The sequence below is a fragment of the Microcoleus sp. B3-D2 genome (genome assembly GCF_036705345.1).
GTDB lineage: Bacteria > Cyanobacteriota > Cyanobacteriia > Cyanobacteriales > Microcoleaceae > Microcoleus.
Window position 1 is genome coordinate 1 of the sequence record NZ_JAUBUG010000063.1, and the last position, 42815, is coordinate 42815.

General features: G+C 46.0%; 32 protein-coding genes. 18 read left to right on the top strand and 14 right to left on the bottom strand.

Going from position 1 to position 42815, the window contains the following annotated elements; all coding sequences use genetic code 11:
* A partial coding sequence (locus QUB14_RS21505) for a hypothetical protein (protein WP_333219062.1) occupies positions 1 to 516 on the top strand: 516 nt, incomplete at its 5' end.
* Between the two features lie 75 nt (positions 517 to 591).
* On the opposite strand, the gene wecB is transcribed toward QUB14_RS21505, so the two are convergent.
* The gene (wecB, locus tag QUB14_RS21510) at positions 592 to 1704 is read right to left on the bottom strand and encodes a non-hydrolyzing UDP-N-acetylglucosamine 2-epimerase (RefSeq protein WP_333219107.1); all 1113 of its coding nucleotides are present in this window, start codon (positions 1702 to 1704) and stop codon (positions 592 to 594) included.
* A 189-nt stretch (positions 1705 to 1893) separates the two neighbouring features.
* Here wecB and QUB14_RS21515 point away from each other — a divergent pair, with 189 nt between their 5' ends.
* Positions 1894 to 2463 carry a pseudouridine synthase gene (locus QUB14_RS21515; protein ID WP_333219064.1) on the top strand — a complete coding sequence of 190 codons (570 nt, stop codon included), beginning with the start codon at positions 1894 to 1896 and terminating at the stop codon, positions 2461 to 2463.
* A 54-nt stretch (positions 2464 to 2517) separates the two neighbouring features.
* Here the strand turns inward: QUB14_RS21515 and QUB14_RS21520 are convergent, their stop codons facing one another.
* The gene (locus QUB14_RS21520; RefSeq protein WP_333219066.1) at positions 2518 to 3363 is read right to left on the bottom strand and encodes a hypothetical protein; all 846 of its coding nucleotides are present in this window, start codon (positions 3361 to 3363) and stop codon (positions 2518 to 2520) included.
* A 196-nt stretch (positions 3364 to 3559) separates the two neighbouring features.
* Here QUB14_RS21520 and ctpB point away from each other — a divergent pair, with 196 nt between their 5' ends.
* A complete protein-coding gene (gene ctpB, locus QUB14_RS21525) occupies positions 3560 to 4879 on the top strand; it encodes a carboxyl-terminal processing protease CtpB (protein WP_333058337.1) in 1320 nt (439 codons plus the stop codon).
* A gap of 336 nt (positions 4880 to 5215) precedes the next feature.
* On the opposite strand, the gene QUB14_RS21530 is transcribed toward ctpB, so the two are convergent.
* The 4 genes from QUB14_RS21530 to QUB14_RS21545 form a co-directional block, all read right to left on the bottom strand.
* Positions 5216 to 6136: a vitamin K epoxide reductase family protein gene (locus tag QUB14_RS21530; protein ID WP_333058338.1), complete on the bottom strand. Its 921-nt coding sequence runs from the start codon at positions 6134 to 6136 to the stop codon at positions 5216 to 5218.
* Between the two features lie 70 nt (positions 6137 to 6206).
* Positions 6207 to 8189, bottom strand: a complete 1983-nt coding sequence (locus tag QUB14_RS21535; RefSeq protein WP_333058339.1) for a heavy metal translocating P-type ATPase — start codon at positions 8187 to 8189, stop codon at positions 6207 to 6209.
* A 217-nt stretch (positions 8190 to 8406) separates the two neighbouring features.
* The gene (locus QUB14_RS21540; RefSeq protein WP_333040106.1) at positions 8407 to 8841 is read right to left on the bottom strand and encodes a VOC family protein; all 435 of its coding nucleotides are present in this window, start codon (positions 8839 to 8841) and stop codon (positions 8407 to 8409) included.
* Between the two features lie 176 nt (positions 8842 to 9017).
* Positions 9018 to 9527: a TIGR02652 family protein gene (locus tag QUB14_RS21545; protein WP_333058340.1), complete on the bottom strand. Its 510-nt coding sequence runs from the start codon at positions 9525 to 9527 to the stop codon at positions 9018 to 9020.
* Between the two features lie 106 nt (positions 9528 to 9633).
* Between QUB14_RS21545 and QUB14_RS21550 the strand changes: the two genes are divergently transcribed.
* The 4 genes from QUB14_RS21550 (at position 9634) to QUB14_RS21565 (ending at position 15269) form a co-directional block, all read left to right on the top strand.
* Positions 9634 to 10179: a gamma carbonic anhydrase family protein gene (locus QUB14_RS21550; RefSeq protein ID WP_333058341.1), complete on the top strand. Its 546-nt coding sequence runs from the start codon at positions 9634 to 9636 to the stop codon at positions 10177 to 10179.
* A gap of 41 nt (positions 10180 to 10220) precedes the next feature.
* Positions 10221 to 10826: a Uma2 family endonuclease gene (locus QUB14_RS21555; protein WP_333058342.1), complete on the top strand. Its 606-nt coding sequence runs from the start codon at positions 10221 to 10223 to the stop codon at positions 10824 to 10826.
* Between the two features lie 284 nt (positions 10827 to 11110).
* On the top strand, positions 11111 to 13522 hold the full coding sequence (locus QUB14_RS21560; protein WP_333219071.1) for a GH116 family glycosyl hydrolase: 2412 nt from the start codon (positions 11111 to 11113) through the stop codon (positions 13520 to 13522).
* A gap of 319 nt (positions 13523 to 13841) precedes the next feature.
* Positions 13842 to 15269: a protein adenylyltransferase SelO family protein gene (locus QUB14_RS21565; RefSeq protein ID WP_333219073.1), complete on the top strand. Its 1428-nt coding sequence runs from the start codon at positions 13842 to 13844 to the stop codon at positions 15267 to 15269.
* A gap of 129 nt (positions 15270 to 15398) precedes the next feature.
* Here QUB14_RS21565 and QUB14_RS21570 read toward each other — a convergent pair whose 3' ends face one another.
* Positions 15399 to 17813 carry a tetratricopeptide repeat protein gene (locus QUB14_RS21570; RefSeq protein ID WP_333219075.1) on the bottom strand — a complete coding sequence of 805 codons (2415 nt, stop codon included), beginning with the start codon at positions 17811 to 17813 and terminating at the stop codon, positions 15399 to 15401.
* Entirely contained in the window at positions 17770 to 19968 is a 2199-nt protein-coding gene (locus QUB14_RS21575) for a tetratricopeptide repeat protein (protein ID WP_333219077.1), read from the bottom strand. The genes QUB14_RS21570 and QUB14_RS21575 overlap by 44 nt, the downstream gene beginning before the upstream one ends.
* 633 nt (positions 19969 to 20601) lie before the next feature.
* On the opposite strand from QUB14_RS21575, the gene mnmE reads away from it, so the two are divergent.
* The 3 genes from mnmE to darG all read left to right on the top strand — a co-directional run bounded on the left by mnmE (position 20602) and on the right by darG (position 23759).
* Positions 20602 to 21987, top strand: a complete 1386-nt coding sequence (gene mnmE, locus QUB14_RS21580; protein WP_333219079.1) for a tRNA uridine-5-carboxymethylaminomethyl(34) synthesis GTPase MnmE — start codon at positions 20602 to 20604, stop codon at positions 21985 to 21987.
* Between the two features lie 85 nt (positions 21988 to 22072).
* Positions 22073 to 22699 carry a type II toxin-antitoxin system toxin DNA ADP-ribosyl transferase DarT gene (gene darT, locus QUB14_RS21585; protein ID WP_333219081.1) on the top strand — a complete coding sequence of 209 codons (627 nt, stop codon included), beginning with the start codon at positions 22073 to 22075 and terminating at the stop codon, positions 22697 to 22699.
* A 25-nt stretch (positions 22700 to 22724) separates the two neighbouring features.
* Entirely contained in the window at positions 22725 to 23759 is a 1035-nt protein-coding gene (darG, locus tag QUB14_RS21590; protein ID WP_333219083.1) for a type II toxin-antitoxin system antitoxin DNA ADP-ribosyl glycohydrolase DarG, read from the top strand.
* Positions 23760 to 23802: 43 nt separating this feature from the next.
* On the opposite strand, the gene QUB14_RS21595 is transcribed toward darG, so the two are convergent.
* The gene (locus QUB14_RS21595; RefSeq protein WP_333219085.1) at positions 23803 to 25341 is read right to left on the bottom strand and encodes a SagB/ThcOx family dehydrogenase; all 1539 of its coding nucleotides are present in this window, start codon (positions 25339 to 25341) and stop codon (positions 23803 to 23805) included.
* A gap of 228 nt (positions 25342 to 25569) precedes the next feature.
* Between QUB14_RS21595 and QUB14_RS21600 the strand changes: the two genes are divergently transcribed.
* The 4 genes from QUB14_RS21600 (at position 25570) to QUB14_RS21615 (ending at position 30439) form a co-directional block, all read left to right on the top strand.
* A complete protein-coding gene (locus tag QUB14_RS21600) occupies positions 25570 to 26091 on the top strand; it encodes a pentapeptide repeat-containing protein (protein ID WP_333219087.1) in 522 nt (173 codons plus the stop codon).
* Positions 26092 to 26297: 206 nt separating this feature from the next.
* Positions 26298 to 26630: a hypothetical protein gene (locus tag QUB14_RS21605; protein ID WP_333219089.1), complete on the top strand. Its 333-nt coding sequence runs from the start codon at positions 26298 to 26300 to the stop codon at positions 26628 to 26630.
* A 33-nt stretch (positions 26631 to 26663) separates the two neighbouring features.
* On the top strand, positions 26664 to 28742 hold the full coding sequence (locus QUB14_RS21610) for a dynamin family protein (RefSeq protein WP_333219091.1): 2079 nt from the start codon (positions 26664 to 26666) through the stop codon (positions 28740 to 28742).
* Positions 28743 to 28756: 14 nt separating this feature from the next.
* Entirely contained in the window at positions 28757 to 30439 is a 1683-nt protein-coding gene (locus tag QUB14_RS21615; protein WP_333219093.1) for a dynamin family protein, read from the top strand.
* Here the strand turns inward: QUB14_RS21615 and QUB14_RS21620 are convergent.
* Complete coding sequence (locus QUB14_RS21620; protein ID WP_333219094.1) at positions 30406 to 31695, bottom strand: endonuclease/exonuclease/phosphatase family protein; 1290 nt, start codon at positions 31693 to 31695, stop codon at positions 30406 to 30408. The genes QUB14_RS21615 and QUB14_RS21620 overlap by 34 nt on opposite strands.
* Before the next feature lie 43 nt (positions 31696 to 31738).
* Positions 31739 to 32125: an SMU1112c/YaeR family gloxylase I-like metalloprotein gene (gloA2, locus tag QUB14_RS21625; protein ID WP_333219096.1), complete on the bottom strand. Its 387-nt coding sequence runs from the start codon at positions 32123 to 32125 to the stop codon at positions 31739 to 31741.
* A gap of 74 nt (positions 32126 to 32199) precedes the next feature.
* Here gloA2 and QUB14_RS21630 point away from each other — a divergent pair, with 74 nt between their 5' ends.
* Entirely contained in the window at positions 32200 to 32397 is a 198-nt protein-coding gene (locus QUB14_RS21630) for a hypothetical protein (protein WP_333219098.1), read from the top strand.
* A 35-nt stretch (positions 32398 to 32432) separates the two neighbouring features.
* Positions 32433 to 33482: a ketol-acid reductoisomerase gene (gene ilvC, locus QUB14_RS21635; RefSeq protein ID WP_333219099.1), complete on the top strand. Its 1050-nt coding sequence runs from the start codon at positions 32433 to 32435 to the stop codon at positions 33480 to 33482.
* 835 nt (positions 33483 to 34317) lie between these two features.
* Here the strand turns inward: ilvC and QUB14_RS21640 are convergent.
* The 3 genes from QUB14_RS21640 to QUB14_RS21650 form a co-directional block, all read right to left on the bottom strand.
* Positions 34318 to 35976: an alpha/beta hydrolase gene (locus tag QUB14_RS21640; protein WP_333219101.1), complete on the bottom strand. Its 1659-nt coding sequence runs from the start codon at positions 35974 to 35976 to the stop codon at positions 34318 to 34320.
* A 515-nt stretch (positions 35977 to 36491) separates the two neighbouring features.
* Positions 36492 to 38495 carry a cation:proton antiporter domain-containing protein gene (locus QUB14_RS21645; RefSeq protein WP_333219109.1) on the bottom strand — a complete coding sequence of 668 codons (2004 nt, stop codon included), beginning with the start codon at positions 38493 to 38495 and terminating at the stop codon, positions 36492 to 36494.
* 269 nt (positions 38496 to 38764) lie between these two features.
* Positions 38765 to 40162, bottom strand: coding sequence for an amidase (locus tag QUB14_RS21650; RefSeq protein ID WP_333219102.1), 1398 nt, complete (start codon positions 40160 to 40162; stop codon positions 38765 to 38767).
* Between the two features lie 306 nt (positions 40163 to 40468).
* Between QUB14_RS21650 and QUB14_RS21655 the strand changes: the two genes are divergently transcribed.
* On the top strand, positions 40469 to 41731 hold the full coding sequence (locus QUB14_RS21655; RefSeq protein WP_333219104.1) for a type IV pilus twitching motility protein PilT: 1263 nt from the start codon (positions 40469 to 40471) through the stop codon (positions 41729 to 41731).
* Between the two features lie 68 nt (positions 41732 to 41799).
* Positions 41800 to 42600, top strand: coding sequence for a circadian clock KaiB family protein (locus QUB14_RS21660; RefSeq protein ID WP_190739167.1), 801 nt, complete (start codon positions 41800 to 41802; stop codon positions 42598 to 42600).
* Positions 42601 to 42815: the final 215 nt, after the last annotated feature.

Here is a 42815-nt window from a genome sequence, read left to right on the forward strand (position 1 = left end):
GACATTTTCGGGTTCTATATTTTTCACTTCGTTCAAGTCAGTTACATCATACCTCATCTTTCTGAGAAAGGCTATACACCACTAACCGTCCGAATTACAGCAGTAACAGTCACAACTATTGCGGTGGGGTTGGCGACTACAGCATTAACAGCATCGATTACAGTACCAGTAGCGACTACAGCAGTAACAGTAGCAGTGATGATTGCGGTGGCGGTGCGGGTGGCGATTACAGCATTAGCAGTAGCGACTGCGGGGGTAGCTTTGGTGGTGGCGACTCCAGCGGTGGCGGTGCGGGTGGCGACTACACAAGTAACAACACCGCTTATTGCGGTGGCTGCGACTACAGCAGTAACAGCACGAGTAGCAGTAGCGACTACAGCATTAGCAGTAGCGACTACAGCAGTAGCAGTAGTAGCAGTAGCGACTACAGCAGTAGCAGTAGCGACTACAGCATTAGTGGGGGTGGCGGTGGGGATTGGTAATTCGGGGATGGAGGCAGAAAGCGAGTTTTTTTAACAGGAATTAGTCCCCCTCTGCGGGGACTTCGTTTGTGGAGTTGCGGTTTCAACCGCCCCACTCGCCAGGGGGTAGCTAACTAAAATACTCTTCAACAATTTTCAAAATCCGCGAGGATGCCAAACCGTCACCAAAGGGATTAATTGCCATTGCCATTGCGTTGTATGCTTCGGAATTGCTCAGCAATTCTGCCGCTGCTGTGAAAATTGTATCAGAATTAGTACCCACAAGTTTAGCAGTACCTGCAGAAATTGCCTCTGGTCTTTCTGTGGTTTCTCGCAATACCAAAACAGGTTTGCCCAAACTAGGTGCTTCCTCTTGCAAGCCGCCGGAATCTGTGAGAATTAAATGACATCTCTGAATGGCTCCTACTAATTCTGCATAATCTAAAGGCTCAGTTAAAAATATTCGTGGGTGGTTGCCCAAAAGAGCTTGCAAAGGTTCTCGAACAGTGGGATTTCGGTGCAGGGGTAGCAGTAAACCTGTATCGGGAAATTTATCTAAGATCTGAAGAAATGCGTGAGCAATTCCTTGTAAGGGTTCGCCCCAATTTTCGCGGCGGTGAACTGTTGCTAAGATAGTGCGATATTTGCTCCAATCTAAGTTAGGAATGTTGCATTCTGGTTCGCGTTTGGCGACAGAAAGCAAAGCATCGATTACGGTGTTGCCTGTAGGGTGAATTTCTCCCAAAACGCCCGATCGCCCTAAATTCTCTTGGGCCAGCTCTGTCGGGGCAAAATGCAGCCGTGTGAGCTGAGAAATTAACCGTCGGTTAGCCTCTTCGGGATAGGGATTGAACACGTCGTCTGTCCGCAAACCGGCTTCTACGTGACCTACTGGTATTTTCTGGTAAAATGCAGCCAAAGCAGCAGCAAAAGCAGTCGTTGTGTCGCCTTGTACTAAGACAATTTTTGGCTGTAACTCTTTAAACAAATCTTCTAAACCTTGCAAACTCCGACAAGTAATATCTGTCAGGGTTTGCTGGTGCTGCATAATTGCTAAATCCCGATCGGCTTTTAGATCGAACATTCGCATTACTTGCTCGACCATTTCTCGGTGCTGACCGGTTAAAATTACCTGCGTGTCAAAGGTTGGCGAGCTTTTGAACAGTTGAATTACTGGGGCTAGTTTAATCGCTTCTGGGCGAGTCCCTAAGACGATGCAAACGCGGTGAGTGGCTTCGGGCATGGTAAAATTAGGTGTAAGTTTATTCATATTGCCGTTGGGTGGGGGCGGGTTTTCGAGATTGTGGGTTTTAGGCAATTATTCGGGGTGAAACCCGGCCCTACAGGATTATTGGCATTAGTGCAAGATGTTAGTTTATACCAACTTACTTAATATTAAAACCAGCCCGTACATTTTTAATTGTTAATTGTCATGCCCTATCGTTACATTCTCTTTTACAAACCCTACGACGTTTTAACTCAATTCACTGACAACTCCAGCGAGACTAAACGCAGCACTCTCAAAGACTATATTCCTATTCCTAACATTTATGCAGTAGGAAGGCTCGATCGCGATAGTGAAGGTTTGTTGCTGCTAACCGATGACGGACAAATGCAACACCGTCTCAGTGACCCGAAATTCGCTCATCCCCGCACTTACTGGGTGCAAGTTGAACGAATTCCCGATGCAAGTGCGATCTCAGCTTTGCAGACAGGTGTCACAATTCAAGATTATCGGACTCGATCGGCAAAAGTGCAATTATTGTTAGAAGAACCCCCTTTGCCTCCCCGCGAACCGCCGATTAGATTTCGCAAAAACGTGCCCACAGCTTGGCTGGAAATGACTCTCACAGAAGGCCGCAACCGCCAAGTGCGCCGGATGACCGCAGCAGTAGGGTTTCCGACGCTGCGGCTAGTCAGGTGTGCGATCGGGCATTTGCGTCTGGAAGGTCTTAAACCCGGTGAATGGCGCGAACTAAGTCAAGCCGATTTTAGATTTTAGATTTTAGATTGGAGAATTAAACTCAACAGTCAACAGTCAACAGTCAACCGTCAACTACTTTCGAGGCGGCAAAACAAAACTCTCGTTTCCATCCTTATCTTTTTGCACCTGAGCTCCCAACTTGACAAGAGCTTGTTTCGCCCTTTGACGCACCAACTTATCAGTTGTTTGAGCATAAACCGTGCTCCAAGCAGTAAACCGCACCGGCACGCTATCGGGATCTCGGCGCAAATACTCAGCAGTTGCTCGAAACATCTGCGCCAATGAGGCCCCTGACGGGTTTTTTTCCACCCAATCAGCGGCCATTTCGTGAGAGTTAATTGACTCTGGAATATCCCCCAACAGCAGCAACTCATCAATACCTTTAGTTCGCCACACTATCCACGATTGGGAATGAAGTTGCGGCGAAACGGCAAGGGCCCTAGTACCACGCTCTATAAAGTTAACAGCGGTTTCAGGCTTTCCTTGATAAAAAGAAATAGCTGTGGAAAGAAACAGGTAGATGTCAGACCACCGCGGGTCGCGCTGCGTAACTATGTCAAAATAATCTTGGCTCAGATTGTAGCCCGTCACATCTCGCGCTTCGTCGTCGCCAAAATACTGCAAAAATTTGAGAAATGTCCAATCTGCAATTAAATTATCAAATCCAAAACTAGGGATAGTTTTGAGCATTCTCAGCCGCAGGGCTTCTTGCTGCGCTTCTTGCTGTGCGGCTCGCTTGAAACTGGCAGCGGATATTCCAGAGGGCGGGTTTTGCCCCTGAACGCCAACTGGGGACATTCCGCCTAACTGCCCGCTAGACTGCATGGCGACGACCCCCGCCAGCGCTGCTAGACCAATAACTCCATTAATGAGCAGGCTCAACCACTTACGCGAAAATTGTTCGATTTTAGCTTCCACGGCACTTTATAAATCCAAGTTTTAAATTAAGTTTATTGAAAGAGAGTAATAATTGGTTGGCGATCGACTATGAATCTCGTTAGACTGTCCAAAGGGATGGTGGAGCCTCCACACAATAGTTTAAGTAGTAGTGTGAGATTTTTTAGCAATATAAAATCTCAAATCAAAAATCTAAAATCGAATTGAGCCAAATTCAATGAATCAAGCCCGCAAACGCTTTTCTAAGTTACAGGCAGCCCTGTTCAGTGGGGCGATGGCAACAACCGCTTCGATATCTTTACTCGTTCCCGGCCTGAGCCAATCAGTCCGCGCCGAACTTCAAGATAGCCCCAAAGCTGTCTTAGATGAAGCTTGGCAAATTGTGAACCGAGACTATGTTGATGGCAGCTTTAACAAGATTGACTGGCAAGTAACCCGCCAAGAACTGCTGAGCAAAAATTATACCTCTCGCGAAGCTGCCTACACGGCCCTCCGCAAAGCCCTAGAGAAATTAAACGACCCCTACACCCGCTTCATGGACCCGAAGCAGTACGAAGCGCTGACGAATCAAACCTCTGGGGAACTGACAGGGGTGGGGATGAGGCTGGAAGAAGACGAGAAAACGAAAGCGATTAGGGTAGTCGAGCCGATGGAAAATTCCCCGGCCCTGAAGGCAGGGATTCTAGCGGGCGATACGATTTTGGTGATTGACGGCAAAACTACCAAAGGCATGACTGTCTCGGATGCGGCTCAGATAATTCGGGGCGATGAAGGCACGAAAGTCACGCTGCGGATTGCTCGTGAGGGCAAAAGTGAATTTGACATCACTCTGACTAGGGCGAGAATTGAGGTAGCAGCGGTTCGCTACAGCCTCAAGAATGAAGGCGGTCAGAATGTCGGTTACATCCGTTTACAAGAGTTTAGCTCCCACGCGGGCGAACAAATGCAGGCGGCGATTAAAAAGCTCACGGCTCAGAAAGCTGACGCTTTTGTGTTGGATTTGCGGGGGAATCCCGGCGGGTTGCTGCGAGTGAGTATTGATATCGCTCGGATGTGGATGGATACAGGGGCGATCGTCCGCACAGTCGATCGCACGGGCGATTCTCAGGAAATGAAGGCAAATCGCACTGCGCTCACTGACAAGCCTTTGGTGGTGCTCGTGGACGACAACTCGGCCAGCGCCAGCGAGATTTTGGCCGGTGCTCTGAAGGATAATAAGCGCGCAACTGTGATCGGCGGCCAAACTTTTGGCAAAGCTTTGGTGCAGTCGGTGCATTCTTTGGCTGATGGTTCGGGATTGGCGGTGACGATCGCTCACTACTATACTCCCAACGGTACGGATATCAGCCAGAAGGGGGTTACTCCCGATGTTAAGGTGGAAGTCACCGACGAACAAAAGTTGAAATTAGCTAACAAACCGATGTTGGTTGCGACTCAGGACGATCCTTGCTACGCGCAGGCGATCGTACTTTTGAAAACTACCGCTTCGTCTCCCCGTCCCGTTGCTGGTAATGAGGCTCTTGTTCCTAAGAAGTAGTTGAAAAAGTCAGTCCTTAACAATTAGCTTTAAGATCAAACCCGCGCCGGCGGGTTTTGTTTTTGTAGTTTTATCTAGCTTCAGATTAATAGAAAATGGTTTGTAATAACAGTCAACTATTTAATCCTACTATCATACTAGCCACTAACCAAGCTACTGCTTGCAACCAAAATGAATTCACAAACTCTCCCATCAAGCAGCGGTTCGCGGAATGTCATCAGTTTGATCGAAATCCAGCAAAGTTGCAATAAATATAAAATTGTGTATTTTTTCATACTTTAAACCGAGATGCGTGCGATCGACTACGATTAGGTCGATCGCCAAAAATCACTCTTGTCAACGTTCCTGATTTGAGAGGTTTCTAAATGCGCGAGTTCCCTGATAACCTGATAAATCTGCTAACTCCTGCAAAGATTTTTGCCCTGAGTAAAACTTACCATTGATTTCCCAAGTAGGAGTACCCTGAATCTTGGCAGCTTCGCAAAGATCGCGACGAGCATTTTTCCCTTGCGGATTGCACTCGATATAATTGATAATGCGAGCCGCTTCTTTGCCAAAACTTTCCTTCTGCATCTGACAGTGATCGCAGGTAAAAGAACCGTACATTTTAGCTCCCACTCTTTTTAAATGTTGGGCTAAAGCAATTTCTGAAGTACCAGAGGATGTTGTGGTATTCATACTTGTTTCCTTAGCTGTACCGAGATTATTGACATCGGCATAAAGAGCCAGAGAGGAAATCAGGACTAACATAGACACCAGAATTCCTATAAAAAATAGTTGCCCGATATCATCCCATTCGCGACCGATTAATGCTAAGACAAACAAGCTAGTTGCAAACAAAGCAGACGCAATACAGTAAATACAAGCTGCTTTAATATCAACAGCCAGTACATACATCATATAGCCGCTGAAAATCGTCATAGCTGTGCTACCAGCAAACAGAAATAGTCCCGTCCAAGACTCTAACTTAGAGCGGAGACTCTTCTGTTCTGCGGGATTAACAAGTAGGGGAGCTACGGCAAAAACTATCATGCTCAAGTAGCCCAAAAAACCGAACAAAGAAAGTGGCAAACCAAAGACATAGGCATAGGGACTCGAAAGCACGATATCGCAGCCTTCGATCGGACAAACTGTCGTCCCGTTGGATAACTTGACCAGTGTTAGATAAGCAGTAGTCGCAGCCCCTATTGAGGCAATTCCTGCCGTAATGGGACGAGAATAGCGGTGAATCCAGGGCTGAGAACGTTGACGACGCATAGTATTTTTGACCTCAAAATGTATGTCTCAATTGTGGGGTAAGGTGGGCAATGCCCGCCCTGCGAACACACTATTTCAAAACTCTAGTCGAATTGAAAATAGCTGCTAAAGCCACCCCAACATCGGCAAAAACTGCCTCCCACATTGTAGCTAACCCAAAAGCACCCAAAGCAATAAATATGCCTTTGACTAACATGGCAAAAATGATATTTTGCCAAACAATATTGTGAGTTTTTCGGGCAATTTGGATGGCTTCAGCCACCTTGGACGGTGCATCTGCCATAATCACAACATCGGCAGTTTCGATCGCCGCATCGGAGCCCAAACCCCCCATCGCTATGCCCACATCAGCCCTAGCAAGCACTGGTGCATCATTAATTCCGTCTCCAACAAAGACAATTTTATTGCCTTTTTTAGATTGACCGATCAGTTTTTCCATCGCCTCGACTTTTCCTTCGGGTAATAACTCCGCTAAATAGGAATCTAAACCGAGCTTTTTCGCAACACTATCGGCTACAGCTTGATTATCTCCTGTGAGCATCACGATTCGCTCAACACCCTGTTTCTTGAGGTCGCGAATAGCCTGTACAGCGTCTTCCTTAAGCTCGTCAGCAATCAAAATATACCCAGCGTAGCGGTTGTCTACCGCTAAATGCACGATCGTACCTTCAGCATTGCAGACATCGTGAGCAATATTTTCTCGGTGCAGCAAACGGTCATTTCCCGCCAGCACAATTTGATTATTTAATTTTGCTCGGATGCCGTGTCCCGCTATTTCTTTGTAATCTTTCACATCCGATGAATCTATTTTTCTGCCGTAAGCTTCCAGAATAGATTTCGCGACTGGGTGATTTGATTGAGATTCTACTTTAGCCGCTATTTCCATAAACTCTGTTTGAGAAAAACCATTTGCAGGCACAATTTGCGCTACTTTAAAAACTCCTTTTGTCAGAGTTCCTGTTTTGTCCAAAACAACTGTCTTGACTGCTGTCAGGGTATCTAGAAAAGTTGAGCCTTTAACTAAAATACCGCGCTTGGCTGCACCGCCAATTCCCCCAAAGTATCCCAGAGGAATGCTAATCACCAATCCGCAAGGGCAAGAAATAACTAACAAGACTAGGGCGCGGTAAACCCATAAAAATCTGTCTGCATTAGTTGCTCCTGAAATGAACAAAGGCGGAATTAAAGCCACTGCTAGCGATGCAAATACTACAAAAGGCGTGTAGTAACTGGCAAATTTGGTGATAAATTTCTCAGTTTCAGCTTTTTTGCTTCTGGCATTTTCTACTAATTCCAGAATTCGGGATATGGAAGATTCACCGAAGAGTTTGGTAACTTTGACGGTGAGAACTCCTGTCTGGTTAATTGTTCCTGCTAAAACTGTTTCTCCAACTTTCACGGTTCGAGGTACTGATTCTCCAGTTAGTGCAGATGTGTCAATCTGAGAATTGCCGTCTATAATTTCACCGTCTAAGGGAATTTTTTCTCCCGGTTTGACAAGGATGATCTCGCCGACTGCTACGGTTTCTGGCGAAACTTTTTTGATGTCGCCATTTGCTTTGAGGTTGGCGCTGTCTGGGCGAATTTCTAAAAGCGATCGGATCGATTGACGCGATCGCCCAACCGCAAATTCTTGAAAAAGTTCTCCGATTTTGAAAAACAACATCACCCCGACTGCTTCAGGGAGTTTGTGAATAGCGACAGCGCCGAGTGTTGCTATAGTCATTAAAAAATTTTCATCAAAAAATCGACCTCGCAGAATGTTGCGACCCGCACTGGTTAAAACATTCCATCCGCTTAAAAGATAGGCTGGGATGAAAACCAGATATTCACCTATAGAATAGGGCGTGTTGTGCAGTTTTTCTTCAAAAATTAAACCGCCGACAAATAGTACAACAACCAATATCACAGGAATCAATTCTTGATTCAGGTTAAAATCTCCGTGGCCGTGGCCCTGGCCCTGGCCGTCGTGGTTAGGATTCTCATGGGTGAGATTGTCGTCGTTGTGACTGCAACTAGAGCAGCCGGAATTGCTCGATTTTGCTTTTTGCATGGTTTTTGCTGGGTTTATTCCAATACCTGATTGTATAAACATATATTCATATTATAGGGTCAAAAATAAAAAATACTAGATTTTGAGTTAAAAATCTAGTATTTTTTAGAAAAATATTGCTAAGTTGGTAGCGAACGTTACTAGGGATTAAGAGTAATAACTATTCTCAGTTTCCGATTGAGAGAGAGAATGATTATCCCTATGGGTTAGTAATTAACTAATTAAGCCGCCGGATAAACTCTAAAGGCAAACCATCAGTATCGGCAATAAAAGCTACTTCGTAAACATTTTGCCCGATCGCCTGTTGAGTCGGTTCTAATAAAACTTTCAAAGCTTGAAACTGGTTTGGTTGGTCTTTAGCAGCTTCCTCAAACCGCTCTTTCAGAGACTGCAACCAGCTAGGCAAGTCAGTTGTCGCCTCAGTTAAATCGAAAGATAAATGATAATATCCAACATAATGCTCGTCTCCGAAAGCATCCGGTGCGGGTTTTGGTTCCGGGATTTGGATTAGTTCGATGCGTCCGTTGAGACCTTCCATCCAACAGGCTAGGGTGTACCCTGTGGTAAAGCGATCGCTCACAGTAAATCCCAACTGTTCGTAAAAGGCGATCGCCCGGTGAATGTTAGCAGTGCGAATCGAGGCGTGGTGCATTCGATTTTAGATTTTAGATTTTAGATTTTAGATTGGGGAATTGGGAATTGGGAATTGGGAATTGGGAATTGGGAATTGGGCATTGGGCATTGGGCATTGGGCATTGGGCATTAGGAATAAGAACTAACTAATGACTAATAACTAATGACTAATGACTAATGACTAATGACTAATAACTATTCAAACAACCGAAAATAGGGATATCTAATCGGAACTCCCGGCTCTTTTTCCAAATCAAAATTAATCACTTCCCAGCAAGGGTCCTCTTGGGGATCGGGGCTAAAATCCACAGGCAAACCGTACAGCCTCGGCCGCGGCGATTCCGCCTGACCCCGCCAAGGCGTGCTGCGTTCCAAATAAGCGCTGATTAAGTCCCGATAGCGTTGGGCAACGATCACGCGAGTTGCTCGGTAGCCTTGAGTATACAGTCGATCGAGCGCTTCGTGAATTTCAAACCGAATCCCGTCCGGGTGCGTGTGCTGGCGGTACCATTCATTCTCCCAGCGGCGCCAGTGCCGCCCAGACTGAAGGTGAACCAGTTCCCCCGTTTTTGGATCTGCCTCAAATGCCCCGTGACGCGGACACAAATAGGTATCCGTGAGTGTTAAAGCCGGAATTGTTTGGCGACAGTGGGGACACTGAATTTCCGGGCCAAACATCGGGTATTGCAAGGCAACTTCAATCATTTATTTGCGTCCCAGCATATTTTCTCTGCAAAAGTCCCAAATACTCTTATTATATCCCGTATCAACAACCAGCTAATCTGCTAGAAGTATAACGATCGACCAACTAATGAGCAATCTCAACGAATCTCTGTCTGCACTTCCTTCCTATTGGCCCTTGCCCGATCTATCCCCAGCGGCTTTTGTCGCTGAAGGCGCTATTGTCATCGGCAGGGTAGAGGTGGCTGCGGGCGCTAGTATCTGGTATGGGGCGGTGGTGCGGGCGGATATAGAGCGAATTGTGATCGGCTCAAGTACCAATATCCAAGATGGAGCAATTCTGCACGGTGATCCAGGGAAACCGACTGTTTTGGAAGATTTCGTGACAGTGGGACACCGAGCCGTGATTCACTCAGCTTACATTGAACGGGGCTGCCTGATCGGGATTGGGGCGATCGTCCTGGATGGAGTGAGGGTGGGCACAGGCTCGATCGTCGGTGCAGGGGCGGTTGTCACCAAAGACGTTCCCCCTCACACGCTAGTTGCGGGAGTGCCTGCCAAACCCCTGCGGGATGTCTCTGAGGAAGAAGCAGCCGAGTTGGTGGAACACGCTAAGCGTTACGAAAAGTTGGCTTTGGTTCACGCGGGGAAAGGTTCTGATTTGGGATTTGGTTAGTTGATAGAATAAGATTTTCAGCAAAAAACTATTTGTTTCCAATGGCTTACACCGCGCAAAAAATCCTAACTTTTGAAACATTCCTCGATCGATATTGTGACAACTTCCGCTACGAGCTCGCTGACGGAGAATTAGTTGACATGGAACCCACAGGCCCCCACGAAACCGTCAGCGGTAAACTAGCAACTCAAATCGGCATCGCCATCGCAGCCGAAAAACTACCTTGGTTCATTCCGCGCACTTGTTTGATCCGTCCATTTTCAGATGCAGCTACTGCCCGCCGTCCCGATATTGTCGTATTAGATGAAACTGCTATTGTCAGCGAACCTCTTTGGGAAAGAGAACCAGTGATTACGCTGGGACGATCTATTAAATTGGTGGTAGAAGTCGTCAGCACTAACTGGGAAACAGATTATGCCCGAAAAGTTGAAGAATATGCTATTTTAGGGATTCCAGAGTATTGGATAGTTGATTATCGCGGATTGGGAGGCGTGGCTTTTATCGGTAAACCAAAACAACCTACTATCACCGTTTGCCAACTGATTGACCAAGATTACACGCAGCAACAATTTCGCCTCGGCGATCGGATTATTTCTCCTTTGTTAACCAGCTTGCAACTGCGGTTAGATGATGTTCTACCGCGTTAGGCGATCGACAACAAATTTTAGATTTTAGATGTTAGATTGGAGAATTGATTAATCTGGCAGCCCTGAACCCAATTGCTTTTGGCCAACAATCAACAGTCGAGCGATTTGAGATTTGAGATTTGAGATGGGAGAATTGATGAATCCGGGAGTCCAGAACCCAATTACTTTAAGTCAACAATCTACAGTCAACAACCGTCGGAAATCTCGGAATTTGTTCGATAGATAAAAGTTTAAAATAAAATAAAAAAAATTGTAAAGCTCGATCGAGCGCTAAGATTAATCACATGAATAACGATCGCACATCTACTCCAAACATCCCCCCGCACACCTGGAAACGTCCCATCGGCCTCGGTTGGGAGAATCCCTATACAGTCCGCTACGCAAGCAATCTCGACGACGGGCCCTGGCACGGAATGCCTCTGGGCGGGTTCGGTGCCGGCTGCATCGGGCGATCGTCCCGCGGCGACTTCAACCTCTGGCACATTGACGGCGGCGAGCACATTTTTCGCAGTTTGCCCGCTTGTCAGTTCAGCGTTTTTGAAGAAACTCAAGGCAAGAAACAAGCTTTTGCACTGTCCACTGAACCGCCTACCGATGGCAGTTTATCGAGTTGGAAATGGTATCCAAAAGAAGGAACAAGAGAAGAGTCTAATTCTGGTACTTATCATGCTTTGTATCCGCGCAGTTGGTTTGTTTACGAAAATGTGTTTCATGCTCAATTAAGCTGCGAGCAATTTTCGCCAGTTTTGCCGAACAATTATCAGGAAAGCAGTTACCCAGTCGCCATGTTTGAATGGGTGGCGCACAATCCTACAGATGCGCCGATCACTCTCAGCATCATGCTGACTTGGGAGAATATTGTTGGTTGGTTTACTAATGCCAACAAGTCGCCGAAAGTGATGGTGCGAGATGATGGTAGTCCATTTTATGACTATCAATCCCGGTGGGGAGAAAGCGGCGGAAATATGAATTTGTTGGTGGAAGATTTTCACCGAATCGGTTGCGTGATGACGCGGTTGACTGCTGAGGAGGAACCGCAAGAGGGGGATGGACAATGGGCGATCGCAACTATTACTAATCCGGCGGTAGAAGTATTCTATCAAACTCGTTGGAACCCGGCGGGGAATGGCGAGGATGTTTGGCGCAACTTTTCTGCAGAAGGTTTCTTGTTGGATGACAAAGACGAGACAGCCGCAGCAACAGGAGAACAGTTGGCTTGTGCGATCGCAGTTCGCTTTACTATTCGACCGGGAAAAACTCGCAAAATCCCCTTTATTATAGCTTGGGATTTGCCCGTTACTGAGTTTGCATCGGGAGTTTGGTACTACCGTCGCTACACAGATTTCTTCGGCCGCAACGGCAAAAATGCTTGGCCGATTATTCGCACTGCAATGAAGCATTCCGATACTTGGCGCGAAAATATTGAAGCTTGGCAAAAACCGATTTTAGAACGGAAAGATTTGTCAGACAGTTTTAAAATGGCTTTGTTTAACGAGTTATACGCCCTGACAGACGGCGGTACTCTTTGGAGTGCGGCTGACGAACGCGATCCCAAGGGTCAATTTGCGGTTTTGGAGTGCATTGATTACCGCTGGTACGAAAGTTTGGACGTGCGGCTTTACGGTTCTTTTGCTTTGTTAATGCTGTGGCCGGATTTGGAAAAGTCGGTGGTTTTAGCGTTTGCTAGGGCAATTTCTGCGGGAGATGATACGCCGAGAATTATTGGCTGGAATCAAGCTTCGGCTATTAGAAAAGCTGTCGGTGCGACGCCCCACGATTTGGGTGCTCCTAATGAACATCCTTGGGAGAAAACGAATTATACTAGCTATCAAGATTGCAATTTGTGGAAGGATTTGCCTTGCGATTTTGTGTTGCAGGTTTATCGTGACTTTTTGTTAACTGGTGGCACAGATTGTGACTTTTTGCAAGAATGTTGGCCGGCAATTGTTGAGGCTTTGGCTTATCTGAAAACTTTTGATGAGGATGGGGACGGAATTCCTGAGAATTCGGGAGCACCGGATCAGACGTTTGATGACTGGCAAATGCGGGGGATAAGTGCGTATTGCGGGGGTTTGTGGTTGGCGGCGCTGGAGGCTGCGATCGCGATCGGCGAAATCTTGGAAGATGCAGCACCGGAGATAATTCCTAACCCTCAAGCAAAGATAGCATTATATCACAGTTGGCTGCTACAAGCAAGACCGAGCTATCAAGAAAAACTGTGGAACGGTCAATATTACCGTTTGGACAGCGAGAGTAACTCGGAAGTGGTGATGGCCGACCAACTGTGCGGTCAATTTTACGCGAAACTGTTAGGATTACCGGATATTGTGCCGCCGGAATGTGCAGCCAGTGCTTTAGAAACTGTGTACGATTCTTGCTTTTTGAAGTTCAATGAGGGGGAGTTCGGTGCGGCGAATGGGGTGATGCTGAATGGTTCGCCGGAAAATCCGAATGCGACTCATCCTTTGGAAGTTTGGACGGGGATTAATTTTGGGTTGGCGGCTTTTTTGGTACAGATGGGGATGGAGGAGAAAGCTTTTAAATTGACGGATGCTGTGGTGAAACAGATTTATGAAAATGGGTTGCAGTTTCGCACGCCGGAAGCGATTACGGCGGGGGGGACTTTTCGGGCGAGTCACTATTTGCGGGCGATGGCGATTTGGGCGATTTACGGGGTGTTGACCAATTTTAAATAGGCCAAAAGGTATATTAGCTGGTGAATCCGACTAAAATTTAAGCCTTAAACTCCCTTTTGAGCAAGGAAAACGGTTAATTAAACTATCAATAAAATTGACCGTAAAAAGTTTTTCCATTCGAGGAAGACATTAATCTTTCATGCTCAAACTTCAGCTTGGCTAAAATTTGAGCATGAAAAAGCCCGGAGATGGGAGGGGATCGAACTCGGCTATAAATGAGAGAGAAAAAGGGTCGGAGGCGATTGTTGATACCAATGCAGTCCGCACGTTACCCGTATATAATTTGGAGCGATCGCACATTTCAAGATAAAATAGAAAAATGTCAAATCCTTTGCTTTCCCTCAACTACGAACCCGCCCTCGAATCTCTCGGTGGCGACTATTTTGATGAAGTCCCTGCAGCCGATTTTCCGCAGCATATTCTCCGCTTCCGCAATGACCAATTATTGCCAACATTGGGTTTAGATCCCGCGCAAGTAACCGACCAACATTTCATTGAAGCGTTCGGCAAATTTCACTGCGTCCGTCCCTTTCTCGCACTTCGCTATCACGGCTATCAATTCAACCAATATAACCCCAATTTAGGTGACGGTAGAGGCTTTTTGTACGGCCAAGTTCGCGGCACTGATGGCAGACTTTACGACTTCGGCACTAAAGGTTCCGGTCGCACTCCCTACTCGCGGGGCGGTGACGGTAGACTCACTCTCAAAGGGGGAGTTCGCGAAGTTTTAGCCGCCGAAGCTTTGCACCGATTGGGAGTTCGCACATCTCGCTGTTTTAGTTTAGTTGAAACTGGGGATGCTTTGTGGCGGGGCGATGAACCATCACCCACGCGATCGTCGGTAATGGTGCGTTTCAGTCATTCTCACATTCGGTTTGGAACTTTTGAAAGATTGTACTATATCCGCAGACCGGATTTAACTAAAAAACTTTTAGATTTTGTTATTGAATATTACTATCCTGAACTGCATTTAGAAGCAAGCAATGCTGTTTTTTCTTCACAGGAAAAGTATGCGCTATTTTATGCAGATTTAGTCAAGCGAGTAGCCGAATTAGTCGCTCAGTGGATGGCAGCAGGATTTTGCCACGCAGTGCTAAATACTGATAATATGTCGATTACTGGAGAAAGTTTCGATTACGGGCCTTTCGCTTTTATCCCAACTTACAAGCCGGAATTTACAGCAGCTTATTTTGACCATTACGGTCTTTATTGTTACGGGAATCAACCGTTGATTTGTAGGGACAATTTAGAGAAGCTCCAGGAACCGCTAGCAGCGGCGATTCCTCAAGCTGATATGGATGCGGCTTTGGCAAAGTTTGGCGATTATTATAATGCAGCTTATCGGCAGTTGATGCTCAATAAATTGGGATTTGAGGATTTGCCAGAAGCTGAGGGAGATGAGTTGTTGAAGGTGACAATTAAAATGCTGGCGGAGTCTCAAGTTGAGTATCACGATTTCTTTTTTGAACTGCGAAGACAGTTCGATCGCGCTTGGCGAGATGATGCTAGTCTAATTTTTGCTGAGGCGGAACCGGCAGACTTGATAGCACCTTGGCGACAGTTTTATTATCACGTTTTGCAAAGTTTGTCTGCGGATGATATGGATCAAATGGCGGACAGGTTACGGAAGCACAATCCCGAACAATCCCTGTTGAGACCGACGATTGAGGCTGTTTGGGAAGCCATTGCTATTGAGGATAATTGGGAACCGTTTTATGAGTTGGTGAAGAGACTTCAAAACTCTTAAAGGGAATTGGGCATGGGGCATTGTTGACTGTTGACTGTTGACTGTTAAGTGTTAAGTGTTAACTGTTAACTGTTAACTGTTGACTGATGACTAACAACTAACAACTAACAACTGACAACTGACAACTGACTACTTGAGCTTTTCAATCTCAAATTGTGCATCTTTGTAACCGCCCGTAAGTCCTTGATCGAGAAACATTTTGCCGGCTTTTTCTAAATCGCTAATTGCTCCTGCTTTGTCTCCCAAGGAGCTACGAACCATGCCTCTACCGTAGTAAGCAGCAGCATAATTTGGACTGATCCGAATAGCTTGCACATAATCGGCGATCGCACTATTGTAATTCTTTAACTCTTGATAAATCTTAGCCCGATTGGCGTAAGCTTCAGCATTGTTGGGATTGAACCCGATTGCTGCTGTAAAATCTGCGATCGCCCCCTGCGCGTCACCCCCTGCGCTGCGAGCTAAACCACGATTGTTAAAAGCATTAAAATCATTCGGATTCACTGTCAGCGCTTGAGTGCAATCGGCAATTGCTTTGGGATAATCCTTCAAATTTAAATAAGCAATGCAGCGATTGTTGTAAGGAACTCCATCCTCATCGCTTAGCGAAATTGCCTGAGTGCAATCGTCAATTGCCGCTTGATGCGCTCCCAAATTCAACTGCGTGCTACAACGATTAGCGTAAGCATCTCCACTCTTGGGATCGATCGCAATTACCTGAGAATAATCCGCCAAAGCTCCCTGATAATCTCCTAGGTGAAAGCGAGCTCTCCCCCGACTGTAGAAAGCATCAACATTCTTAGCATCAAGTTTAATTGCCTCAGTATAATCTCCAATCCCCCCCTGCAAATCGCCACTCCCAGCACGAGCCAACCCCCGCGAATGATAAGCTTTAACCAGGTTCGGCTGCAACCGAATTACTTCGTTAAAATCCTGAATAGCCATCTTGTAATCTTGCAGTTCTAAATAAGCAACTCCTCTTTCATAATATGTATCAGCATCCCTGGGCTGGAGATTCAAAGCTTGAGTGTAATCCTCAATCGCTCCCCGCGTATCGTTAAAATCGTGACGGGCTAGGCCGCGGTTAAAATAAGCCTGAACATATTTAGGATTGAGGGTGATCGCCTGAGAATAATCAGCAATTGCTTCTTGATACTTTTTTAAATCATAATTAGCATTACCGCGCTGGTAAAAACTCTCAGCATTTTTAGGATTTAATTGAATTGACTTATTAAAAGCCTGCAAAGCTGCATCCGCATCTTGATTGCGAGACTTTTCCACTCCCTGTTCGTAATATTCCTTAGCTTTAATCGGATTCGGGCGGCTCCAATAACTAAACAGAAATATCAGAACTATTGCCGCCCCGAAGCCAGCCAAAATTAGCAACCAAAATCGACTTCCCAAACGTGACGAAAAACGCTCAGAAGACACTAAGCTGGGAGCCATACTTTTCTTGTGAGCCGGATTCATCGGCTCTTGGCGGTGTCTCAACTTGCTGAGAGCTAGCAAAACTTCATCCGCAGATTGATAGCGCTTGGCAAATTGGTGACAGACCATTTTGTCAATTATATTGGCTAATCCCACAGAACATTGAGCTCGGTTTCGCCAAACAATTTCCCCCGTATGAGAAGGACTCGGATCTTGCAATTTTGGCAAATCCGTACCGGGTAAACCAGTGATAGCTTGGACTGCCATCATCCCGACTGCATAGAGGTCACTGCTAAATTGCGGGTTGCCTTGAAATTGTTCGATCGGCATATAAGCCGGAGTTCCAGTAGCAATGGTGCGCGGAAATTCTGTATCGTACTCGCTGACGTGACTCGCAACTTCTTTAACCGAACCAAAGTCAATTAAAACTAATTTGCCGTCTGGTTTGCGGCGGATTAAGTTGGAGGGATTAACATCACGGTGAATCACTCCCTGAGAGTGTACGAAGGCAAGAACTTGTAACACTTCTTGCAACAGATCCAGCACTCGTTCTTCTCGCCAAGGTTGACCGGCCACAATTTCCCTATTTAGGGCGTGTCCGGGGACAAACTCTTCGACGAGGTAGAATTGATTGGCTTCTTCAAAATAAGCTAGTAAAAATGGAATTTGATCGTGTTTTCCCAGCTTTTCTAATATTTCTGCTTCTTGTTTAAATAAGCGATAAGCTGTTTTGAGAACTGTGGAAGTGTTGCTGGGAGGGCGCAGTTGTTTGACTACACATTGAGGGTGGCCCGGCCGGCGAGTATCGACAGCTAAATAAGTTTGTCCAAAAGCTCCTGAACTGAGAATTTGCACTACGCGATAACGCCTGTCTAACAGTTGACCAACCATGTTCATATCTATAATTGAGAATTGGTAACGGGGAGGTGGTAACGGGGAATTGGTAACGGGGAGTTGGTAATTGGGAATTGGTAATTGGGAATTGGTAATTGGGTCTTCTTCTTTCTTCCTTTTTCCTTCTTCCTTCTGCCTTTTTTCTTCTTTTTTTAACATCTGAATGGAAACTAATAGTTTATTTAGGGTCGTTGATTTGTGATTGTGCGTTTTGGAAACCATCGGCTCTTCCTTGTTCTAGAAACAAGGTTGCAGCTTTCTGAAAATCCTCGATCGCCCCAGCACGGTCTTTGAGTTGGCGGCGGACGAGGCCTCGGCTGTAAAAAGCGCTAGCATTGTTGGGGTTGAGCCGCAGCGAGTGAGCGAAATCCTCAACCGCTAAAGGGTAATTTTTCAGTTCTGAGTAAATAGTACCGCGATTGCTGTAAGCTACTGCATCGCTAGGATTGAGTCGAATTGCTTGAGTAAAATCTTCTAAAGCTCCCTGCTTGTCTCCCGAAGCCGATCGAGCTAATCCTCGATTGCTGTATGCTTTGGGATTGTTGCCGTTGAGTCCGATCGTCAAACTGCAATCTTCGCTAGCCTTTTGAAATTGTTTTAAATTCAGATAAGCAATGCAGCGGTTGTTGTAAGCTGCTTCATCTTTTGGATCGAGGCGAATTCCTTCGGTGCAATCTGCAATCGCTTTGTCGTAGGTGGCCAAATTCAAGTAAGCGCTGCACCGATTGGTATAAGCATCAGCGAGATCTGGTTGGAATTCGATCGCCTTAGTATAATCTTCCATCGCTCCTTGATAATCTGCCAGATTAAATCTCGCTCGACCACGACTGTAGTATACGCCAGCTTGTTTGGGGCTAATTTGAAGGGCTTGAGTAAAATCTGCCATTGCTCCTGTTTTGTCGCCTGCTGCCGATCGAGCTAAACCCCGATTGCTGTAAGCTGTAGCATCGTTGGGACTGAGCCGAATTGCTTGAGTGTAGTCTTCAATTGCCTGGGGGTAGTCGCCCAAATCGTAGTAGGCTAAACCCCGCTGAGAGTATGCCTCACCGTCGCTGGGATTGAGTCGCACTACTTGGGTGAAATCTTCCACGGCCCCCCGCTTGTCCCCGATATCGAGGCGGGTCATACCTCGATTGTAGAGAGCTTTGGTGTGGCTAGGATTGACTTTAATTGCTTGCGTGTAATCCTGTATTGCTTGCTCGGTTGCGCCCATGTCGTAGCGAGCGTTTGCCCGCTTGTAGTAAGTTTCCGCATCGCTGACATTGAGGGCGATCGCTTGAGTATAATCGGCGATCGCGCCTGTTGTATCACCTTGCTGCGCCTTGGTAACACCGCGGGCTAACAATTCTTTTGACCTCGCCGGACTTTGACTCTGCCAAAAGTAAATTATCACTGCCGTCAAGATTAAAGCTGCCGCTGTTGCAGCCAATAGCAGGAGTTTGGTTTGGCTTTGTCTTCGCGGTTGACTCATAGCGTGCGTGATGATTGTGGCTGGCGGCGGCTCAACCTCCAATTTTACGGCGATTTGTTTGAGGTCTGCTAAAACTTCGGCGGCCTCTTGATAGCGTTCCTCGCAGTCGGGGCGCACCATGCGATCGATAATATCTGCTAGGGCTGCCGAACAAGTTGCCCGGTTTCGCCAGGGAATTTGGCTTTTGTTGTTTTTTAAGGCACTCAGTTCGTTGGGTGAGAGTCCCGTCACGGCAAGCTGGGCGATCGTACCTAGAGCGTAGATGTCGCTATTGTACCGGGGGTTGCCGCTCAATTGCTCGATCGGCACGTATAACTCCTGGGCTCCCAACTCGTGTTTTTTTGCTAAAGGTCCTTTAACAGAGTGGGGGGAGCTTTGCGCCAACAAATGACAGTTAGCAAGTTCCGGGTTAATTTCTTTGTCTAAGCTAAAGTCTACCAATACAAATTTGCCGTCTGACTCACGCCGGATCGCTCTGTCTGGTTGAATTCTGCGGTGAATGAAACCTTTCTCGTGTATGAACACCAAAATTTCTAATATTTCTGATAGCAGACCAATTACTTGGTCTTCATCCCACGGTTGACCGGGTATTAGTTCTTGACTTAAAGGTGATCCGGCAATAAATTCTTCAATTAAGTATAAACTTTGATTTTCCTCAAAATACGCCAATAATTCGGGAATTTTGTCGTGTTTTCCCAATTTTTCAATTATTTCTGCGTTTCTTTGAAATATAACTTTGACTAATTCTGGAGTTTGCGAACTTGTGCCGGGTAGCCGCATTTCTCTAACCGTGCATTGCGGATACCCGGGACGGTGAGTATCTGCTGCTAGATAAGTTTTTCCCACCTCACTTGAGTCTGTGACTTTAATGATGCGGTAACGTCTGTCTAGAAGTTGACCAATCATGCTTTGCCCTCTACCCTATTAATGTTCCATTATCGCATGAAATCAGAATAGCCAAAATATTTGGCTGAGTAATTTAAGTTCGAGCGAGTCGTGACTCCCACCCAAAAACGGATAGTTGCTTTCCCACAGGAGTCGTTAGCCTCCCAAAATTTTAGACCCGAGTTGAAGCTCCCCGATTCATCTGTGGAGTTAATCTAAAATCTAAAATCTAAAATCTAAAATCGACTGACTGAGCAAACGGGCGATGGGATTGGCTACCCAAGTCAAGCTTGGCGGCGACGCTCTTCTAAGATCTTACAAAAAAATTGCTGAAATTGTTTATTCTGTCAATGAGATATGTATAATTTAACAATTAATCAGGAGGTCAGTCAAATGAAGGTACAACTGGTTGAATCCATAATTCAAGTTATCTTACCTCTGGCAGGCGACGAGCAATTACGGAGCTTAGGAAAAATATTACCAAATATCCCCTACCCTTCGACCCGGAAACTCGGGCAGCTTGCCCTTTCCTGGTGGCTATTTTAATTTTTTGACTGAGGAACCCGAGATTTCTCCTCTCGAAGACATAGAAGCAATTGCCTGATACTCAAAAACAGGAGATTGAGAAAAGTTTTGAATGTGTGAATAATAAAAATGTCTGAATCACTAACAAAAGGAGGAACGATCGCAGCGATCGCCACTGCCATAGTTCCCCAACAAGGCAGCGTCGGCATTGTGCGAGTTTCCGGTTCCGCAGCCTTAAAAATTGCCGAAACTCTGTTTCGCGCCCCAGGAGGGCAAATCTGGGAGTCTCACCGCATTCTTTACGGTCACATCCGCCGCCCCAAAACTCAAGAATTAGTCGATGAAGCTTTGCTGCTAATCATGAAAGCACCGCGTTCTTTTACTCGCGAAGATGTGGTGGAATTTCACTGTCACGGCGGTATTATGGCCGTGCAGCAAGTCTTGCAGTTGTGTTTGGAAAATGGGGCGAGATTGGCGCAGCCGGGAGAGTTTTCGCTGCGGGCTTTTTTGAACGGGAGGCTCGATTTAACTCAAGCTGAAAGTATCTCAGATTTGGTGGGAGCAAAATCGCCTGCTGCTGCACAAAGTGCTTTGGCTGGTTTGCAGGGAAAATTAGCGCAGCCAATTCGCCAACTGAGAGCAACTTGTTTGGACGTGCTGGCAGAAATTGAGGCGAGAATTGATTTTGAGGAAGATTTGCCGCCTTTAGATGAAGCTAAAACTTGTTTGGAAATAAATCATATTTTGGAGGAATTGTCAACTATTTTGGCGACGGCAGATCGCGGCGAATTGTTGAGAACCGGTTTGAAAGTAGCGATTGTTGGGCGGCCGAATGTGGGAAAATCGAGTTTGTTGAATGCGTGGAGTAAGAGCGATCGGGCGATCGTCACGGATTTGCCCGGTACGACGCGGGATGTGGTAGAATCGCAGCTAGTTGTGGGCGGAATTCCGGTGCAGGTGCTCGATACTGCGGGAATTCGAGAAACCGAAGACAAGGTAGAAAAAATTGGTGTTGAGCGATCGCGCGCAGCAGCAAAACAAGCCGATTTAGTGTTGTTGACAATTGACGCGGAATCTGGCTGGACAGAGGAAGATTTGGAAATTTACGAACAAGTAAAGCACCGCCAGCTAATTATAATTATCAACAAAATCGACCTAGTAAACACCATCCCTGAACTACCTTTTTCCTCTGAAACTCACCGTATAGTTACCGCAGCAGCAGCCCTCGATCGAGGCATAGAAGACTTAGAAACAGCAATTTTAGATGCCGTCAGGGGGGGGAATTTGCAAGCAGCCAACTCAGATTTAGCAATCAACCAGCGGCAAGCAGCAGCCTTAACCAAAGCTAAAATTTCTCTGGAACAGTGCACGGATACTATTAGCAACAAATTGCCTTTAGATTTCTGGACAATAGATTTGCGCGGTGCAATTCAAGCATTGGGGGAAGTTACGGGCGAAGAAGTGACAGAATCAGTGCTCGACAGAATATTTAGCAGGTTTTGCATTGGGAAATAGCAATGGTAAAAGATTGTTTATCTTTAACTGCCAAGCAGATATTATAATTATGTGTTAAACCTGAAACAGCCAACAGATAACAGCAGTGCCATTACCTATCTACCACATCACCCCCATTGACAATCTAGAATCTATTATTTCTGAAGGTGGATTGTTAGCTTACAACGTTATGGTTGAGACAGGAACTAACTACACTAATATCGCCTACGAAAAGATCCAAGATCGTCGCGCTAGAATCCGTGTTCCCTGCGGTGCAGGTGGCGTACTGCACGATTATGTTCCCTTTTATTTTGCACCGCGATCTCCGATGTTATACACCATTAATCAGGGCAATGTACCAAACTATACTCAAGGTCAAGCAGCACTTATTCACCTAGTTTCTGATGTAGAAGATATAGATGCTAGAGGTTTAGAGTTTGTTTTTACGGACGGTCATGCAGTCATGGGATTCACCGATTTTTTTGACGATCTAAACTATCTAGGTGCGATCGACTGGGATGTTATGGAATCTCGTTATTGGTTTGATACAAATGAAGACAACGACCGGAAACGCAGGCGTCAAGCCGAGTTTTTAGTTAGAAACTTTTTCCCTTGGGAGTTAATCACAGAAATCGGCGTCATCAATTCTACAATTAAAGCAAAAACAGAAAATATTTTACAAAATTTTACGCATAAACCCTCCGTAATAGTGCAGAATAATTGGTATTATTAGAATAAATAAAAACCTGGAAGTAAAAGTGATTGAAATCAAGGAAGGCAACCTTTTAGAAGCAAATGCAGAAGCCTTAGTGAACACAGTTAATTGTGTGGGAATTATGGGCAAAGGAATTGCCTTGCAGTTCAAGCAGGCTTATCCCGAAAACTTCCGCCAATATGAAAAGGCTTGTCGCGCCGGTGAAGTGCAGCCGGGCAGAATGTTTGTAGTATCTTCTGGCAATCTATTTAATCCCCGATACATTATTAATTTTCCGACTAAACGTCACTGGAGAGGAAAATCAAAAATCGAAGATATTCAAACTGGACTAAAAGCTTTGATTCAGGAAGTAAAGCAATTAGGCATCACTTCTATTGCCGTTCCTCCGCTAGGCTGCGGGAATGGTGGCTTGTCTTGGAAGACAGTCAAACCGCTAATTGAATCAGCTTTTTCGGAACTGCCAAACGTGCAAGTTTTGCTGTTTGAACCGCAGGCTACTCCGCAAGCTGATTCGATGCGGATTGCTACCGAAAAACCCCAAATGAATCGCGCTCGTGCCTTATTTATTAGCTTGCTCGAATTGTACGGAATTCCTGGCTATCGCTTGACAATGCTGGAAATTCAAAAGCTAGCTTATTTTCTTCAGGTAGCAGGTGAACCACTAAAATTGCAGTATGTGAAAGAAAAGTACGGGCCTTATGCAAATAATCTCAATCATGTTTTACAGAAGCTGGAAGGGCATTATATTCGAGGTTATGGAGACAGGAGTAGTGAGGCACAAATCTATGTGTTGTCTGAAGGTAAAATAGCCGCGCGGGATTTTTTACAAAATGCTGCTGATGCTAATGTTAGACTAGAGCGTGTGAGCGGGTTAATTAATGGTTTTGAAACTCCTTACGGAATGGAACTGTTGGCAACTGTTCACTGGGTTGCTAGGGAAAATAGGGAAGCAGCAGAGGATTGCGAAAGAGCGATCGAACTGGTACGCGAATGGAACATTCGCAAGAGCGAACTATTTAAGCCTCAACATATTCGCAAAGCGTGGCAGCGGCTTCGCGAGCAGAGTTGGTTTTTTTAGGATACCTTCTGCCTTCTGACTAATGCTGACTGATGAGTCATTCTCACGATCGAGGTCTTCCCAGACTTGTAATATAAAGTACAGCTTCACCCGCAGGAATACCGAGAACGTCATTGACGCGATCGTCAAAAAAGCCTGCGATACCGCTGACACCCAAACGCAGTTGCATAGCTGCTAAATTCAACCGCTGGCCCAAATGACCCGCGTCCATGTGCAAATAGCGGTAAACTCGATCGCCATATTTTGCTACAGCCCTGTTCAAATCCGCCGTGTGAAATAACAGCGCCCCCGCATCTCTGCCCAAGTCTTGCCCCAAGCACAAAAAATGCAACTCCCTGCGGAAATTTTTAAACCGAATTTGCCGCAATTCTTGAGCTTTCGGAGCGTAATAGTAACAGCCTTCTTCTAACCCATTCACTCCCGAAACAGCAATAAAAGTCTCGATCAAACTTAGATCGAAATAGTCTGGAGAACCGTCTAATCCTTGGTCGATATAGTGCTGGGGCTGGTAAGTAAAATCGAGCATAGCTAGCAGTTCGCCCAAGCTCAAAGAAGCACCTGTATAAGCACGGGTAGAACGCCTTTTGAGCATAGTGTTTTCTAACGTTTCCAGGTTCACTCCCCAAGGAATCGAAGGAGTGACCGTCGAAACCTTAGTACAAAAGGGAAAGTTGTATTTATCCTCTAATTCCCCTTCAGTTTCATCAAGTTTCCAGCCGTCTGCTCCGGTGGGATCGGATTCTAAATGCGTCGCTTTGTGGAGGTATCTTAACAGTTGACCTTCGGAAATTTGCGGGTAATCTGTCGTGGTGTTTCCGGGCAAAGCGGTTTTAAATTTAGGCAAGTTTTGGTCAATATCTAGCAAGTCGGCTAAAGCAAGTACACAAATCGCTCCTTCTTGCTCCGAGTCGATGTACAGTAATTCATTGACAGCTTCGTCGGCGAATCCTCCAATCAGGTGAGGTCGGTAATCGTTGACGGCGCAAGCTAACTCGATATTACTCAATAAATGGCCGGTGTCTAGAAAAATTCGCCGATAAGCTCGGTCTTCGTAACGCCAAGAAGAACGGAAAAAAACAGTGGTAATGGCGATCGCCAATTGGGTATTTTCTAGCGCTGGCGACTGGAAACAAGCTGCTTGCAATGATGGCCAAACTTGACTGTCCCAAAAATGAACAAGTGAATGAGTTCTGCACTGATAGTTGTAGAGTCCGGCCGGCAACTGGGCAGTGCCGCGGGAGATTAAATAAACCTCTGCTGGGTAGAGTCCACCCGCCGACGGTGCAGATCGCAAATACAGGTAGCTGTCGTCTACCGTCTGCACTTTCGCCGTCAACCCGTAGCTGCACAGCAACAAGCTAGATAACCGATGCCACCAAGCGGCATCGGGATCGGCATCGGCATCCTCCGAGGGGTCTTTTAGATAAGGCTTGAGGTCAAAATACGCTCCAATTTTATATTCTTTGAAAGGCACAGGTTGCTCTGTCCAATCGAGCTGTTTGCTTTTGGCGGCAATGGTTTCAGGGTCGTATTTTGTCCGTTCGTGGTAGTGCTGAGCAATGGAGAGAGGAAGTTCTGGCATATTTCAGTAGAGGATTCGCTTTGGTTTCTCGATCGATCTTGACATTACTAAGCGTTTACTGGTCGAGCAAGGCAGAAATTTACAAATATAAAAAAAATCTTAGAAAAAATGAGATCGTTGTTACACAAGCTTAACATAAAACAATGCCTAAGTATAAATACACAAATTAATACCCATTAATTACTGTTATGGATTGGCTGCAATAGCTGTCCTCATAAATGGATGAAAATGCAAAAGCTAAGCGCTGAGGAATTGCTCGCTCAGTATGCTGAGGGCAAGCGAAACTTTAGCGCGGTTGACTTAAGTGAAGATAACTTGTTTCAAGCCGATTTGGCAGAAATAAATCTTTCTGGTAGCGTTCTGAGGCGAGCTTATTTGCCCTACGGAAATTTGACTGAAGCCAATCTTTATAAAACTGATTTGCAAGATGCTGAGTTGGGCGACATTCAACTTTATCTGGCCAACTTGTCGGAAGCAAATTTATCCAGAGCAAATTTATCCCGAGCAAATTTGCGCCACGCCAATTTACAAGGTGCCAATTTGCAGAAAGCGAATTTGCAAGGTGCGGATTTGTACAATGCAGATTTGAGGAATGCGGATTTGAGATATGCCGATTTGAGCCGAGCTAATTTGGAGAAAGCAAAGTTAACCAAAGCTCAATTAGCGGGCTGCAACTTATTTCGATCGCGCTTGGTTGATTTGTCGGAAGCTGAGTGCGATCGCACTACTATCGGGCCCGAAGGATATTGATGATTTGCAGCAGCTAGTCTAGGGCGTAGGGCGATCGGCTTAATGAGTCGTGAAGCGTAGCTATCCCGTAGGGAATCGCCCTCTTTAACATTTCTTAACATCTCTCGACGAGGCAGGAAATGTGAGTTACAGTTGTAAAAAAAATATCGTTCCGCAACATGGACAATCAATAACACATTTTTCCAGCGGGAAATAGGGTAAAATTCATGAATTCTCCTGACAAAAAAACAAGAGAACTCCGGCACAAAGAACAAGAACTGCGGAAGCGCGAACAAGAAAGTCTGCTCCACGAACTAGAAGCCGAAATCGACCGCTCAGTACCCGAATATCTAACGAGCAAGTACAAAGAACCAGACAGCCAAGTTAACGGCAAACTCAAACAGTGGCGCCGAAAAATCCTAGCCGTCGCTCAATTTACAGGCATTGTCATTGCTGTTGTCGTTGTAGTTCGCATAGCATCTTGGCTGGCAACTGCGCTAATGGTTGGAGGGATTGCTTTCATTGCTTACAAAATGTTTGTTGAAGAAGACAGAAGTTGAAAATCCCAAGCAGAAAACTATCAGGAAACAGCCATGAGCCTTAAAGTAGAAACTAGCAACTTTCTCAACGATTTAGAGCGAGTAGCCGCAGTCCGCCGAGAAATTGCCGATCGCCTCAGCAACATCGCCACAGCCATCAATCAATCAGAATTAGCAGGAGGAGAAGCATCGGGAAAACTAGGTTTAGAAACAGACAACGCTGACATTGATGTCGCCAGTAAAAACTTGCGCCAAGGAGTTTTTCGGCTGCTAGTGTTAGGCGACATGAAACGCGGAAAAAGCACTTTTCTCAATGCCTTAATCGGCGAAAACTTACTGCCCAGCGATGTAAATCCCTGTACAGCTTTGCTGACGATTTTGCGCTACGGTTCCGAAAAAAATGTTACCGTTTATTTCAATGACGGCAAAAGCCCCAAACAGCTCGATTTTAAAAGTTTCAAACAGAACTACACAATTGACCCCGCTGAGGCTAAACGCCTAGAATCAGAAAAGAAACCAGCATTTCCAGATATCGACTGCGCCGTAGTAGAATATCCCTTACCTTTGCTGGAAAAAGGCATAGAAATAGTAGACAGCCCCGGACTGAACGATACAGAAGCCCGCAACGAATTATCTCTCGGTTACATCAACAACTGCCACGCTATTTTGTTTGTACTCAGGGCAACTCAGCCTTGCACAATGGGCGAAAGACGGTATCTAGAAAATTACATCAAAAATCGCGGATTGAGCGTTTTCTTTCTGATAAATGCTTGGGATCAGGTGCGGGAAAGTTTGATTGACCCGGACGATCCTGAAGAATTGGCAGAAGCAGAAGGGAAACTGCGGCGGGTTTTTCAAGCTAATTTAGGTGAATATTGTTTAACAGAAGGACACGATATTTACGACGAGCGAGTGTTTGCAATTACCTCACTTAAAGCGCTCAGGTTGCGGCTCAAAAACCCGGATGCGGATTTGACAGGAACTGGTTTTCCCGAGTTTATGGCGGCACTGAATACGTTTTTGACGCAGGAAAGGGCGATTTCGGAATTGCGTCCGGCGAGGACTTTGGCGCGTCAAATTTCTGCTCGCGTCCGCGAAGCTGTTGGGCGAAGAATACCATTACTCGCTCGCGATGTCAATGAGTTGAAGGAAAAGATTAATTCTGTTGAGCCAGAGTTTAAAAAACTGACTCAAATTCGCGATGAATTTCAACAGGAAATTATCGAAGTTAGAGATAGTAAATCGCGGGCGATCGCAGATTTTTTCCGCGCCTACGTTCTTAACTTAGAAAATACCTTTGAAACAGATTTTTTGCGGTATCAACCGGATCTGAATTTTCTGGATTTCTTCAGCCAAGGCAAGCGAGAAGCCTTTGAAGCATCGCTCAAACGAGCATTAGAGCAGTACATCAACGACAAATTAGCAGCTTGGACTCTCACAGCAGAACAAGAGATGAATTCAGCCTTTTCACAGCTATCGAAAAGTGCGGCCAATTACGGAGCCTCTTACACGAAAGTGACTGAAAAAATTACAGAAAAACTGACTGGGCAAAAAATACCAGCAGCAGTCAGCAACTCAACCGAAGATAACTCGCCCGCTTGGGCAAAATGGGCGATGGGATTGTTCTCGTTAACGACCGGAAATCTGGCGGGCGTAGCAATGGCAGGAGCGGGTTTTGATTGGAAAAATATCCTGCTTAATTTAATCACTGTGTTGAGCGTCAGTACGATTTTTGCTAGTTTGACGGGGGTTGTTTTGGGACCGCTGTCATTGGCTTTATTGGGAATCGGTGTTGGGGTTTTGCAAGCAGACGGAGCTCGCAAACAGTTGGTAAAAGCGGCGAAAAAAGAGCTGGTGAAATATCTGCCGCAGGTGGCTCAAGAGCAGTGGCAGCCGATTCACGATGCTGTTAAAGAGTGTTTTGATGTTTACGGGCGGGAAGTGGGCGATCGCATGAATGCGGATATTAATTCTCGGAAAGCTGAGTTAGATAATTTGCTGGAACAAAAGGAATCTCGCGAGATTAATTGTCAGGCTGAATCTGAGCGGTTGAAAAAATTGGAGGCTGATGTTTCTGCCGAGTCGCAGAGTATTGAATCGCTATATCAAGGTTTCCTAGCATCCGCTAAATGAAATAAAACAGCAATATGCAACAACCCGAAATTTATCAAAACCTGACCCACAATCTCAAATCAGCACTGGGTATTCTCGAACTTGACAAAAACTCCCAACTGTATCGAGATACCACCTCAATCTGCGACTATCTCGCCAAACCAACTTTTCAAATTGCTGTCTTTGGCCCGTTTAATTACGGCAAGTCAACTTTGCTCAATGCTTTGCTGGGAAATCGGGCTTTGCCGATCGACCTAGTGCCCACTACAGGTGCTGCCATTTATGTCAACTACGGCGAGGAATTGCGCGCCAAAATTACCCTGAAAGACGGCACGGAAGTTAGCGAACCGGGGACTGATGTTTTGAAACGCTACGCCATCCTTGACGACGCCAGACAAATGCGGGATGATGTGGCCGCTGTTAATGTTTACTGTCCCCACCCTTTCCTGAAAACAGGTGTGGAATTGCTAGATTTGCCGGGAACCAACGATCGGGAAGAACAGGATAATTTGGTTCGGGATAAATTGCTAACTGCTGATTTGGTTGTGCAGGTTTTAGATGCTCGCAAATTGATGACTTTAGGGGAACGCGAGAACTTAAGAGATTGGTTGAGCGATCGCCACATCAACACTGTAGTCTTTGTTGCCAATTTTCTCAATCTACTCGAACCAGACGAACAAAAACAAGTTTACAATCGCTTGTTGTTTGTTGCCGAAAGTTTTCGCTCGAACTTGCCGAACAATATCAGCAATATCTACCGCGTCGATGCTTTGCCGGCTTTGAGGGCGAGGTTGAAAGGAGATGTGGCTGCCGCCCAAACTACAGGAATTGCCACGTTTGAATCGGCTTTGCAAAGTATTGTGGCAGCTCAACAGGAACAACTAGCAGTTAAGTTGCCCAGAATAGAAGCTATAGCTACTAAAATTTGCCAATCTCTCCGAGCCAAAGCTGAAACTGTCGCTGCAGAAATAGCCGCAGCTCAAAAAAAGCACAAAGACAAAATTGAAATTAAACAAAAAGCTGAAAAACTGATATCAAAAGGGTTTTTAGCCAGCGTTTCTGACTTCGAGAGTTGGCTTTACCAGCCCACACTTTTGCAGCGGTATCAATCGGAAATGGCGCTGTCGCTTCAGGAAGGAAGTTTTGATGCGTGGAAGCTAAAATTTCAGCGAGAGGCGTTACATCAGCAGCAAACGATCGCAGAATGGGTAAATAAAGCTTGCGAATTCTTTGAGAAAGAACAGCCGATCGCACTTTTGATTTCGTTTCCTCCATCCCCACAAGTCACCTTACCAGAGCCGCCGCCACCTCCAGCTCAAAAGTCGATCGAGGGCGAAGTGGCTCCCGTGGCGATCGCAACCGGCTTAGGTTGGCTGTTGGGCGGGCCTGTGGGAGCCGCAGTTGTCGGCGGTGCTAGCTATATTTTGAATAAAAGAACTGGCTATGAAAAGCCGCCTGAATCGTCAGAAGCATATCTAAATCAAGTAAGGGAAATTTGCAGCGAGGCTGCTAAAAACTATCTCGCCCGCTTCAGCACCGATACTTTTTCCATGCTGCAACACTACAAGGAAATCGCCGGAAAAGTTATCTGTTTTCAAGACAGCAAAGAGCCGCTACAGACAAATATTCAGCAATATCAGATACAGTTAATCAATAATTTGTTAGAAAATATCGAATCCTGCCTTCAAATGACTAAATCTGTAATTAACGGCAAATGATCCGAACCGACATTGCGGCCAGTACGAATCTTTAAAACACCAATTTCTTTGCTGACTAGAAAGTGATCGATCGGAATATAAGCTAGGGGCATAAAAGTCGGCCAAGTCGGTAAAATGCCAAACCCCGATCGCGCATTTCGCAAATTTCCGGTTTTTACCATATTTTTGTAGAACGGCGACCACATTGTGGTATTGAAGTCTCCAACCACAATCAGCGGATTTTTTACTTGGGCTGCATACTCGCCGATGCCTGCTAGCTGTTTATTGCGATCGATAAAATTCTGCTGTTTTATCGGTACAGTCGGATGAACAAGAATCAGAGAAATGATTTTACCTTGAAATTTCACATCTGCAAACAAGCTCTTTCTTTGCTTTGAAAAGGCTTTAACAGAAGTATTTTCTAAAGGCAGCTTGCTGTATATTGCACTGCCAAATCTCTCGGATTCTTGCAGGTTGGAAGAGTAAGGAAAAATCTCGCTTAAGACGGCTAACTCTTTTGCCCAAACTGTGCTCACTTCTACAAAAACCGCGATATCAGGTTGTTCTGTTTTAACCAGCGATATCACGTCTGAATAGCGTCGGTTATTCGTTAAAACATTTGAATGCAAAATCCGCAAGTTTTGTCCGGGAGTCTCTCCCGCAAAGGCTGGCGCTGGTAAATACCAAGGAACAATTTCCGCCAAGTTAAGGATAATACAAAATGCGCTCACCAGCAACCATATTTTTTTTGATCGCACGAGAGCGAAGAAGATAAAAATTGGTAACCCAGCCAACAGATATTGTAGTTTAAAATGAGAACTTAACTCAAAAAATAGGTTAAATTCTCCCAAGTAACCTGTTATTGACAAGAGTGCATTTACAATTGCTGCAAGCATAAACCATTTTAAAATTACGTGCTTCAAGCTAATAATTTGGTTATTGCTGTGCAGTAACGCCCATTTCAGCTTAATTTTAAGGTCGTTGGTAATAGGCAATTTATCAACTTCTCTTACCAGTTCTTCTGGCTGTTCCAACTCTCGCCGCTTTTGATAAAATCTCACCAGCAAGCTATCTACCACAAAATAACTAAAATAATTGGCAACAAATCCTACAAACACCAACACACCTAAACCGATTAGCATACCAAAGGAACCACCGATTTTCCTCAAAGCCGACCAAGTGGCTGCGTCACCTGTTTTACCTGTCGCTACTCTCGCTATTAATAGCATTAAAGTAGGCAATCCGAGCGTGATTATGTTTCTGATGATAGAGTCCATTGTTGCTCTTCTCTGCTAAGCTTTTTAAAATGGGGATGTGGGTCTAAATCTCATAAATTTCTAACGGTAAGTTGTCGGGATCTCTGAAAAATGTAAATCGTTTTTCGGTAATCTCGTCAAGGCGAATATTTTCTACTTCTACTCGTTGAGATTTTAAGTAAGCAACTGATGCTTCTATGTCCTCAACTGCAAAAGCTAAATGTCTCAAACCGCACGCTTCAGGACTGTTAACTCTTTCAGGAGGGTGGGGAAATGAAAAAAGCTCAATGGTGTCGCCGTTTCCGACTCGCAAATCTAGTTTGTAAGAATTCCTCTCGGTTCGGAAAGTTTCTTTGATAATGGAACATCCCAATACTTCTACATAAAATTTTTTCGAGGCTTCGTAATCCGAGCAAATAATCGCCACATGATGTATTGCTTTTATTTTCATCTGAATAAAGTTAGTTAGTTTTGTTTTTCTGAGATGTTGCACTATTTTAAATAAGCTTTTTATGAACAGGCAAGATGCCTGTTCCACAAAAAAATTTACTCTTTGTGGAACAGGCATCTTGCCTGTTCTTGAGAATCGTGCAAGATGTGAGGTTTTTTCAAATGCACAGCACGCTATTGACAATTATATTTGACGATCGCAGACACGGCGAGAAACCCTGGGAAATTCAGCGCGATCGCCCTGAATTTTCCCTCCCCCAAATCTTAACCTGAAAATTTCTGCAAAAAAAGTACCCTACATTGATAAAATGAGAGTTTTGCAGTCAATCACCCAATTTGCATCTCAGGAGACAAGCATTATGGCCCGTATGTATTACGACACCGACGCGAACCTAGACCTCTTAGCCAACAAAACGATTGCCATCATCGGCTACGGTTCCCAAGGACACGCCCACGCCCTCAACCTCAAAGACAGTGGCATGAATGTCGTTGTCGGTTTGTATCCCGGTAGCAAATCTGCCGCCAAAGCAACCGACGCGGGTTTAACAGTTCACCCGGTAGACAAAGCAGCCGCCGCCGCTGACTTCATCATGATTTTATTGCCCGATGAAGTTCAAAAAACTATTTACACAGAACAAATTGAACCGAACCTTTCCGAAGGAAATGTTTTAGCATTTGCTCACGGTTTTAACATTCACTTCGGCCAAGTTGTTCCCCCTGCCAATGTAGACGTAGTAATGGTTGCCCCCAAAGGCCCCGGACACTTGGTGCGGCGGACTTACGAACAAGGGGAAGGCGTTCCGAGTTTGTTTGCAGTATATCAAGATGCTTCCGGTCAAGCGCGCGATCGGGCAATGGCCTATGCTAAAGGTATCGGCGGCACCAGAGCCGGCATCCTGGAAACCACTTTCCGCGAAGAAACAGAAACGGATCTTTTTGGCGAACAAGTAGTTTTGTGCGGCGGTTTGAGCGCATTAATTAAAGCTGGATTTGAAACTTTAGTTAACGCCGGATACCAACCGGAATTAGCTTATTTTGAATGTTTGCACGAAGTTAAACTTATCGTTGACTTAGTAGTAGAAGGAGGCCTCGCCAAAATGCGCGACAGCATCTCCAATACCGCAGAATACGGCGATTTAACTCGCGGCCCCCGCATCGTCACGGATCAAACCCGCGCCGAAATGCGTAAAATTCTCAGCGAAATTCAATCCGGCCAATTTGCCCGCGAATTCGTTCTCGAAAACCAAGCCGGCAAACCGGGCTTTACCTCCATGCGCCGTCAGGAAGCAGAACATCCTATTGAAGAAGTTGGTAAAGATTTGCGAGCTATGTTTAGCTGGTTGAAAAAGCAGGCTTAGTCAATTTTAGATTTTAGATTTTAGATTTTAGATGGGAAGACCAATCTAAAACAGTCCTGGAGGCATAGCCTCTATCTGTAGGGTGTGCAATGCACACCTTACTGCTTTGAGGAAAATCTAAAATCTCAAGTTTAATCGATTTGAGATTGGAGGAAAAATCTAAAATCTACAATCTCAAATCGTCATGTTTGATTGTGCTTCGCTTAACCCAACCTACAAGAAAATGGCTAAGTATTGTTAGAGAAACCGGGTTTCTCGCTGGTAGCTCAAAACTATCGACTGGGACTAGGACTTTTTTGCAATTTATCAATATCCTGTTGCCTTTTCTCGTTGAAATCTCTCGGCCTCAACCAATTCGGCCACAACCCGACGAAGAACTTTCGGCTTGCCACGCTAGTATCTCTTACAGGTTTGGGGAGAAAAGTTAAAGTGTCACCGTAAAGGGTAAACAGGGCTGCCAACAGAAGCAATAGCGGGATAAGATTTTTTTTAGGCATCGCAGTTTGGGAGTAGAGTTTGTGAAAGCGCTTTGTTATATTTTGCCCTTGCACGGACAAAATATATCAGAAACAGCTTAAGAAGAAAATCGAGCCCTGGGGGGTAAGGGGCGTCGCCTCCAACAGGAAAGCCTGCTAGTCGCAATATGATGTCCCCTCGAACTACCACTACAAACACCTTTATTATAGGTGTTCGAGCGGACATCAGATTATTAGCTAATAACTAATAGTGGTAAGGTTCGGACTGCGAAGCCTACATAATTATGTTCTGGGTCGAGAACTCAAAAAAATACTATGGTTTTTTGGCGCTTACCTACTTAACGACTAATGACTAATTACTACTTATTCCCTTGAATAAAAGTTTGCACTACTGTATGAATTTCCGGGGAAATTTCTGTTACTAGCCGCACCGGGATTGCCGATGTAGAAGCAAATTGCGCGTATTCTGGTGTTAGAAAGACTGCATATTTGTCAGCTTCAGCAGTCAGTTGAGCGACGGTAGCCAAACTTACAGCTTTAATATAATTGCGTATGCTAACAGCTTGGTCGCCGACAACTTCATCGCCGGTAATTACTGTGCTCGGCCTCCGAACTTGGTGTAAAGTTGTACTGGGATCTTTGACGCTTAAGTGGGTTCCTCCTACAAAACCGACTAGCCATTTAGGAGATGGAATTTTCGGAAAGCCGGCAATTTGTTCGGCTAAGGCGGGAGTTGTTTTGTCTGCTGAAGATGCTACTATTAAGGTAGGAATTTGAATTGCACTTAAACCAGTTTCTCCAAATAGTAATGATGCGATCGGATTCATGGCGATCGCCCTTTTAATCCTCGCATCCCGCAATTGATACCGTTCTTCGGGCAATCCGGCCGCCGCGCACTGAATGCCTTCACCCAAGCTGAACCCAATCAAATCCCCCTGACACCTTTGTTTGAGTCCGCTCAATTGCAGTTCGGCGCCGGCCAAGGACAAGGCTGTAGCGCCGCCGAAGGAATAGCCAATTATTACGGCTGGGTCGATCGCGATTTTTCCCTGCAAATTATCATCAGTTTGGTTCAATTTTGTCAGTTCGTCGAGTACAAAACTGATGTCTTTGGGACGGTCTAAAAACTCTTGAGGAGCTAGCAAGGGACACTTCCCCGCCATCGCAGCATTGGTATTCGTCTCGTTGCTGCCCGGATGTTCTAAAGCTGCTACTACATAGCCGTGAGACGCCAAATGCTCGGCTAAGTAGCGCAAATCCGTGCGGACGGAACCCAACCCGTGAGAAAAGACGATCGTCGGTTTGTCGGCTGTCGCAGCTTCTGACCAGTACACATCAACCGGAATATGTCGATTGCGGGCGCTATCGTTCAAATCTAGCGCCCGTACCTGCACCGAATTAGGGCCGGGCTGGGTTGGATCGAAAGGCAGGTTAAACGCGGGTTTAACCGGTGCTAACTGAGGTGCGATCGCCTCCATAAAGCGCTGAGTTTGCCAAAAACTTGCGTTCATATTTCCCAAAACTGTGAAAGCTCGATCGAGATCCACCACGACCCGCGAGCTCGGATAAGATTCAATAAAACTCAATACCGATAAGCCTTCCGGCGCGTTTGCTCCCAGCAGCAGAGCCGATCGCAGCGCTTCCACACCCCCACCGTCGCGCCTGGGTATCACTGTAGTCAAATCCGTCAGGATGCCAGTGCCGATGCCCGTATTTAGCAAGTTGCTCAGGCCGACTACATTTAGGGGAATTTTCGCTTGCAGCGCCCGAAAGATTTTACTGCGCTGTTCGTCAGACAGGAGATTGGCATAAGCTTGCAGTCTGGCGGGGACTTTTCCTGTTTCTGCGAGTTCGCGCAAATCCGCAACCGATATTGACGATTCTAAAATACCTTTGCGGACAACAACCGTTTCTGCAGCTTTTACAGGAGATGTCGTGTCGCTGAAAGGATTAATCGAAATCGAACCCAAAACACTCGCCACTGAAGAAAACCATCTGAAATTTGGTCTGATGCTCATTTTTACCTTATTGAACTAGAGAGGATAGATCACCATATTCTCAAAATTCTCCCAGATACCGAGAAATTGTCCTAGATGCCGAGAAATTGCCTGCATCGGGGTGCGATCGTCAAGGCCTCTACGCATATTTACTTGCCGATCGCACATTCCGTACCTAAGTGCACTTCTTGTGCGGCTGCTAATGATGATCGATTGAAGGATTTTTTAATCGACCTTCCAAAAAATACAAACTTCGCGAGTGAAAAGAGCGATCTAGTGTATTCCCGAACCGCGCCAAGGTGCGGAAATTTTGCTAGCAATTCCGTTGGATTAGGATTAAATATAAGACTTACAAAATGGTCACAAATAGGGGGCTAAATTTTAGGTATGTAGTTGCCCTTGTGGGCTCTTTCCTAAGCTAAGAGCGCACAAGCGCAACTACATACCTTTGTTTAATTTGCCACTTGGCTTTAGTCGTCAAACATTAACCGCAGATGAATGCAGATTCATAACATCCTCTGCGGTTAAAGTCTTCCTCAAGATACAGGAAAATAAACAACAAGCATCGAAATATCTGGGTGAACCCGGGCGATAGCTTCCGGTTCTTTGAGAGTTCCCGGTTTTTCCCACAATTTCTGTTGCTGAGAAAGTGTTGTTAAAATCAGCAAATCGTGTTCTAACAAATTCTGCGAAACTAGCTTGGTAAAATTTCCCCGCACCCGATTTACTGGTATCTCAGAAAGAATTTCCACCTCCGCCGCACTTTTGTTGCTTTTTTCCCGTTGTGTCGTCACCAACACCACTTGCAAAGTCGCCTTAAGTTCCTCTGCCAAACTCTTAGCAATATCCACAGTTTCCGGAAATCCAAACCGAGTCAACTCGCTGTCAGTTACCGCCAAAATAACTCTGGCTGTATTCTGGAGAGGATCGGGAAATCGAGCAATCAGTACGGGTACGGGCGATCGCCTTACCACATTGTCAATGATGGTGCCAAAAAAATTGTCGCGAGTCGTGGAAAATCCCTTCCAACCGCAAACTATTAAACTAGCCTCGCGTTCGGTTGCACTCCGCAGAATTCCGCGATCGATCGCATCATCTATCCTCGCGATCGGTTCAACCGCACAAGCAGCCGCATGGGCCACAGTTTCCGCAGCCGTCAAAAGTTGAGTTTGCTGCATTTTATCTGCCGGAGAAATTGCTTCCCCGCGATCGGACAAAATATGCAGGGGCAGCAAAGTTCCCTGATATCTTTTTGCTAATATCAAAGCCAAACGCAGCAAATTATCTTCCGTATTCGGATTAGCAACAGGCACTAAAACTCGATCTCCCCATGAATTCTTTCCCGAACTAGCCGCCGGCAAACTCGACCCCGGCTGCTGCATTTGTTGACCCCACCGAGATACAATCCAAGGAGAAGCAACACAAGTTACTAAAATCATGGCAATGATCCCGTTCACCGTTACGCGATCGACCAATTTAATCTCAAAAGCAACCGTAATCGCAGCCAAAGTAGAAGCAGCTTGAGCACCAGAAAGGCCGAACATTACCATAATGTTGGGAAACTCAAAACGAAATAATTTGCCCGGTAGCCAAGCTGCCAAAAACTTGCTCACCACCTCTGCTAAAATCATCACCGCCGCCACCCCCAAAGACTTCGGCTGCTTTACCAAAATTAGCGGGTCAATTAACATCCCCACAGAAATCAGAAAAAACGGCACAAACAACGTATTGCCAATAAACTCAATCCGATTCATCAGCGGACTCATTTTGGGAATAATTTGAGTAATGGCAATTCCCGATAAAAATGCACCAATAATTGCCTCAATTTCAATTAGTTCTGCTGCGTAAGAAACTAGAAATAGGGTAGCCAATACAAATATAAATTCGGCATTTTCGTCGTGTCCGAATTTCTTAAAAAACCAGCGACCGATTTTGGGAACTCCCCACAAAGTAGCAAAAGTGTAGATAGCAAGAGAGGGAATGAGAACCAGCCAAAAATCGAGAGTGAGATTTCCTTTGTAAGCTTTGACAACAATTGCCAGCACCAACAGTCCCAACACATTCGTAATTAAAGTCCCGCCCAAAGTCGCAGTAATAGTCTGAGTTCGCATCAATCCCAATTTTGTGAGAATTGGCAGCGCTAAAAGCGTGTGCGTAGCGAAACAAGAAGCAATTAAAATTGAAGCCAGCCAGCTATATCCCAACAGCAGCATGGCTCCCGTCCCCAATATCATCGGCAACGAAAAAGTAGCCAGTCCAAATATGACAGCTTTGTCTGCATTGAGTTTGAGGTCGTCGAGGCTAGTTTCCAGTCCTGCTAGGAACATCAAAAACAGCAATCCTACAGTACCTAACAAAACAATAGTAGCGTCCCGTTGCAGCAAATTGAGACCGTTGGGCCCGACAATTACGCCAGCAATAATTAAACCGACTATTCCCGGCAGTCGCAAGCGCTCAAATAACAGCGGCGCGAGTAGCATGATTGCTAAAAGAAGTAGAAAAACGGGAACGGGAGCGGTAATCGGGCCGGAAGTTAACATAAATTTCACCCTAAATATTGGCAGCGAACTGCTACCATATTTAAAATGAAATAATCAAAATATCTATCAATCTAAAGAGGTATTATCAAAATTTTACAGCGTAATTCTTAATAAGGAGGACTGGGCGGGAGAAACCCGGTTTCTTGGTAAAATATGGGTTTAATGACGAATAATTTATGAAAAAAACCGGGTTTCTAGTTCCCCGCGTATAAGTCCTGATTTTGCATACTCCTAAAAAAGGGAAACGTGCTTTTTTCCCTTGCTATTCCCTATTTAAAATCTAAAACGGGGAAAGGTTTCGCCGCTTCCATCTGCGCGGCTAAAGCAATTAAAGTGGCTTCCGCCGCCGGCCGCCCGATAATTTGAATTCCCACGGGCAAACCGTTGGTATCTAAAATGGCAGGCAGTGCGATCGCAGGCAAACCGCTAGCATTAAACGGCGGACAAGGAGCTACCCAATTAATAATGCGCTGCAAAGTTTCTTCAAAACTCAAATCCGCCCACTCCCCAACCCGGATTGGCGAGTGCATATAAGTTGGCAAAACTAACACATCAAATTTTTCAAAGAATCCCACAATCCGCCGTGAAATCACCTGCATTTGATTCACCGCCCGCAAATATTCCCCAGCCGAAATAGTTCTTTCTAACAGCCAGCGATTCATCGGTTCCAAGGCCGGGCCGGGAATGCCACTTGCAGCCGCCCCCGACTGCCAAACTGCGATAAACGGTTCGATTAAACCCGTAAAATCCGGGCATCCAGGTTCGACATCATGACCCAAATCTGTCAGTAACTTGACGGTTTCGAGTACCGCTTGCTGACAGATAGGCGCAGCCTCGCCCACAGGGGAAATAGTCGTAGAAAACGCAATTCGTAGCTTGCCTAACTCTTGAGTGGAAGCCTCTAAAAACGTCGGATTAGAATCGGGTAGCCAGTACGGATCGCCTGTTGTGTAGCCTGACATCACGTCCAAAAGTGCGGCGGCGTCAGCTACTGTGCGCGCCAGGGGGCCGTTGGCCGAAATGCCGCTGAGGTAATCTCCGACAGGTGCCCAGGAAACTCGCCCCCGCGACGGTTTAATGCCCACTAAACCGCAGCAGGAAGCTGGGCCTCGAATCGAACCGCCGCCGTCTGAACCTTGGGCGATCGCACACAAACCCGCTGCTACAGCGGCCGCTGAGCCTCCGCTGGAACCTCCGGGCGTATAGTCTAAATTCCAGGGATTGCGCGCCGGTGGGAAGCCTTCTGGTTCGGTGTAAGGTAATGAGCCAATTTGAGAGGTGGCTGTTTTGCCCAGAATGTTAAATCCCGCTGCTTTGATCCGCCATACTACTGACTCGTCGTAGGCAGAGATGTTACCCAGCAAAGCCTGAGTGCCGTAGGTACAGGGAACGCCGGTAACTGGTGTCAAGTCTTTAATGGCGATCGGCACTCCGAAAAAAGGTGGCAATTCCTGTGGCTTGTTTAATCCAGCTAGTTTTTCGGTTTGAGATTTAGCTAGGGCGATCGCCCGCTCGGCCGTTACTGTAAAATAACTGCCCAGCTCAGGGTTTAATCGATCGATCCGTTCCAAGTAGAGATTGACAATTTCTAAAGGCGACACTTCCAGGGTGCGGATCGACTCCGCCAACTCCAGAGCTGGAGTAAAAGCCCGATCGACAGAATTCATCGGTTTAAGTCCTTAATAATTGGATGAAGTAGGAATTTATACTGTTTGAGTGCGGAAAACTCTTTCCATTAAAAAATTTATCCAAAAATGTGGAAAATCCCTATTTGGTCGTAGATAAAGAGTGAGCGCATCCTCCTATTGGCAGAATATTTCCTTTGTATTGCACCAGTTGAAACTGATCTTGCGATAGACTGAGGAGAACAGTTAAGCTTTTGTGCAAGAGACGCTCTTCGGGCGCTCGGCATTGTCCAACTTCCACAAATCATCTGTTCGAGTCAGCCTTCTCACCAACTTAAGGTAGCGCATATGACACAGCAGCATCCGCCAGCTCCTCGCCCGCCCGTACCCGGAGCTCCCCCACTGCCAGGAATACCCCGCCCTCCAGCTCCAGGGATGCCCCCCAGAGCAGCAGGAATGCCGCCCGCACCGCCGCCCGCACCAGCACCAGCACCAGCACCGCCGCCGCAATCCTTCGCCACACCTAAAAACCCGATTTCTAGCAGCGGCGGAGTTCCGAGTTTGAAAGAGCTAGTAATCCGAGCCAAAGATGAAGGAGTATCCGACCTTCACCTCGGAGTAAACGAAGTTCCCCGCTTCCGCACCCGGGGCGAGATTGCCGACATCGGCTATCCACCAACAGATTTAGATACATTTTTTGGCTGGTTGCGGGAGTGCATGAGCGATGAAGAAATTGAAATTTTCCAAAAAACCCTAGACTTTGACGGCGCTTTCGACTTCGGGTTCGTCCGCATTCGGATCAGTTGCATGGACTCCTTGGCCGGCCCGGCAATGGTGCTGCGGCTAATTCCTGCCAAAATAATGACATTGGAGGAATTGAAACTGCCGGAGGTATTTAGGAAAATATGTGGCTACCACAAAGGGCTGATTTTGGTGACAGGCCCGACAGGTTCGGGTAAGTCTACCACGTTGGCCGCGATGATCGACTACATCAATAAGAATAAAGCCTACAACATCATCACGATCGAAGACCCGGTAGAATTTGTACACGAAAGCAAAAAATCCTTGATCAAGCACCGGGAAGTCGGCAGGCACACCCTCAAGTTTATGAGCGCTCTCAAAGGCGCTCTGCGACAAGACCCGGATATGCTGCTAGTAGGAGAAATTCGGGACAGAGAGACGGTGGAAATCGCCCTCAAAGCGTCTCAAACCGGTCACTTAGTTGCAGGAACCCTGCACACCAACAGTGCTGTTAAGACCCTGAACCGGATTCTTGATATGTTTGGGGCGGAAGAACAGGATGCCATTCGGGTTTCAATTTCCGAATCCCTAGTGGCGATTATTGCTCAACTGCTGTGCAAAACCACAGACGGAAAGCGGGCTGCTTTCCACGACGTTATGATCAATACCGACGTGGTTAAGGAATACATTCTGAAGGGCCAGAATGAGGAAATCAATCAAATCATGATCAAAGATACTTATGAAGGCATGACGACGATGAATAAGTCGCTCTACGGCCTTTATCAAGAAGGTCGGATTACTGAAGAACTTTGTGTAGAGAACTCGCCGTTCCCGAACGAAATGGCTCAGATGCTCCGAGGTCGAGTCTAAAGGTTGAGTGTTAACAGTTAACTGTTAACAGTTAACTGTTAACTGTTAACAGTTATTGGTGTACTGAATTGAAAGTCGATCGCCCGATTTTGCCAGAAATTTTCAAAGGCATTGCGCTGTTTACACCAGGGGGAGACTTAATCTATTGCATAGACCCCCACAAGCAAACTCGGTGGCATTTGCAGTTGTGCGTAGCTCTACAGGAGATCCTCGGTTTGTCGGAACCACCGCATTTTCTGATACCTTGCTACACGGCAACCGTTGACTCCTGGCTCGATCCAGGCGATCGGCAGGTGCGGGTTGCTGCCGAGGCTTACCCCCCCGTGCTGCGACATCAAACGCTGCTGAACGCCATTTTTGGGACTGGCGACTTAGTGTGGCATCCCCGGAGCGAAGAAATGTGCGAACCGATGGCAATCGCTACTTATCACGAAGAATTCCCCGAACTTTGGGAAAATCACGACTTAGTTGTACAGTATGCCAGCCCCGAAGCTCGATCGGACTGGAGCAGTTCGATCGTAACTCCCTTGGGCTTTCCGCCATCGCAGCAGACTCGGCTTCCCAAACCAACAGCACTCACCCCACCGCCACAAACTCAAGGGTACGTTTTGCGTCTGTTTGTTTCCGGCAGCAACCCCAGCACCGAACGCACCCTCGAAACTTTACACCAGTTTTTAGAGCAATGCCTCGATCGTCCCTACACTTTAAAAGTAATTGATGTTTTGAAACATCCAGACCAAGCTGAGGCAGATCAGATTTCAGCAACTCCTACTTTGATTAAAATCTGGCCGAAACCCGTGCGACGAATTGTCGGGGAATTGAACGATGATGAAAAAATAGTCCGGCTGCTGAGCTATTCGGAATTTTAGATTGGGGCGTGGATTTTTGCGATTATTTAATACTGGCGATCGCGGTTTTAGTAGCGATGGAATTAACAACATTTATTGACATCCACCCCGGCGTGAACGCACGGGGATTCCATCTATTCAAGCCAATCAAAAATTGACAATTGCTTAAATTCTGGTGGGTTAGCGCTTCTTTGGGTGCTGCTATCCTGGGATAGTCTTATGCTTCCTCCACGCCC

Coding starts and splice junctions, on each gene's coding strand:
- wecB (WP_333219107.1), bottom strand. CDS start 1,704: ATGCCCGAAGCCACTCACCGCGTTTGCATCGTCTTAGGGACTCGCCCA.
- QUB14_RS21515 (WP_333219064.1), top strand. CDS start 1,894: ATGCCCTATCGTTACATTCTCTTTTACAAACCCTACGACGTTTTAACT.
- ctpB (WP_333058337.1), top strand. CDS start 3,560: ATGAATCAAGCCCGCAAACGCTTTTCTAAGTTACAGGCAGCCCTGTTC.
- QUB14_RS21530 (WP_333058338.1), bottom strand. CDS start 6,136: ATGCGTCGTCAACGTTCTCAGCCCTGGATTCACCGCTATTCTCGTCCC.
- QUB14_RS21535 (WP_333058339.1), bottom strand. CDS start 8,189: ATGCAAAAAGCAAAATCGAGCAATTCCGGCTGCTCTAGTTGCAGTCAC.
- QUB14_RS21540 (WP_333040106.1), bottom strand. CDS start 8,841: ATGCACCACGCCTCGATTCGCACTGCTAACATTCACCGGGCGATCGCC.
- QUB14_RS21545 (WP_333058340.1), bottom strand. CDS start 9,527: ATGATTGAAGTTGCCTTGCAATACCCGATGTTTGGCCCGGAAATTCAG.
- QUB14_RS21550 (WP_333058341.1), top strand. CDS start 9,634: ATGAGCAATCTCAACGAATCTCTGTCTGCACTTCCTTCCTATTGGCCC.
- QUB14_RS21555 (WP_333058342.1), top strand. CDS start 10,221: ATGGCTTACACCGCGCAAAAAATCCTAACTTTTGAAACATTCCTCGAT.
- QUB14_RS21560 (WP_333219071.1), top strand. CDS start 11,111: ATGAATAACGATCGCACATCTACTCCAAACATCCCCCCGCACACCTGG.
- QUB14_RS21565 (WP_333219073.1), top strand. CDS start 13,842: ATGTCAAATCCTTTGCTTTCCCTCAACTACGAACCCGCCCTCGAATCT.
- QUB14_RS21570 (WP_333219075.1), bottom strand. CDS start 17,813: ATGGTTTCCAAAACGCACAATCACAAATCAACGACCCTAAATAAACTA.
- QUB14_RS21575 (WP_333219077.1), bottom strand. CDS start 19,968: ATGATTGGTCAACTTCTAGACAGACGTTACCGCATCATTAAAGTCACA.
- mnmE (WP_333219079.1), top strand. CDS start 20,602: ATGTCTGAATCACTAACAAAAGGAGGAACGATCGCAGCGATCGCCACT.
- QUB14_RS21595 (WP_333219085.1), bottom strand. CDS start 25,341: ATGCCAGAACTTCCTCTCTCCATTGCTCAGCACTACCACGAACGGACA.
- QUB14_RS21600 (WP_333219087.1), top strand. CDS start 25,570: ATGCAAAAGCTAAGCGCTGAGGAATTGCTCGCTCAGTATGCTGAGGGC.
- QUB14_RS21605 (WP_333219089.1), top strand. CDS start 26,298: ATGAATTCTCCTGACAAAAAAACAAGAGAACTCCGGCACAAAGAACAA.
- QUB14_RS21610 (WP_333219091.1), top strand. CDS start 26,664: ATGAGCCTTAAAGTAGAAACTAGCAACTTTCTCAACGATTTAGAGCGA.
- QUB14_RS21615 (WP_333219093.1), top strand. CDS start 28,757: ATGCAACAACCCGAAATTTATCAAAACCTGACCCACAATCTCAAATCA.
- QUB14_RS21620 (WP_333219094.1), bottom strand. CDS start 31,695: ATGGACTCTATCATCAGAAACATAATCACGCTCGGATTGCCTACTTTA.
- gloA2 (WP_333219096.1), bottom strand. CDS start 32,125: ATGAAAATAAAAGCAATACATCATGTGGCGATTATTTGCTCGGATTAC.
- QUB14_RS21630 (WP_333219098.1), top strand. CDS start 32,200: ATGCCTGTTCCACAAAAAAATTTACTCTTTGTGGAACAGGCATCTTGC.
- ilvC (WP_333219099.1), top strand. CDS start 32,433: ATGAGAGTTTTGCAGTCAATCACCCAATTTGCATCTCAGGAGACAAGC.
- QUB14_RS21640 (WP_333219101.1), bottom strand. CDS start 35,976: ATGAGCATCAGACCAAATTTCAGATGGTTTTCTTCAGTGGCGAGTGTT.
- QUB14_RS21645 (WP_333219109.1), bottom strand. CDS start 38,495: ATGTTAACTTCCGGCCCGATTACCGCTCCCGTTCCCGTTTTTCTACTT.
- QUB14_RS21650 (WP_333219102.1), bottom strand. CDS start 40,162: ATGAATTCTGTCGATCGGGCTTTTACTCCAGCTCTGGAGTTGGCGGAG.
- QUB14_RS21655 (WP_333219104.1), top strand. CDS start 40,469: ATGACACAGCAGCATCCGCCAGCTCCTCGCCCGCCCGTACCCGGAGCT.